Source organism: Fischerella muscicola PCC 7414 (genome assembly GCF_000317205.1).
In the GTDB taxonomy this organism is placed as follows: domain Bacteria; phylum Cyanobacteriota; class Cyanobacteriia; order Cyanobacteriales; family Nostocaceae; genus Fischerella; species Fischerella muscicola.
In genome coordinates this window covers 1-42,251 of record NZ_AJLK01000126.1, presented here as the reverse complement: position 1 = coordinate 42,251, position 42,251 = coordinate 1, and the positions used below count along the sequence as shown (strand labels likewise).

32 protein-coding genes are annotated in these 42,251 nt (G+C 42.0%); 20 read left to right on the top strand and 12 right to left on the bottom strand.

The features are described 5' to 3' along the window. Positions 1–271: 271 nt before the first annotated feature. The 6 genes from UYI_RS0120600 to UYI_RS0120570 all read left to right on the top strand — a co-directional run bounded on the left by UYI_RS0120600 (position 272) and on the right by UYI_RS0120570 (position 10,099). On the top strand, positions 272–844 hold the full coding sequence (locus UYI_RS0120600) for a hypothetical protein (RefSeq protein ID WP_016868562.1): 573 nt from the start codon (positions 272–274) through the stop codon (positions 842–844). A gap of 315 nt (positions 845–1,159) precedes the next feature. Then, positions 1,160–2,422, top strand: coding sequence for an MFS transporter (locus tag UYI_RS0120595; protein WP_016868561.1), 1,263 nt, complete (start codon positions 1,160–1,162; stop codon positions 2,420–2,422). Between the two features lie 338 nt (positions 2,423–2,760). Further along, complete coding sequence (gene ilvB, locus UYI_RS0120590) at positions 2,761–4,680, top strand: biosynthetic-type acetolactate synthase large subunit (RefSeq protein ID WP_016868560.1); 1,920 nt, start codon at positions 2,761–2,763, stop codon at positions 4,678–4,680. A 1,116-nt stretch (positions 4,681–5,796) separates the two neighbouring features. Then, on the top strand, positions 5,797–8,325 hold the full coding sequence (locus tag UYI_RS0120580) for a mannose-1-phosphate guanyltransferase (protein ID WP_016868558.1): 2,529 nt from the start codon (positions 5,797–5,799) through the stop codon (positions 8,323–8,325). A gap of 118 nt (positions 8,326–8,443) precedes the next feature. Continuing rightward, a complete protein-coding gene (locus UYI_RS37720; RefSeq protein ID WP_162140410.1) occupies positions 8,444–8,617 on the top strand; it encodes a hypothetical protein in 174 nt (57 codons plus the stop codon). Between the two features lie 90 nt (positions 8,618–8,707). After that, entirely contained in the window at positions 8,708–10,099 is a 1,392-nt protein-coding gene (locus UYI_RS0120570) for a malic enzyme-like NAD(P)-binding protein (RefSeq protein ID WP_016868555.1), read from the top strand. 306 nt (positions 10,100–10,405) lie between these two features. Here the strand turns inward: UYI_RS0120570 and UYI_RS0120565 are convergent, their stop codons facing one another. From UYI_RS0120565 to UYI_RS0120535, 7 genes are all read right to left on the bottom strand, one after another. After that, the gene (locus tag UYI_RS0120565) at positions 10,406–11,152 is read right to left on the bottom strand and encodes a creatininase family protein (RefSeq protein ID WP_016868554.1); all 747 of its coding nucleotides are present in this window, start codon (positions 11,150–11,152) and stop codon (positions 10,406–10,408) included. A gap of 79 nt (positions 11,153–11,231) precedes the next feature. After that, positions 11,232–11,504 carry a cupin domain-containing protein gene (locus UYI_RS0120560; RefSeq protein ID WP_016868553.1) on the bottom strand — a complete coding sequence of 91 codons (273 nt, stop codon included), beginning with the start codon at positions 11,502–11,504 and terminating at the stop codon, positions 11,232–11,234. A gap of 21 nt (positions 11,505–11,525) precedes the next feature. Next, the gene (locus UYI_RS0120555) at positions 11,526–11,885 is read right to left on the bottom strand and encodes a Mo-dependent nitrogenase C-terminal domain-containing protein (RefSeq protein WP_016868552.1); all 360 of its coding nucleotides are present in this window, start codon (positions 11,883–11,885) and stop codon (positions 11,526–11,528) included. Between the two features lie 765 nt (positions 11,886–12,650). Next, on the bottom strand, positions 12,651–13,781 hold the full coding sequence (locus tag UYI_RS0120550) for a sensor histidine kinase (RefSeq protein ID WP_016868551.1): 1,131 nt from the start codon (positions 13,779–13,781) through the stop codon (positions 12,651–12,653). A 7-nt stretch (positions 13,782–13,788) separates the two neighbouring features. After that, a complete protein-coding gene (locus UYI_RS0120545; RefSeq protein ID WP_016868550.1) occupies positions 13,789–14,499 on the bottom strand; it encodes a response regulator transcription factor in 711 nt (236 codons plus the stop codon). A 115-nt stretch (positions 14,500–14,614) separates the two neighbouring features. Next, complete coding sequence (locus UYI_RS0120540) at positions 14,615–15,304, bottom strand: LabA-like NYN domain-containing protein (protein WP_016868549.1); 690 nt, start codon at positions 15,302–15,304, stop codon at positions 14,615–14,617. Between the two features lie 981 nt (positions 15,305–16,285). Further along, a complete protein-coding gene (locus tag UYI_RS0120535) occupies positions 16,286–16,804 on the bottom strand; it encodes a universal stress protein (RefSeq protein ID WP_016868548.1) in 519 nt (172 codons plus the stop codon). A 1,189-nt stretch (positions 16,805–17,993) separates the two neighbouring features. Between UYI_RS0120535 and UYI_RS0120530 the strand changes: the two genes are divergently transcribed. The 3 genes from UYI_RS0120530 to UYI_RS0120515 all read left to right on the top strand — a co-directional run bounded on the left by UYI_RS0120530 (position 17,994) and on the right by UYI_RS0120515 (position 19,981). Then, entirely contained in the window at positions 17,994–18,506 is a 513-nt protein-coding gene (locus tag UYI_RS0120530) for an inorganic diphosphatase (RefSeq protein WP_009455110.1), read from the top strand. Positions 18,507–18,686: 180 nt separating this feature from the next. After that, positions 18,687–19,070, top strand: a complete 384-nt coding sequence (panD, locus tag UYI_RS0120520; RefSeq protein WP_016868546.1) for an aspartate 1-decarboxylase — start codon at positions 18,687–18,689, stop codon at positions 19,068–19,070. Positions 19,071–19,081: 11 nt separating this feature from the next. Then, the gene (locus UYI_RS0120515; RefSeq protein ID WP_016868545.1) at positions 19,082–19,981 is read left to right on the top strand and encodes an MBL fold metallo-hydrolase; all 900 of its coding nucleotides are present in this window, start codon (positions 19,082–19,084) and stop codon (positions 19,979–19,981) included. Between the two features lie 14 nt (positions 19,982–19,995). On the opposite strand, the gene UYI_RS0120510 is transcribed toward UYI_RS0120515, so the two are convergent. The 4 genes from UYI_RS0120510 to UYI_RS0120500 all read right to left on the bottom strand — a co-directional run bounded on the left by UYI_RS0120510 (position 19,996) and on the right by UYI_RS0120500 (position 23,943). Beyond that, on the bottom strand, positions 19,996–21,090 hold the full coding sequence (locus UYI_RS0120510) for an anthranilate phosphoribosyltransferase family protein (RefSeq protein ID WP_016868544.1): 1,095 nt from the start codon (positions 21,088–21,090) through the stop codon (positions 19,996–19,998). Positions 21,091–21,178: 88 nt separating this feature from the next. Beyond that, complete coding sequence (locus tag UYI_RS0120505; protein ID WP_016868543.1) at positions 21,179–22,120, bottom strand: LysR family transcriptional regulator; 942 nt, start codon at positions 22,118–22,120, stop codon at positions 21,179–21,181. Positions 22,121–22,451: 331 nt separating this feature from the next. Continuing rightward, positions 22,452–22,586 (bottom strand): hypothetical protein, encoded by a 135-nt coding sequence (locus UYI_RS39790; RefSeq protein ID WP_268742278.1) that lies wholly within the window; start codon positions 22,584–22,586, stop codon positions 22,452–22,454. 142 nt (positions 22,587–22,728) lie between these two features. Beyond that, positions 22,729–23,943 carry a HEAT repeat domain-containing protein gene (locus UYI_RS0120500; protein WP_016868537.1) on the bottom strand — a complete coding sequence of 405 codons (1,215 nt, stop codon included), beginning with the start codon at positions 23,941–23,943 and terminating at the stop codon, positions 22,729–22,731. A gap of 495 nt (positions 23,944–24,438) precedes the next feature. On the opposite strand from UYI_RS0120500, the gene UYI_RS0120495 reads away from it, so the two are divergent. The 7 genes from UYI_RS0120495 to UYI_RS0120465 all read left to right on the top strand — a co-directional run bounded on the left by UYI_RS0120495 (position 24,439) and on the right by UYI_RS0120465 (position 35,991). Next, positions 24,439–26,064 carry a ferredoxin--nitrite reductase gene (locus UYI_RS0120495; RefSeq protein WP_016868536.1) on the top strand — a complete coding sequence of 542 codons (1,626 nt, stop codon included), beginning with the start codon at positions 24,439–24,441 and terminating at the stop codon, positions 26,062–26,064. A 96-nt stretch (positions 26,065–26,160) separates the two neighbouring features. Continuing rightward, positions 26,161–27,483 (top strand): CmpA/NrtA family ABC transporter substrate-binding protein, encoded by a 1,323-nt coding sequence (locus tag UYI_RS0120490; RefSeq protein ID WP_016868535.1) that lies wholly within the window; start codon positions 26,161–26,163, stop codon positions 27,481–27,483. A gap of 67 nt (positions 27,484–27,550) precedes the next feature. Beyond that, positions 27,551–28,393 carry a nitrate ABC transporter permease gene (gene ntrB, locus UYI_RS0120485; protein ID WP_016868534.1) on the top strand — a complete coding sequence of 281 codons (843 nt, stop codon included), beginning with the start codon at positions 27,551–27,553 and terminating at the stop codon, positions 28,391–28,393. Between the two features lie 84 nt (positions 28,394–28,477). Then, entirely contained in the window at positions 28,478–30,463 is a 1,986-nt protein-coding gene (locus UYI_RS0120480) for an ABC transporter ATP-binding/substrate-binding protein (RefSeq protein ID WP_016868533.1), read from the top strand. Between the two features lie 107 nt (positions 30,464–30,570). Continuing rightward, positions 30,571–31,419, top strand: a complete 849-nt coding sequence (locus tag UYI_RS0120475) for a nitrate ABC transporter ATP-binding protein (protein ID WP_016868532.1) — start codon at positions 30,571–30,573, stop codon at positions 31,417–31,419. Positions 31,420–31,673: 254 nt separating this feature from the next. Continuing rightward, the gene (locus tag UYI_RS0120470) at positions 31,674–33,176 is read left to right on the top strand and encodes a NarK family nitrate/nitrite MFS transporter (RefSeq protein WP_016868531.1); all 1,503 of its coding nucleotides are present in this window, start codon (positions 31,674–31,676) and stop codon (positions 33,174–33,176) included. Between the two features lie 532 nt (positions 33,177–33,708). Beyond that, positions 33,709–35,991: a molybdopterin oxidoreductase family protein gene (locus UYI_RS0120465; protein WP_016868530.1), complete on the top strand. Its 2,283-nt coding sequence runs from the start codon at positions 33,709–33,711 to the stop codon at positions 35,989–35,991. 152 nt (positions 35,992–36,143) lie between these two features. Here UYI_RS0120465 and UYI_RS0120460 read toward each other — a convergent pair whose 3' ends face one another. Continuing rightward, entirely contained in the window at positions 36,144–37,454 is a 1,311-nt protein-coding gene (locus UYI_RS0120460) for a pentapeptide repeat-containing protein (protein WP_016868529.1), read from the bottom strand. A 1,223-nt stretch (positions 37,455–38,677) separates the two neighbouring features. Between UYI_RS0120460 and ffh the strand changes: the two genes are divergently transcribed. The 4 genes from ffh (at position 38,678) to rpsU (ending at position 41,697) form a co-directional block, all read left to right on the top strand. Beyond that, on the top strand, positions 38,678–40,138 hold the full coding sequence (ffh, locus tag UYI_RS0120455; protein ID WP_016868528.1) for a signal recognition particle protein: 1,461 nt from the start codon (positions 38,678–38,680) through the stop codon (positions 40,136–40,138). 467 nt (positions 40,139–40,605) lie between these two features. Beyond that, the gene (gene rpsP, locus UYI_RS0120450) at positions 40,606–40,866 is read left to right on the top strand and encodes a 30S ribosomal protein S16 (protein WP_009455154.1); all 261 of its coding nucleotides are present in this window, start codon (positions 40,606–40,608) and stop codon (positions 40,864–40,866) included. Beyond that, entirely contained in the window at positions 40,829–41,257 is a 429-nt protein-coding gene (locus UYI_RS0120445; RefSeq protein ID WP_199332298.1) for a KH domain-containing protein, read from the top strand. The genes rpsP and UYI_RS0120445 overlap by 38 nt, the downstream gene beginning before the upstream one ends. 263 nt (positions 41,258–41,520) lie before the next feature. Beyond that, positions 41,521–41,697 (top strand): 30S ribosomal protein S21, encoded by a 177-nt coding sequence (rpsU, locus tag UYI_RS0120440; RefSeq protein WP_009455158.1) that lies wholly within the window; start codon positions 41,521–41,523, stop codon positions 41,695–41,697. The last annotated feature ends 554 nt before the right edge of the window (positions 41,698–42,251 follow it).

The window sequence follows — 42,251 nt, the reverse complement described above, 5'->3', positions numbered from 1 at the left end:
CCTACTTAGTAGGGGTGCTTTCAAGAAATAGGGCAGAAGGGAAGAGGATTTGACTTATTTGTTCTATTTATAGCGACTGACAACTGCCTATGGGATTCCTTTTAAGAAATACAGGGGGTATAGAGGTGGTTTGGGTGTTAGGAGAAAAATGTTGCTAATGATCAGGGCTAAGTGCTTTAACCTTTACTTATTGGTATTTAAGTAATTATGTGATATTTACGACATTAAATTCATAAATAATTATAATTAGGAAAGCTGTAACCAAATACGTATGAGTATAATTATTTGCCCAGGAATACATGAACAAGAATTAACTGACAAATTTGTCATGGCTTGGAAAGAAGCAGTTATTAAGAGTGTGCAATCTAAAAAATCAGTAAATATACTGCTTTATCCAGCAGAAGTTTTTTCTTCATTATCTGGGTTTCATATTTTACAGTTTTTACATCAGCATTTAGGAGATAAGCTAGAATCGCCAGTTATATTCGTTTGTTTTAGTGCCGGTGTAGTTGGAGCGATCGCAGCTGCATCTTCATGGCAACTACTAGGAGGCAAAGTCAAAGCTTTTATTGCTATAGACGGATGGGGAGTACCGTTGTGGGGAAACTTTCCTATCCATAGAATGAGCCATAATTACTTCACTCACTGGAGTTCTAAAATACTGGGCAGTGGTGAAAATAATTTTTATGCAGATCCAGCAGTTGATCACTTAGAAATGTGGCGATCGCCCCAAAAGGTTCAGGGCTGGTGGGTAGACTCATCTATTGGGGAATCACCATCTAAGCAAAGTTTAACTGCGGCGGAATTTTTGCATAGACTATTGGTGCAGTATGAGGAAAATTAATCCGGAAAAGATAAGTATTAATCAGGAGTGAGAATTGAAGACAGTCAATCAGGGGAATAGGGGGTCAGGGATCGGGGATCGGGGAACGGGGGCTAGGATAGATTTTTATCTAATTCTCAATTCCCGATTCCTAACACCAGGTGATGCCACGTGCTACAACGAGAGGAAACCCTAAGGGCGCAGTGGCTCCTTTATCCCGGAGAAAGAGTCCACCGCACTGGTTCCTCCCTGGCGAACATGGAGACCCTGAATTCTCCGATTCCCAATTCCCGATCCCCGATCCCTAATCCCCGATCCCCTATTCCCTAACTACTGATGTTTCCAACTGAACCTGCTGCTGTAAATAAAGGATTTGGCGTCCTGCTGAGAAACCGTGGCTTTATGCTGCTGTGGATTGGGCAGTTATTGTCCCAGCTTGCGGATAAAGTTTTCTTTGTTTTAATGATTGCGCTACTAGAAAACTATCCGCCTCCTGCGGGTTTAGCAGAAAACTCTATGTACTCAGCTTTGATGGTGGCATTTACAGTCCCAGCAATTCTGTTTGGTTCTGCTGGAGGTGTGTTTGTTGACCGCTTTCCCAAAAAGCTGATTATGGTTGGTTCAGATGTAGTACGCGGTCTATTGACACTGTTAATACCGTTTTTGCCACGAGAGTTTTTGATTCTACTAATACTGACTTTTGCAATCTCCACTGTGACGCAATTTTTTGCACCCGCAGAACAGGCAGTCATTCCGCTATTGGTAAAGCGAGAAAATTTAATGGCAGCCAATGCCCTGTTTAGTAGCACGATGATGGGTGCTTTAATTGTGGGATTTGCGATCGGCGAACCGATGTTGAGTTGGGCAAAAAGTTCCCTCGGCCCCGACTATGGTCAAGAACTAATAGTGGTGATATTATACCTGTCTTCTGCTGGAATGATGCAGCCAATTAACTTTAAAGACAACAGAACTATTGGCGATCAAGAAGTAGCAATCCACCCTTGGGCAGACTTCAAACAAGGCTTGCGCTATCTCAAGACAAATCGCTTGGTATTAAATGCCATGTTGCAACTAGTGACTTTGTATTGCGTATTTGCAGCCCTAGTAGTTTTGGCAATTCAATTAGCAGCAGAATTTGGTTTAAAAGAGAAACAATTTGGCTTTTTCTTAGCAGCAGCAGGTGTAGGGATGGTAATAGGAGCAGCGATTTTGGGTCATTGGGGTGATAAATTTCATCACAAGCCCTTACCCTTAATCGGATTTTTAATGATGGCGGTGGTTTTAGGGACGTTCACTTTTGTCCACAAACTGTCATTGGCCTTAATACTTTGTGCAGTTTTGGGAATAGGTGCAGCCTTGATTGGCGTGCCAATGCAAACTTTAATTCAACAACAAACCCCACCTTCAATGCTTGGTAAAGTCTTTGGGTTTCAAAATCATGCCATTAATATTGCTCTTTCTGCACCCCTAGCAATTACTGGCCCCATCACTGATGCTTTAAGCTTGCGAACCGTGCTAGTAGGGATGAGTGTGATAGTCGCTATTATTGGTGTTTGGGCGTGGCAAAATACCCGTAAAGTTTTGCAAGACGTGATATAGAAGGGGAAAGGGGAAGGGGGACGACTTGGGGGACGACTTGGGAGACAAGGGGGACACGGGGGACACGGGGAACGACTTGGAGGACAAGGAGGACAAGGGAGAAATTACCTATTTCCTATCCCCTATCCCCTATTCCCTGTTAAGAGTTAAGAGTTCCCTCTTAACCAATGACAATTGACCATTGACCATTGACTTTTGACAAATGACAAATGACAAATGACAAATTCAATGTCAGGGATAAATGATAATCTCAATAAACTATGAGAGTTTTAAATTAAAATGAAAATTTAACTACAGAAATTCAGGATTATCTTAGTTATATTAGGTGAGGTTCGACTGTGCGTTCACGAAGTGTCTCCGTAGGAGAATCGCGTCCCCAAATTATTGCTCCACAAGCCGAGAATCAAGCCCAGTCTAGTGTATCTCCATTGCCAGTCGTAACGCCCAGACGTGCATCTGGTGGTTTTGCACTGCTTGACAGTCTAAAACGCCACGGCGTCGAATATATTTTTGGTTATCCTGGTGGTGCGATTCTACCAATTTATGATGATCTATACAAAGCAGAAGCTAGTGGTGACGGTATCAAGCACATCCTAGTTAGACATGAACAAGGTGCAGCCCATGCAGCTGATGGTTACGCCCGCGCTACAGGTAAGGTAGGGGTGTGCTTTGGTACATCAGGCCCAGGGGCGACTAACTTGGTGACTGGGATTGCTACTGCTTATATGGACTCGATCCCGATGGTCATTGTCACGGGACAAGTACCCCGCCATGCGATCGGTACAGATGCGTTTCAAGAAACTGATATTTACGGTATTACACTGCCAATTGTAAAGCACTCTTACGTAGTGCGCGACCCCAAAGATATGGCGCGGATTGTGGCTGAAGCGTTCCACATTGCCGCAACCGGGCGACCGGGGCCAGTTTTGATTGATGTTCCCAAGGATGTAGCATTTGAAGAGTTTGACTATATACCTGTACAACCGGGTTCAGTCAAGTTACCCGGATATCGCCCCACAGTCAAGGGAAATCCACGTCAGATCCATGCGGCAATTCAACTGATTCGTGAAAGTCGGCGTCCTTTGTTGTATGTTGGTGGAGGCGCGATCGCTTCTGATGCCTACGCCGAAATTCAAGAATTGGCTGAGTTATTCCAAATCCCTGTCACCACAACTTTAATGGGTTTGGGTGCTTTTGATGAACATCATCCCTTATCTTTGGCGATGTTGGGAATGCACGGTACTGCTTATGCTAACTTTGCAGTTACCGATTGTGATTTACTCATCTGTGTAGGCGCCAGATTTGATGACCGCGTTACTGGCAAACTAGATGAATTTGCTTCCCGCGCTAAGGTAATTCATATCGACATCGATCCGGCAGAAGTCGGAAAAAATCGTGTTCCCGATGTACCCATCGTTGGCGATGTTAAGAACGTATTACAAGACATTTTACGCCGATGTGAAGAACTGGGTATCCAAAGTACACCCAACCAAACCCAAGAATGGTTGAGATTAATCAATCGCTGGAAAGAAGAGTATCCTTTGGTTGTACCGCACCATGCTGATAGCATATCACCACAAGAAGTGATTGTAGAGATCGCTCGTCAAGCACCCCATGCGATTTACACCACAGATGTGGGTCAACATCAAATGTGGGCAGCTCAATTTCTCAAAACAGGGCCCCGGCGTTGGATTTCTAGCGGCGGTTTGGGAACAATGGGTTTTGGCTTGCCAGCAGCTATGGGTGCTAAAGTCGCTTTCCCGGATCAAGAAGTCATCTGTATTAGTGGTGATGCTAGCTTCCAGATGTGTTTACAGGAACTTGGTACTCTTGCACAGTATGGCATAAATGTCAAGACTGTAATTATCAATAACGGTTGGCAGGGGATGGTGCGCCAGTGGCAACAAGCTTTCCACGGTGAGCGTTACTCCTGTTCCAACATGGAAGTGGGGATGCCAGATATTGAATTACTAGCAAAAGCTTATGGCATCAAAGGCATGGTAGTTAACAACCAGGAAGAATTGACAGATGCTATCGCCCAAATGTTAGCCCATGACGGTGCGGTGATTCTTGATGTTCACGTTACCAAAGACGAAAACTGTTACCCAATGGTAGCCCCTGGCAAGAGCAACGCTCAAATGATCGGTTTGCCTAAGCAAGCACCAAAAGCTGATGTCAAACCTGTTTATTGCAGTAATTGTGGTGCGAAAAACCTTCCCAGTAACAATTTCTGTCCAGAGTGCGGAACAAAGTTGTAATCAGGGGTTTGTAGTGAGCGAAACCAGATCACTACAAACATCCCAAATAATCTTACACCTCAATACGGTTCAGTTAGAGTTAAAAACCTTATATCGCGTAGGTTGGGTTGAGGTTTTGCGAAACCCAACCTACAATTATCCTTAACTGAACCGTAATTGTCTTATACCTGGCGACTAGAAGTCGCGGCTACACATACAAAACCCACCTCCGTGGGTTTAAATCCTTGATTTTGGGTTAGTCGGCGTCGGCGGACGCGTGTTTGTATAGACGCGATTTCTAATCACTAAGGCAGTTGCTAATTGTGTGATGATCAAAATCATGCAAAAAATCTTGTCTATCTGCCCTTGAGTGCCTTTCTAAAGTTTTGCCGATAGGACTTATTTGTGATCAACAAAACTGGCCACAATAAAGAAAATATCAGACGATTAGTTGTACTGCGAGTGAAATTTGTACTCCTATATCCGCTCCAGAATTTCCAAGCAAAACCTGCATAAGTTACTATCAATACAACAGTAATTAATCCACCCATTGCAATTTGCTCCAAAATCAAAATAGAGAATTTGAGTTCAGCATTTCCATGCGATCGCGGAATTTGATCATTTATATCAATCAAATATAACTAAACACTGTTGTTAAACACTCGAGTCGATAGATAAATTCTCATTACTCCAGTTTAAATTAGCTTCCCCCTTAGTATCCAGTTACAGTTCAGTAAGCTATTTGTATCTTGGTTTAAATCAGGTGTATGGGATGGGTATCAGGGTGTGAGGTATAGGCTAAGGAAATTATTTGTGTGTTTTGCTGAACGCAGTTCCTGGCATAGTACTCAAAAATCATTGTCAAAACGAAAAATTCCCCAATTTTCTCTTCCTCCTTCATAATTTATAATTCATCCTTCACCCTTCATCCTTCATCCTTCATACTTCCCCTTCCCCCTCCTTGATTTTGTATCAACAAACAAGCTAGTGTGACGAGTAGATGTGCTTATGTCTCGCTAGATGCATCTATTGGAAGTTCCTCAAACTTCGATATCCGTAGGACACTTAAGAAAGCAGACAAAACGAATCTGATTTGTCTTGACGCAGCAAGTGGTGCATACAGTTTAAGGAGGATTTATGAGAGCAGTACTGATGGCAGGGGGTTCGGGAACGCGGCTTCGTCCACTCACTTGTGACCTGCCTAAACCGATGGTGCCGATCTTAAATCGACCAATTGCCGAACATATTATTAATCTTCTCAAACGGCATGACATTACAGAAATAGTTGCCACACTGCATTATTTACCTGATGCTTTGCGAGATTATTTTCAAGATGGTAGTGATTTTGGTGTACAAATTACTTACTCTGTGGAAGAAGACCAGCCTTTGGGTACTGCTGGGTGTGTGAAAAATATTGCTGAACTTCTTGATGAAACTTTTTTAGTAATTAGCGGTGATAGCATCACAGATTTTGACTTAACAGCAGCAATTGAATTTCACAAACAAAAGAAATCAAAAGCAACTTTGATTTTGACTCGTGTTCCGAATCCAATTGAATTTGGAGTAGTAATTACCGATGAAAATGATCGCATTTGCCGATTTTTAGAAAAACCCTCTACAAGTGAAATTTTTTCCGATACTGTTAATACCGGCGCTTACATTTTAGAACCAGAAGTTTTGGAATACCTACCCGCCAATACTGAATCAGACTTTTCCAAAGATTTGTTTCCTCTGTTGTTGGCAAAAGGTGAGCCAATGTATGGTTACATCGCCAAAGGTTATTGGTGTGATGTTGGTCACTTAGACGCCTATCGTGAAGCTCAGTATGATGCATTAGAGCGAAAAGTAAAGCTTGATTTTCCCTATAAAGAAGAATCTCCGGGTGTATGGGTCGGTCAAAATACTTACATAGATCCAACAGCTAAAATAGAAGCCCCTGTAGTGATTGGCGATAATTGTCGTATCGGAGCCAGGGTACACATAGAACCAGGAACTGTAATTGGAGACAAGGTTACTATTGGGGCAGATGCTAATCTCAAGCGCCCAATTGTTTGGAATGGCGCCATCATCGGTGAGGAAGCACAGCTATCGGCTTGTGTAATTTCTCGTGGTACTCGTGTAGATCGTCGCGCTCACGTTTTGGAAGCTGCTGTAGTTGGTTCTTTGTCGACGGTAGGAGAAGAAGCTCAAATTAGTCCTGGTGTGAGAGTTTGGCCGAGTAAGAAAATTGATTCAGGAGCAATTTTAAATATCAACCTGATTTGGGGAAATACTGCTCAGCGTAACTTGTTTGGGCAACGGGGTGTACAAGGATTAGCAAATATCGATATTACCCCGGAATTCGCCGTCAAATTAGGTGCTGCTTACGGTTCCACCTTAAAACCTGGTGCGCGAGTCACAGTTTCCCGTGATCAACGTAATATCTCCCGCATGGTAACACGGTCACTCATTGCGGGTTTGATGTCTGTAGGTATTAATATTCAAAACCTAGACGCAACTGCTATCCCCATCGCCCGTACAGTCATACCCACAATGGGAGTGGCTGGTGGTATCCACGTCCGTGTACATCCGGATCGCCCAGACTACATCCTGATTGAATTTATGGATGCCAAGGGTATTAATATTTCCAAAGCTCAAGAAAAGAAAATAGAAGGGGCTTATTTTAAAGAAGATATGCGGCGATCGCTAATTCATGAGATTGGTGATGTTGCTTATCCCAGTCAAGTAGCTGACGAATACTGCACAGCCTTCGAGAAGCTATTACACATAGATACACTCCGTAACAGTCGAGCAAAAGTAGTCATAGACTACGTTTATGCTGTATCTGGGGCGGTGTTACCCCAAATGTTAGATAAGTTTGGGGCAGATGCAGTAGTATTGAATGCTAGTTTGAATAAGACTGCGATGTCTGCTACTAACCGCGAAGCACTCTTAACACAACTCGGTCACGTAGTGGAAGCGTTAAAGGCAAACTTTGGCGTCCAGGTTTCAGCCAATGGTGAACAGTTAATTCTAGTTGATGAATCGGGTATACCTATTCGTGGGGAAATGTTAACAGCACTGATGGTAGACATGATGTTAACTTCTAGCCCCAGAGGCACAGTAGTTGTACCAGTACATGCATCTAGTGCGGTAGAACAAATAGCCCGTCGTCACGATGGTAGGGTGATTCGTACGAAAGCTAATCCCACGGCCTTGATGGAAGCAAGCTACAAAAATGCAAATGTCGTTTTGGGAGGTAGTGCAGACACCGGCTTTATCTTCCCTCAACTGCATCCGGGTTTTGATGCTATGTTCTGCATTGCCAAATTAATTGAGATGCTAACAATTCAAGAGCGATCGCTAGCTTCAGTGCGATCAGAATTACCACGAGTCATACACAAATCCCATGTTATCCGCTGTCCTTGGACAGCTAAAGGGGCATTAATGCGTCACTTGGTCGAAACCCATCCAGCCCAAAACCTGGAATTAATTGATGGAGTGAAAATTTGTCAGCAATATGATGACAGTTGGGTATTAGTATTACCAGATGCGAGTGAACCACTAGTACATTTGTATGCCAATAGTAATGATCGCGATTGGGTGGATGAAACCTTAAGGAGTTACCGCGCCCGCGTCCAGGCGTTTGTGGAAAGAGAACAAGAGCAAGTTGTCGCTGAGGTGTGAAGAAAATTAGGAACTAGAAGAAAGGTAGAGGGCAGAGGGCAGCTATGCTGAGGGCAGCTATGCTGAGGGCAGAGGGCAGAAGGCAGAAGGCAGCTCCGATGAAAAAATTTCAACAGCCATGGATGAAAGTGTTCTTCTCCCCTACACCCCACACCCTTACACCCCCACACCCACTCTCAAGGCAGAGGGCAGAAGGGAAGAATCAGTTTCTTCCTCTGCCATTCATGGTTTTGTACCCTCTGCTTTCTTAACACCAAGACACCAAGTCACATCGTTAGAGTACAATTGCTAGATTGTGATTTTGAACGTACTAAATTTTCTGATTTGAGATTTTTAGAGCTAAATTCAATTTAAAATCTAAACTCTCTCACCCAAACCGATAATGACAGACCTTACCCCTAATTCTAGTTTTAGTTTGACACTGCGTCTGGAGATTCCCAACCGGATTGGCATGTTAGCTAGCGTGACTCAGGCGATCGCCACTACTGGTGGTAATCTTGGTCAAATTGATTTAATCGAACAAACTAGAGCTGTTTCGATTCGTGATCTCACCGTTGATGCTGCTAGTACTGAACATGCCGAAGCAATTGTACAAGCAGTTAAGGCTTTACCAGATATTAAATTACTGAATGTTTATGACCGCACCTTTAATCTGCATCGGGGCGGCAAAATTAGTATTACCAGTAGAATTAGCCTCAAAAGTGTGTCTGATTTAGCGATGGCTTATACGCCGGGGGTCGGACGTATTTGTACAGCGATCGCTCAGAATCCAGAAGAAGTTTACAAATTAACTATTAAACAAAATACTGTAGCAATTGTGACTGATGGCAGCGCAGTTTTGGGTTTAGGAAATCTTGGCCCAGGGGCTGCTTTACCTGTTATGGAAGGGAAAGCAATGCTTTTCAAAGAATTTGCAGGCATCGATGCTTTCCCCATCTGTTTGGCTACCCAGGATACAGATGAAATTGTCAGTACTGTGAAAAATATTGCCCCTGTATTTGGTGGGGTAAATTTAGAAGATATTGCTGCGCCTCGTTGCTTTGAAATAGAAGAAAGACTACGGCGAGAGTTGGATATTCCCGTTTTTCACGATGATCAACATGGTACAGCGATCGTCACCTTGGCAGCGTTGTTTAATTCTCTCAAGTTGGTGCATAAGTCAATGGAGCAAATTCGCATCGTGATTAACGGTGCTGGGGCTGCGGGAATTGCGATCGCTCGTTTATTGCAAAAAGCCGGAGCAGAGAAAATTTGGATGTGCGATTCTAAAGGTATTCTTTCCACCAGCCGCACCGACTTAACAGAAGAAAAACAGGAATTTGCAGTCAAAGCACAGGGTACTCTCGCAGGTGCAATGCAAGCAGCAGATGTGTTTATTGGTGTTAGCGGCCCGGGAGTCTTGACACCAGAAATGGTGCGTTCGATGGCGAAAGATCCGATTGTGTTTGCAATGGCCAATCCCATTCCGGAAATTCAACCAGAATTAGTCAGTAATGAAGTTGCGGTTATGGCAACTGGACGTAGTGACTACCCTAATCAAATTAATAATGTTTTGGCTTTTCCGGGGGTATTTCGCGGTGCATTAGATTGTCGGGCCGAGACAATTACCACTTCCATGTATTTAGAAGCAGCAAGTGCGATCGCTTCTTTAGTCAAACCATCAGATTTGGACAGAGAACATATCATTCCTTCTGTGTTTGATGAGCGCGTCGCTACTACTGTTGCGGCTGCGGTGCAACGTGCTGCACGCCAGGATGGTATTGCTCGTAGTTAGAGGTTAGAGACTGGGGACAGGGAGAGAGTTTTTGATCATGGCGATCGCTAAAAAAATCAGCACAGCTGTAAAATCAGTTTGCGATCACATAAAGTAGTACTCGACCACATAAGTTTTGAGGAGTTGCGAGGGGTTAGATCCCCGACTTTTTAAAAAAGTCGGGGATCTGGCCAACCTATCAAAATCAGTGTGGTGAAATAGTAGACCACGAGTGACGAGATCGAAAGTGAACTGAGATAACCTCTGTGGCTCAATCATTTTGATCCCCTTGACTCAAACATAGCTATTTTTGGAGTTCTCTAATCATTATTCTGCGCTTAAAAACTCCAAATACCCATGACTCAGTTCTTTCACCGCCAATTCATAAAACTGCTGGCCGTGTTCGGGTGTTGCTAAAGCAGGGTTTGATCCCATCCTGCCATCTGGGTAATGCTGACGAAAATCTTTGGCACCGTAAATTCTGTGTCCTTTCCCAACTTCTGGAGAAAGGGGTGCTTGCTTAATTGCTTCTGGATAAACAAATTGAGTTACAGCCACTTCACTTGGCGTTGCATGGGAACCTTCTTGATCCCCGTATAATTCTTTTGCTAGCTTGAACACTGAACTGCACATAAACCAGTTAGCAACTTGGCATTGCACATTTTGAGCATTAGGAATCTGCAAATCTTCCAAATGTGCGTAAGTTTCTGAAAAAGCTGCTTTCAGGGTAGCGATGTTACCACCGTGTCCGTTGATAAAGTAGAACTTGGTAAAACCTGCTTTCGCTAAACAGGTGATGTAATCTCGCACTACCTGGATCATCGTGCTGGGACGCAGACTGATTGTGCCAGGAAAAGCAGTATGATGCAGTGCCATGCCAACATTGATTGTAGGCGCAACGATGGCTTGGGTTGCTTCACCGACACCGCGAGCGATCGCTTCTGCACAAATCGCATCTGTACCCATTAATCCTGTCGGCCCGTGTTGTTCTGTAGAACCAATCGGGAGAATTATCCCCTGAGATTTTTGCAGATATGCTTCGACTTCTTGCCAAGTACTTAGATGCAATAACATTTTGGTTGTTAGTTGTTAGTTGGTTGTTGGTTATTCTAACCACTGTACGGGTGCAAGTCCTTGCGCCCCTACTAAACCACTAACCAAAACAATAGTGCTTCTTGACATCACTTCTAATTTCCCATGTACAGGACATACCAGCGGGAAAGGTAGCTAAATCACCTTTGCCCATTTGCACTGGTTGTCCACCGTTGGGAGTGACAACAACATCGCCTTCTAAAAAGTAGCAGATTTCTTGAGTATCATAAGTCCAAGGGAATTTAGAGACTTCTTTTTGCCAAATATCCCAATTGGATACACCCAATTCCTCGAGGCGTTTTTGACTGGGTTGACGCTCAATCTGAATTTCCATGCTCTGTATGCTTAAATGTTTTCAACAGTAGGATTGAATATCTTCTCCACACTGATCTACTAAATAACACAAAGCCCGAAAACGCAAGCCAACAAATTGGTCGTAAAGCGGGTTTAACTTACACATGGGTGGAATGTGGGCAACCTTGCGACCAAATAAAATAATATCCCGCTCAAAGGGACATTGGGCAGGGATCAATTTAGCAATAAATTTTGCCAATTTTTGATTTTGAATATCTAAGGAATCAAGCCATTGACGTAATGGTTGCAAGAAATCAGATTGAGTTCTGCTCAAAGAATTATTTATTTCTGATTGATGATTTTCTTCAGTGGGCTTAACAAAAGCTGAGAAAATAATATTTTGATTGCTAGTTTCAAGCATAATAATTACCCCTCCAATTCATGGATTATTTACTAGTATTCTCTATTTATATTGACGCTTATTAAGTCATCAATAACTGTTCAACTAAATACAAAATAGCAAAAAAAATCTTAACTGTGTGCTTTTGCAATTATTGATTTCTAATTTTCGATATATATAATACCTATCTTGAATCTAAATTAATTACCTAATAACACACAGTACCCACAGATGTAAATTTCCAGGAAAAATCGTGGCTTTACTCTTTCTATGGCTAGATTTCAGGAGAAAGATTTTTCATATGGACTGAATTTTAGAGTATCTAGTCTCCGAGAAAATGTTACCGAAGTTACAAAAGTTTATGATGAGAATATCTGAAAGTAATAATTAAGCATATTAATAATATTAAGCGATTATTAAAAATAAACTATTTAATATGAAATTTTGAATAAATCTTCGTTACTTATGAACTGGAGACACCAAGTTGTATATGCCAAAGGGAATGGGGAATCAAAATAGCTTGATCGTCTACTTCCTGGGTTTTCACCCTTTGCAGTTTCGTGATTGCTCATCCATATGTAATAGTTGCGATCGCTCACAACAAAAAAGCATAAGTTATGTTAGTTATACTTTTCTAAAATCTTTAATGTCGGGCTTGTATCTATTAAGATATAGTCTTGCTGGAAAAAGTAGCGTATGGAGCCATTGACAGCTAGAGCGATCGCATCAGTACTATAATTTAGGCGGCAAACTTGCTGATTGGGGCGTAGAACATTTGTCGCTAATTTAATCCATCTTCCTTAAGGACAAAGGCAGACAAAAACGAAAAGTGCTACCTACTCCGAGTTCACTTGCTACTTCTATATAGCCGCCTTGTAGCTCTACCAAGCGACGGGAGATAGTTAAACCGATACCAGTACCACCAGAGTGGCGATCGCGAGATTTGTCAGCTCGCCAGAAGCGTTCAAATATATGAGGCAAATCTTCTGGTGCTATTCCCATACCTGTATCAATGACTGCTATCCAAAGTTTTGAGTCATCAACCCAAGCTCGAATAGTAATTTTGCCTTGACTTGTGTAGCGTACTGCATTACCAACTAAATTTACCAACACCTGTTCTGTCCGATCAATATCTGCTAAAACAAGAGGCAGCTGGGGTGGAGACTCTAGTTGTAGAACCGGGCCATCTTCGAGCAATTGATCGGTGAACCTAGCCACTATTGACTCTAATAAAGGACGTATATTTACAGGCTGGATGTTAATTGGTAAATAACCAGCTTCTGCCTTGGAAAGTTCTTGCAAATCATTTACTAAACGTTCTAAGCGCTTAGTTTCTCTAACTAACCGCATATAAATTTCTGGGGAAGGTTCTATGCTGCCATCAGCTAGTTCCTCTAAATAACCGCGTACTACTGTCAGGGGTGTGCGCAATTCATGAGTCATATCTCCAATTAATTCCCGCCGCCGCGTTTCTACCCCTTCTAAGCTGGCTGCCATACGGTTAAAACTTGTCCCCAGTCTGTTGAGTTCTGGAATGTCAGACATAGGTAGCCGAGCATTTAGTCTTCCTTTGGCAAACTCCTGGGTAACTTTTTCCATCTCGGTTAAACCTTGCATAATCCGCCTAGAAACCCAGAAACTTAATCCTCCTGCTGCTGTACCACCGACAATAACTGACCAGATAGTACTGCGTCTCCAAGCACCTTCAAATCCGTCAACTAATTCTGTACGGACATTAAATAATCTGTAACCTCGTTTTTCTAATTGCTGTAAGTGCAGGACAAAAAAACGTGGAGAAGAAAGTTTGCTGATGATTACCAGGGTAAGTACCCCCACAATCATCACTACCAAGTGGGAGAAAAATAAGCGAGTTGCCAAAGGTAAGGACTTTGTTGATCGCCGACCCTTGTTAATCATTTAAACTTTACACTACATGAGAGTCTTCAAATTTGTAGCCTATGCCTACAACAGTTTTAACAAAAGTGGGGTTAGCAGGATCTGGCTCTATTTTTTTCCGCAACCGCGCTACATGAGTATCTACCACCCGTTCATCACCATAAAAGTTATCACCCCAAAGTTTGTCAATTAACTGGCTGCGGTTCCAAACTCGACCAGGACTGCTGATAAAAGTACTCAACAAATTAAATTCTAGAGCTGTTAACTCTAGAATTTCTGGTGGCTGAGAATCTATCTGACGACTGATAGTACGCTGTTCTACATCTACTGTAAAATGTTGCGTACGATAAATTTGATGTTGACCCCCACCCCGCAGACTACGCCGCAAAAGAGCGCGTACTCTGGCTACTAGCTCTCTTGGGCTAAAGGGTTTCACCATATAATCATCAGCACCAGTAGATAAGCCAATAACGCGGTCTATTTCCTCACCTTTGGCTGTGAGCATCAATATATAAGGATCTTTTGCCCCTGATTTTTGGCGAATTCTGGCACAAACTTCTAGTCCATCCAAGCCAGGAATCATTAAATCCAGAATAATTAAGTCCGGTGTTTGCTCTTGAAACATCCGCAAAGCGGTGTTGCCATCGCGACAGATGCGACAAATAAATCCTTCTTTTTCTAGAGAATGTTGGATCAACTGAGCAATTTCCGGTTCATCCTCAACGATTAAAATATCCATTTGAGTGAGAGGCGAGTAAAATGCACAGAGTAAATTAAGAGCAGTTTACTCCAGAAAATATCTACTGCTCTGGCAAGATACCAGTATAGATGAGGATGAATTGCTCAGGAAATTTTTATTGTACGCTGGTGTTTGATAGAGGACGGTAGTTGTAACCAGAATTAGAGTCTTTTTGAATGTGTTGTTTGATTGTATCTAGGTCAATAAAGCAGTCAGCAACATCGATTAAGCTATCACTGGTCATTGATCGGACGCTAACAATTTCTACTCGTACTCCTTTGTAAGCGATCGCATTCACAGCATAGGCTAAATCTCCATCCCCACTCACTAAAACCGCAGTATCGTAGTAAGGGACTAAATTAATCATATCTACAGCCATTTCTACATCTAGACTGGCTTTTTTAGAACCATCGGGAAACTGGACTAATTCTTTGGTAACTACCCGATAACCATTACGACGCATCCACAACAGAAAACCCTGCTGTTTGTCATTATTGCGATCCACACCAGTGTAGAAGAATGCACGCAATAGTTTTGCACCCTCAGTTAAGCAACAAAGTAATTTGGAATAGTCAATTTCAATTCCAAGTTGTAAAGCTGTATAAAATAGACTTGAACCATCAATAAAAATAGCCACACGACCGCGATTTGAGTGACTGGAAATGACTGTATCTGCTGAAGAATCTGGCATAATTATATCTTCAGTTTCAATACTGGTGTCCATCAGATTCTCTCCCTGCCATTGCGGTCTTTGTTTAAGTAATTTATATGAATTTGTCTGTTTGCTAAAAGTAGTAAAATTCATTGATACCTCTGGATTTTAAATCTGGAAAGTTTTTCCTTGAAATCTGTCAACACAAACACTTTACTGATTTGTGTCTGTGACAGCAAAGTATATCTATTCATAATGTGGACTCCTTAAAGGCAGCATACTTTTTGGGGAGAGAATTAAGTGAGTCATCAGCACATAATCCTATTTTAACTAGGCTATTAGTCTTCGCTTCATAGCATTATCTGGCTTATCAAAATAAATGACTGATATTAAAAGAAATTAATATCAATTGTTTTAGTTAAAAATGCAACCAACTACTACTAATATGTTGTTATATCCACACATTGCCTAGACAATATCAATTTAAAAATTTACTTATAACTCAAAGTTATCTGAGAAAATATTGAACAAATAGGATATGTATTTGCAAAAATTCCTGTTCTAACTTCTCATCTTGCACCAGGCTCAATCACTTGTAGGAATAGCCGTGGAAGAAATTTCGGCTATCAATCTAAAATCTTGTATCTAGTTGTTCCATTTCAGTAGAAACCTGGCAGAGATACGAATTTAAGAATAAATTCAATTATAAGTTTTAGTTACAACAAGAATTTCTAGCTGATATTGACTAGTTTCTTTATACAGTCTATTGAATTTTTTATCTCCTTATTAAAAAATTACACCGATTTTTGAATTGGTCTTTAGCACCTAAATGCTAAAAATAAGCAGTAAAAAGCTTACTAAAAACCAACTTATTGCAGCAGTTTAGTAAGTTATGACTCACAAAATCGCTGAAACTTCAGTATCAAAACGATTATTTTTGAAACTTATACAATAATCTATTTATTACTGCTATGTTGTGATTTAATCAACATTGTTATAAAAATAAAAATAAATTATTCTAATGCTAAATATGTTGAAATGTTATAAATATCTCTCAAAAGGAATGGCACACAGGTAATGGATTATGAGGAAAAATTGCAACCACCCATTACCCATTACCCATTACCGATCTACTTAAGTTTTTGCAGTTAGCTTATTTGGTTCAATTGCATGAATTAATCCTTGTACCGTCAAAACAGAGCAGGGAGCGTGATGCAGAACATAATTGCTTACACTACCAAGGAAAAACTCACTGATACCCCGACGACCTCGACGACCAATTATGATTAAGTCAGCTTTCCAACTTTGAGCTACTTCACAAATGACTCTACCTGGTTCACCAAAATTCTGGGTATATTCAGTTGTTACACCTTTGGCGATCGCTTGATCATAAAAAATCTTTAAAAATTCCATACCTTTTTGTTTGAGTGCTTCCCAGCGGCTCATGTAGTAATTGACAGCTTCCGGGCGAAAACTGGGATACAGACTGTCTGTGTGTAAAGCTATGGAACTTGGATAACGTTCATCAAAAGGATCGAGAACGTGAAGCAACATCAGACTAGCATTTAGTTTTTGTGCTAAAGCGAGAGCTTCATCAAAAACGCATTGTCCAATTTCAGATTTGTCTATGGCAACCAAAATTTTATAAAACATACTATATTCTTCCTTAGTCAAAAGGCACGTATCAATCTGAGAAATAAATTTGAACCCGCTACCAACAGGTTTTAGCTTTAAGCTAGTGAAAATTCTTTCGCGACTGATTACAACTGGTGCAAATATTCAGTTAGAACTTAATTCCGTATTAGATTGGCCAGTGACTAGAAACCTTATTTACACTTCTTGAGATATAAACTGCTATTTTTATTCTTATATTTGTAATTATAGAAAATTAATATGAGTACTTCATGAAGAATGATGTAAATCGAGGTTCCGATTAGAGAGTAGAATAGGAAGTTTTATTTATATTTACATTTAAACAATAAACACTCGCTATAAACTTGAGAAAAATTACATAATTTAGAAAAACTTTAAAAAATTATCATCAAATCCTTACATTGGATGATGATTATAGGTAGATAAACAATTTTCTGTTTGGAAACAAACAAGTAAATTGGTAGTAAAAAGTTACTTTTCGTAACAAATGTGAATAATTCCTTTGATTAATAACCGACAAATAAACTCAAGCTAACAGGAGAGCAATTTGTCCACAATCTAACTTTAGGATTATTCCCAACTTTTGCTGAATCTCTGTTCTGCAAGAGATTTCACTATCAACAGTCAAATCGCCAAGACGTATTTATTCACGCCAATTTACTTCATCAAGAAATTGTTTTGATTTGCAATAAACACATTTAAGTTAAAAAGTTTCAAAAAAATTATGAATTACTGTCCTTGCTGTTCCGGTCCCCTTTTATTACATATACGCGGCTCTGAAATATATTGGTTTTGCCGTCACTGCTGGCAAGAAATGCCTGTGTTGAACTGGGAAAAGCACAATTCATCATCTAAGTTATTAGTGAAAAATTTAACCCCTTCTACCGTTTCTCCATAAAAACCCTTTTAGGTAGGGAACAATTTCATTGGGAATAGAGAACAGAATAAAACTTGTTCCCTGTTCCCAATTAAGAGCAGGCGCACTGGCGGCACACCACCCGCTACTCAGGAAATAAAAACTTTTTCCTCCCCTATACCCCCACACCCGTGTATATTCAGAGTTCCACGTTCCCTTTGAAAGTTCGCTCCTTTTTCCCTATTGGGATATGTCCCTCTTGGCCCTAAAATTCTACACGGGGAGCCAACCAAGGCTCCGCCCATGTTTTACTATTAACTCAGGAGTTTTGTTGTGGACTTATCCCTTATTCCCCCTCAGCCTAAGCCAGGTCTAATTAACGTTCTGATTGAAATTACGGGTGGAAGTAAAAATAAATACGAGTATGACAAAGAGCTACAAGCTTTTGCTTTAGATAGGGTACTTTACTCATCAGTGCAGTATCCATATGACTACGGCTTTGTTCCCAACACTTTAGCTGATGATGGGGATCCACTTGATGGCATGGTGATTATGGATGAACCTACCTTCCCAGGGTGTATAATTGCTGCACGTCCTATTGGGATGTTAGAAATGATCGATGGTGGCGATCGCGACGAAAAAATCCTTTGTGTACCTGACAAAGATCCTCGCTATGCCAACGTCAAATCTATTAAAGACATAGCCCCCCATCGGTTAGAGGAAATAGCAGAATTTTTCCGCACTTATAAAAATCTTGAAAAAAAGGTGACAGAAATTCTTGGTTGGCATGATGTTGATCAAGTTATGCCTCTAGTTGAAAAATGCATTCAAGCTGGTAAAAAGTAAAGCTGATCGGGGATTGGGGATCGGGCATTGGTGTTTATTCTCTTCCTTGTCCCCCTTGTCTGTCTTGTTCTCCTTGTCTGTCTTCGCCCCCTAATCCCCACCAGGGACCGGTGAGTTCCCCCTTGTCTGGTTTGTCTCCCTTCCCTTCCCTTGTCCTACTTCCCCCAATCCCCACAGGCAATGCATCGCACCCTTCTTCTCGCAAAAATTCACAACTGTACTCTTACAGCAGCTAATCTCAACTATGTAGGTAGTATCAGTATTGATCGCATCTTGATGGAAAAAGCTGGTATCTTACCTTATGAGCAGGTTCAAGTAGTGAACATTACCAATGGTGAGCGCTTTACTACTTATGCGATCCCAGCTTCAGCAAATTCTGGAGCGATTGAACTCAATGGTGCAGCAGCACGTCTAGGCATTATAGGCGATCGCTTGATTATAATGTCTTACGGGCAGTTTACTACAGAAGAGTTAAAAACTTACTCTCCGACTGTTGTCATTGTGGACGAAAAAAATTGTATTTTGGAAATTCGCTACTATGATGACCTGCTCAGTAAGACCTAATTGCAAAAAAGATGTCAAATTTTGAGCTGTCGTCTCCCCAGAGCTACGTAAACCAGAAACTAGCTAATCAATCCTCTAATCATGAGGGAAAATTCGTAGTGCAATTTTGGGGTGTACGGGGTTTAATTCCCACCCCAGGCAGCAATACCAGTCGTTATGGTGGCAATACCGCCTGTGTAGAAATGCAATTAGCCAACAAACGCCTCGTTTTTGATGGAGGTACTGGTTTACGTGTACTTGGTAAAAGTTGGCTAAAACAACAGCAGCCTATAGAAGCTCATTTATTTTTTACTAACTCCCAATCAAATCGTATCCAAGGATTTCCATTCTTTGCCCCAGCATTTATTCCTGAAAATAGTTTTCACATCTATGGAACAGCAGCCTCAAATGGAGCTTCAATAAAACAATGTCTATATGATCAGATGCTGTTACCCCACTTTCCTTATCCTTTACAGGTGATGCAATCAGAATTGCAGTTTCACAACTTGAACCCGGGTAAGGTAGTCAAGCTAGATGACGTGACGATTACAACAGCACTAATTAATAAAACCCAAAAGTCTATTGGCTATAAAATCAGTTGGCAGAGTTATAGTGTTGCCTATGTCACTGATTTACAAAAGGAAATTGATACAGCTGAGCAAGAAAGCATCACACAGCTAGTGAAAGATGCTGATTTACTGATTACTAATATCAGCACTCCTTTCACATTCCACAAAACTGACTCTGATAATTCACACTGGCAAACTGCTGTAGATTTGGCTATTACATCCAACATCAAGCAAATAGTGTTTTCTCACCACCACCCAGACGATAGCGACGATTGGCTTGATCAGGTGCAAATAGAAATTGCATCTGCTTTTCCAGAAGCCTTAATTGCGCGTGAAGGGTTAATTTTGGATATTGGTCAATAGTCATTTGTCGTTTGTCATTTGTCAATAGTTAATAGCTTGGAATTATGGACTGTGAACTTTAGATTTTGGATAGTCTGAGTAACTTCTTGAAGTTTGGCTGCTACTGCACCAGTTGTGAGTAATTCTTTGGCCTTTGCAATACCCGCTGGCATATCTGAACAAATACCAGAACGCCACAAGTAAAACCCACCGTTCCATAAAGCTGTGTCCATCAGTTCAGAAGGAATTCCTTTGAGTACAGCTTGCATATCTTCTACTAGTTCGACCGTAGTACCCAGAGGTACATTTTTGCTAGTAAAGCCGTACTCACGGGGAACCAAATGCAATCTTTCTATTTCATTGCTGGTTGCAGGTGTTAGCAAGCCAATAATAGCAGTGCGATCGCGTGGTAAATCACAACTACCTTCTAATCCTTTTACAGTTGTAAAATTAGTTACTCCCCGTCTGGCTAAAGCGTCTTGAAACATAGCTTCTGTGGGAGGATGGACAAACCCCGCCACAATATGGGCATTGCCAGCATAAGGACACCAAATTAATTCCATTGTGGCAAAAGGTGGACGCTTACCTAACTGGTCACGGTACTCCCAAATACTTTGACTTAAGGGAAAATGCTGTGGTGTGTAGACAAAGCCAATTCCCGTTTGCTCAAGCACCTGCTGAGTTTTTTCCAACGTTAACCCAGTCCAATCTACCCCCAAACCCTGCCAAATTTCTACCAAAGGTAAACCATATTTGGTTGGTAAGCGATCGCCCCCATGCATCACCACTGGTTGTCCAGCAGTAGCTAACAATAAGGCTGTGATTGGGCTAATGGGTGCTGTGCGGGTTCTGCCATCATAGGGTATGCCTAAAACCATCACTGGCCGCACAGAAGATACAGATGCTAGTTTTGGCCCAAGTTGATCATAGGCATCTAGCATCCCTGCTAGTTCTTCTCCCGTAGGACGTTTAATGCGGTGGGCAATTAAAAAAGCCCCGATTTGGGCTGGTGTCGCTTCACCCAGCAGCATCATCCTAGTTGCTGTAGCAGCTTCCTCACGAGTTAAGTTTTCTCCCGTATGATTACCACTGCCTACCTTTTTCAGTAATTCCCGAAATGTATTGCTCATAGGTCAAGAGTTAGTGGTTAGTGGTTAGTGGTTAGTGGTTAGTGGTTATAAAGTCAACAACTAACTACTAACAACTAACTACTATCAATTAACAAGCTGATCGCTCTAAAGCAACTTGTGGTGGTATATTTTCCCTCACTAACTGCCAAAAATGGTGAATAGGAGGAATTTGCAAACGGTCTTGAGTTGTCACCATCACAACTCGGCGAGTCAAATTAGAGTTGTCAGCAGAACTATTATTATTAGCTAAGGGACGAACCGCTAGGGTTGCGTCTTTACGTGCTTCTACCAATGCTGAATTGGGTAGTAAAGCTACTAATTCTCCCTGACGCACTACTCCCCGAAAGGCGTCCAAAGTGTTAACTTCTAAAACTGCCTGGAGTGTAGCTTGCAGGCGTTCAAACCGATCTTGGACTAGGCGTTGCATTCCATAACCATCTTTAAAAACTACTTGCGGGTAACGAACTAACTCTGACCAAGGAATGCGTTCATACTGGGCTAAAGGGTGATTGGCCCCGACCAGAACTTTTATCGGTTCATCATATAAAACTTCTACCACCATTTCTTTGCCAGCAGTTAAAAAGCGATTATTCATGACAATCGCCATATCTACTAGCCCATCTTTAAGGACTTTTAAAGCCCGATCGCTACCCAAGGATGTTACCCGCAGTTGCACGTTGGGATAATCGTGACAAAATTGTTGTAATACTGGTGGCAAGTAGTAAGCACACAGCGAGTGAATCACAGCTACACACAATTCAGGTTGCTTTCCTGCTACTAAATCTGTTATCTCTTGGGTGGCTGTTTGCCACTCTTGGCAAATTTTGCGGGCGCGGGGTAACAAGCGTTCACCAGCTAGTGTCAGCTTTGCTTGACCAGTTCTGTGAAACAATTCCAACCCCAAATCTGCTTCCAGTGCCTGGATCTGGCGACTGATAGTCGATTGGGTAACACTACATTTTCTTGCTGCCCCTTGAAAGCTACCGGTGTCCGCGATCGCTAGGAAGGCTTGCAACTGCTCTAGTCGCATGTTGGTGTAGCCTGCATTACATTTATGGCTTTGACTAACTTAACGTATTTGTAGCAACATTTTAGTAGAGTTTGTTACATCTAATGGTGTTTTAGCAATCAAAACAACAATTTTTGTGTTTACTTATTTACGCGAATAGTTGGTAGTTGGTGGTTGGTTGTTAGTGGTCATTTGTTAGTGGTTAGTAGTTGTTTGTTGGTTGTTGTTTGTTGGTGAGACCAGCCCCCCAAAAAGGCGGTCTCCGTCACGTAGACGCGTAGACGCGAAGCGGTGAGGGGGTCGCAGTCTTGGCGGTTTCCGTCACGATTGCGAACCCCCGAACCCGGAGGGCTTAAGGTAAGGGTAGGGGGACTGGCGAACCCGTAGACACGTAGACGCGTAGACGCGAAGCGGCTTCCGCAGGTAGCGGCTTAAGGCAGGGTAGTGGCTTCCCGTCAGGGTAGGGTGGTTGGTGGTCATTTGTCATTGGTCATTGGTTAAGAAGGAACTCTTAACTCTGAACAGGGAACTCTTAACAGGAAATAGGTAATTTCTTCCTTGTCTCCCGTGTCCCCCGTGTCTCCCGTGTCTCCCTTGTCTCCCGTGTCCCCCATGTCTCCCCACACTCCTCACTCTCTTTTCAGTTCAAGATTCCTCAAGGCTGCGATCGCATGTAGTCTCACTAGTTCATCAGCATCTTTTGTTAGGGCAATTAAAGCTTCTTTAGCTTCGTTTCTGCCTAATTGTCCTAATGATAAAGCGAGGACTCCTTTAAATGCGGCATTTTCGGGCGCTGGGTGCTGTTTTTGCAGTATTGCCAATAATATCTCCGTTGCTATTGGCGTTAACTGTGGTTGTTTGATGCGTCCCAGAACAGTTACAATTTCCTGACATAGTGCTACTGATTCTAGTTGGTTAAGCGCTGTGCAGAGGTATTCCAAACTAGAAGGCGTTTCCATCCAGCTTAAAGCGCGAATAGATTCCATTTGTAGTTTTACTGGTGTATGGGGTGACATTAGTACCTGAAATAAATACTTAGCAACATCGTCACCACCTATACGGGATAAAGCAACTGCGGCCGTACAACAAACCTCCAGATTAAAGTCGTAGAGTTTGGGTTGCAGTTTTGTGACTAAATCTAATGTGTCGCGTAATTCTGGGCGGAAGCTCAAACCCTGTACAGCTTCTCGCCGCACCGGGGCAGCAATATCATCCAACGCCCGTATCAGTACTGGTGGTACACGTTCATCGTGAAAGCTACCAAGAGCTTCAATTGCAGTAGCGCGAACAGCCGCTGAGGTATCTTCTACTACACTCAATAAAGGTGTAATAACTTCTTGATGACGGATCAGGGATAGCGATCGTACTGCTAACAACCGTGTTTCGCTATCTCTCAAAAGTTCTGTTAAGGCAGCAATCGCAAGTGTACCCATTTGTCCCAGCGCGGATACTGCCATTGCCCTGAGGTCTTCGTCATCTTCTGTTTTCAGTAATTCTACTAGGGCAGAAATTGCATTAGGGTGTTGAAATTCTCCTAAAAGGCGTGCTGCATACCAGCGCAGTTCTTCTTCTGCCTCTTCATCCGTCAATATCTCTATCAATGGGGGAATAGCGATCGCTCCCAGATACTTAATCACCTTGGCTATTTCCCAGCGTTGCTGAAAATCCCCCACTACCAGAACTGAAAGTGCTAATTTTAGCACTTCTGCTTGGTTTTCTAGCATTTCTAAGTTTTTTGGTTTCTTTTCTAGAATTAACTTATGCAGATATTGAATTAACAACTGCCAGTCAGCAGTATCTTGTGCTGCTTGTGCTTGCAATAAAAGCTGGTTGATATTATTCACTGTTAGTAGTTAGTGGTTAGTAGTTAGTAGGGGCGTGCAGTAGTTAGTAATACTTGATTTAGTTATCTTGAGACGACTTTGTCTATGAGCCAAGGATTTTAATCCTTGGCGATTGTTGCTTTCCGCAGCGTACAACAATCAACAAACAACAATCAACACATAACAAATACTCGCGATCGCAATTATTCAAGCGCTTTACGGCGATTTCTCGCTTATATTCAATGCACTAAATGCATACTTTTAATACAATATGTGCATTTTTGCAGATATTTCGTAACAAGCTATACGATTTTTATGTATTTACAACTTTAACCTAAATGCATGTGAATCAAGATTAAGATTCAGTATTCCAAAAGAATTAACCTACTGACCAAATATCTGAGTCCTTTGTCATTTGTTCTTTGTCATTAGTGTCAGGCTAATGACCGACGACTAATGGCCAATATCTAATGACTGATGACTAATGACCATTGACTAAATGATTAATGACTAATCATGACAGAAGCAGTAACTACCGTCACGGCCAGCCTCAATAAATTCGAGAAATTTAAGGCAGAAAAAGATGGACTTGCCGTCAAGGCAGAGATAGAGAAATTTGCCTCTATTGGGTGGGAGGCAATGGACGAAACTGATCGTGATCATCGCCTCAAATGGATGGGGGTATTTTTTCGCCCAGTCACTCCAGGCAAATTCATGATGCGGATGCGGATGCCAAATGGTATCGTCACAGCTGCTCAAATGCGAGTACTAGCTGAAGTAGTGCAGCGTTATGGTGATGACGGCAGTGCTGACATTACTACTAGACAGAATATCCAATTACGAGGCATTCGGATTGAGGATTTACCAGAAATTTTTCATAAATTTCATACAGTGGGCTTAACCAGTGTGCAGTCAGGAATGGACAACGTCCGCAACATTACTGGTGATCCCGTGGCAGGATTAGATGCCGATGAGTTGTTCGATACGCGCGAGTTGGTGCAACAAATTCAAGACATGCTTACCAACAAAGGCGAAGGCAACCCAGAGTTTACAAATCTACCACGGAAGTTTAATATTGCCATCACCGGCGGACGGGATAATTCTGTTCATGCGGAGATCAATGATTTAGCTTTTGTACCTGCATTTCATGAAGATGGGGAGGTGGGGAGATTGGGAGATGGGGAGAAAGATTTCACCCCAACTCCCTATCACTCCACCAGTAAAGTCTTTGGGTTTAATATCTTAGTGGGTGGATTCTTTTCGGCTAAACGCTGTGAAGCTGCTATTCCCCTAGATGCTTGGGTTCCACCATCAGATGTAGTTGCCGTATGTAGAGTTGTCTTAGAAGTTTTCCGCGATCACGGCTTACGTGCCAACCGTCAAAAATCACGGCTGATGTGGTTAATCGACGAATGGGGTTTAGAGAAATTTCGCTCAGAAGTCGAACAGCGTTTGGGTAAGCCGTTGTTACCAGCAGCACCTAAAGACGAAATTGATTGGGAAAAACGCGACCATATCGGCTTATACAAACAAAAACAACCAGAATTAAACTATGTAGGATTACACATTCCTGTTGGTCGGTTGACAGCCGAAGACATGTTTGAAATCGCACGTTTAGCGGATGTGTACGGTAATGGTGAAATCAGGTTGACCGTTGAGCAGAACGTCATTATCCCCAATATTCCTGATTCACGCTTAGTGTTATTTTTAGCAGAACCATTACTAGAAAAATTCAGTATTGATCCCCAACCACTGACGCGATCGCTCGTTTCCTGCACAGGCGCTCAATTTTGCAACTTTGCCCTGATTGAAACCAAAAACCGCGCCTTGGGCGTAATCAAAGCCTTAGAAGAAGATTTAGAACTAACTCGTCCGGTGCGAATTCATTGGACTGGTTGCCCCAACTCCTGCGGACAACCCCAAGTAGCAGACATCGGCTTGATGGGAACCAAAGCCCGGAAAAACGGCAAAGCTGTAGAAGGCGTTGACATCTACATGGGCGGGAAAGTCGGCAAAGAAGCACATCTGGGAACCTGCGTCCAAAAAGGGATTCCCTGCGAAGACTTGCAGCCAGTATTGCGAGACTTATTGATTCAGCATTTCGGAGCCAAACCCAGGCAAGAAGCCTTAGTCACTCATTAATAGTGGCTAATTGGTAATTGGTAATGGAAAAAATACCGATTACCAATTAACAACTAACCACTAACAACTAACAACTAACTAATTACAACAAAACAAATGAGCAATCTTTCCAGAAGAAAATTTATTCTCACTGCAAGTACTGCGGCAGCTGCTTCTATCCTGGCTCACGGTTGCTCCTCCGGTGGTTCTCAGTCAGCAACAACTGGTGGCGACAAACCAAGCGCAACCACAGCAGCTAATGTTTCTACAGTAGCTAACGCTCCCAAAGTCGAAACAACAAAAGCAAAGTTAGGCTTCATACCACTAACTGACTCTGCACCCCTAATTATTGCCAAGGAAAAAGGTTTCTTTGCCAAGTACGGAATGACGGATGTCGAGGTAGTTAAGCAAAAATCCTGGCCTGTCACCCGTGACAACTTAAAAATCGGTTCAGCTGGTGACGGTATTGATGGCGCGCACATCCTCAGTCCCATGCCTTACCTGATGACCATCAACGATAAAGTGCCGATGTATATCTTGGCACGACTAAACACTAATGGTCAGGGTATCTCTGTTGCCAATAAATTGAAAGATTTGAAAGTCGGCTTACAAAGCAAAGCACTGAAAGAAGCTGCCGCCCAAGCCAAAGCAAACAAACAAGCCATGAAAGTTGCTATGACCTTTCCTGGTGGTACTCATGATTTGTGGATGCGCTACTGGCTAGCAGCAGGCGGGATCAATCCTGATCAAGATGTGGTTTTGGAACCCGTACCACCACCACAAATGGTGGCAAATATGAAAGTTGGTACTGTCGATGCTTTTTGCGTGGGAGAACCTTGGAATGCCCAATTAGTAAGTCAAAAATTGGGTTACACAGCCTTAGTTACAGGCGAATTGTGGAAAGATCATCCAGAAAAAGCCTTTGCGATGCGCAAAGATTGGGTTGATAAAAATCCCAATGCCACACAAGCATTATTAATGGCAATTATGGAAGCCCAGCAGTGGTGCGATCGCGCCGAAAACAAAGAAGAAATGTGCAAAATCTGCTCCGACCGCAAATATTTTAACGTTGCAGTTGCAGATATTCTCGAACGGTCTAAAGGCAACATTGATTACGGTGATGGACGCACCCAACAAAACTTCTCACAACGGATGAAGTTCTGGGCAGATAATGCTTCCTATCCTTACAAGAGCCATGATATTTGGTTTTTAACAGAAGAAATTCGCTGGGGCTATTTGCCAAAAGATACCAAAGTTAAAGAAATTGTAGACCAAGTTAACAAAGAAGATTTGTGGAAAAAAGCTGCCAAAGCAATTGGTGTAGCTGATTCCGAAATTCCTACCAGCGTTTCTCGTGGAGTTGAGACATTCTTTGATGGTGTCAAATTCGATCCAGATAAACCAGAAGCATACTTGAGCAGTTTAAAAATCAAGAAATGACAACTGACAACTGACAACTGATAACTGATAACTGGTCAACTTGGAGCGCAATCGGAGAAATTAGAAAATGACAGCTACCCTTGGAAGCCGCACAATTAGAAAAAATCCCCGCAAAAATATTTCTAAAATAATTTTGAAAAAAGTTGTACCGCCAGCGGTAGCACTAATTGTCTTTCTAGTAATTTGGCAAATACTTTGTTTAAATCCTAATTTTAAATTACCTGGTCCAATAGAAACTTTCTCGGAAACTTGGGATCCTTTTATCATTCATCCATTTTTTGATAATGGTGAAAGTGATAAAGGCTTAGGCTGGCAAATACTAAATAGCTTGGGAAGAGTTGGTTTGGGCTTTTCTCTAGCAGCAATTGTGGGAATTTTCTTAGGAATTTTAATTGGTGCTAATAAATTACTCTATTCAGCCGTAGACCCCATTTTTCAAGTGTTACGGACTGTACCACCCTTGGCATGGCTACCAATTTCTTTGGCAGCATTTCAACAAGCTAATCCTTCAGCAATTTTCGTAATTTTCATTACGTCGATTTGGCCAATTTTGATTAATACCACAGTCGGTGTACAACAAATTCCCCAAGACTACATTAATGTAGCCAGAGTTTTACGGCTTAAAGGGCCAAAGTATTTCATAAAAATAGTCTTTCCTGCCACTGTTCCTTATATATTCACAGGCTTAAGAATTGGCATTGGTTTATCTTGGCTAGCAATTGTGGCGGCAGAAATGTTAGTAGGTGGTGTCGGAATTGGTTCATTTATTTGGGATGCTTACAACACTACAACCGAAACCAATTTAAGCGAAATTATCCTAGCGCTGATTTATGTTGGTTTAGTTGGCTTAATGCTAGATAGATTGGTTGGTTTTGTCGCCAGCAAAGTTGTACCCGAAGAACAAAAGTAGTCAAGAGTCAAGGGTCAATGGTCAATAGTTAAAAACTTAATGACTACTAACTACTAACTACTAACTACTAACTACTAACAAAAAATGACTACTTTTGTTGAAATCGACCACGTTGATCGCATATTTCACCTCCCCAATGGCGGTAAGTATATCGCCCTGAAAAATATTGATCTGAAAATCCGACAAGGGGAATTTATTTCTCTGATTGGACACTCTGGTTGTGGTAAATCTACCTTGCTCAATATCATTGCAGGTCTAGATCAAGCCAGTGTAGGCGGTGTGACTTTGGAAGGACGGGAGGTGAGAGATCCTGGCCCAGACCGGATGGTAGTATTCCAAAATTATTCACTGCTACCTTGGTTGACAGTGCGGGAAAACATCGCTTTAGCAGTGGATGAAGTCTATCAAAATAAGTCCAAAGCCGATCGCCACGCCATCGTCGAACAACACATCGATATGGTAGGGTTGCGTCCGGCGGCGAAAAAACGTCCAAGTGAATTATCCGGTGGGATGAAACAGCGAGTCGCGATCGCTCGTGCTTTGGCTATCCGTCCGAAGTTGTTACTGCTAGATGAACCCTTTGGGGCGTTGGATGCGCTTACACGGGGTAGTTTGCAAGAGCAACTGATGAAAATTTGTAATGAACACAACGTTACCTGTGTGATGGTGACGCACGATGTCGATGAAGCGTTATTGTTGAGCGATCGCGTCGTCATGCTTACCAACGGCCCAGAAGCACACATCGGGCAAATTCTGGAAGTGCCTATCCCCCGTCCCCGTCAACGCTTGGAAGTAGTCAATCATCCCAGCTACTACAATCTGCGGAATGAGATGATTTACTTCCTCAACCAACAAAAACAAGCTAAGAAACGCAAGGCTAAGGTTGAAGCACCTGCGATCGTCTCTCGTAATGGTTTAGAAAAAATCAATTTAGATATTGGATTTCTGCCTCTAACTGATGCTGCACCTTTAATTGTGGCAAAAGAGAAAGGCTTTTTTGCTAATTACGGTTTAGAACAAATAACCCTCAGCCGTGAACCCGATTGGCAAGAAATCGCCCAAGGTATTGCTACTGGCAGATTAGATGCCGCCCAGATGGTGGCTGGAATGCCCCTCGCCCTGACTTTGGGCGCTGCTGGCAAAACACCAATTCCCGTAGTCAATGCTCTCAATCTCTCCCGCAATGCTAACGCCATCACCTTAAGCAAAAGATTGTACAACGAAGGCGTCAGAAGTCTCGCAGACTTAAAAGCCGCAATTAACGCCTCTCCCGACAAAATTCTCACGTTGGGAATTGTGCATCCGACATCAATGCTGAACTTCATTCTGCGTTACTGGCTAGCATCTGGCGGTATAGATCCTGACAGAGATGTCAGCCTCACGGTAGTACCACCAACACAAATGGTTTCCCAACTCAAAGCCGGAAAGATTGACGGTTATTGTGCTGGAGAACCTTGGAACTACCTAGCTGTGCATGAAGACGTGGGCTTTGTGGCTGCTACTGCCCTAGAAATTTGGTCAGGACAGCCGAAAAAAGTGCTAGGAGTACGGGAAGATTGGGCGCAGAAGTACCCAGAAACTTACCTTGCCTTAGTCAAAGCACTGTTAGAAGCTTGCAAATACTGTGATGATCTTCGCAACCGTGAAGAGATTTTGGAATTAATTTGTCGTCCTCAGTACCTTGATATTGATCCAGTCTACGTCCGTCCTGGTTTCATCGATCCCTACGATCGCGGCGATGGAACACAACCCCAGGAACTAGCAGGATACAACCAGTTTTATCTCAATCAAACCAACTATCCCAACCGTACTGAATTGTTGTGGATGGTTACTCAAATGGCACGTTGGGGCTTAGTACCTTTTCCCAAAAACTGGGTAGAAGTGATTGAAAGAGTTTGCCGTACAGACATATTTGGCACGGCTGCCCGCGACTTAGGTTTACTCGATATCGGCGAAGATGACCCCATCCACTTATTTGATGGTAAAGTTTTTAACCCTTCAAAACCGCTTGAGTATCTCCAAAGCTTGGAAATCAAACGTCAGATCCGTGTTGAAGAAGTATTTATTTAGTGATTGGGAATCGGGGATCAGGGATCGGGGATCGGGAAGGCTAAAAACCAACAACCACTAACCACTAACCAACAACCAACAAGCAACCACCAACAAACAACAATATCATGCAAACAGTAAACGGAACTAACAGCGAAATTCAAATCAGTCAACTGCAAACTCAGAAGGCAGAAGACTTTCTTGTCATTGAAGGTGTAAACAAAATCTATCCCACTGCTGATGGGCCTTACACCGTATTAGATGGAGTGAACCTCAAAGTTCGTGAAGGTGAATTTGTTTGTATCATCGGTCACTCTGGCTGCGGGAAATCAACACTGCTGAATATGGTTTCTGGTTTCAATACACCCACTGATGGTGTAGTTATGCTACAAAACAACCCCGTTACCGAACCAGGACCAGACCGGATGATGGTATTTCAAAATTACTGCTTGCTGCCTTGGTTGAGTGTCTTTGATAACGTTTACCTGGCTGTAGACACCGTATTTCCCCGCAAAACGCAGGCAGAAAAACGAGCGATTGTCAAAGAACATTTGGCAATGGTGGGATTGACAGAAGCCGCTGACAAGAAACCCAGTCAAATTTCTGGTGGGATGAAACAGCGAGTCGCGATCGCCCGCGCCCTTTCTATCCGTCCCCAAGTTTTGATTCTAGACGAACCCTTTGGGGCATTAGATGCCATCACCAGAGAAGAATTGCAAGAAGAATTGCTGCAAATTTGGCGTAAACATCGCGTCACAATCCTAATGATTACTCATGACATTGACGAGGCATTGTTTTTAGCAGACAGGCTAGTAATGATGACTAACGGTCCAGCTGCCAGAATTGGTGAAGTCCTCAATATTCCTTTTGCCCGTCCTCGCAATCGTCGCCGCATTATGGAAGACCCCCAATACTATAACTTGCGGAACTACGCCCTAGATTTCCTGTATCGTCGCTGCGCTCATCTTGAGGAGTAGGGATCGGGGATTGGGAGGTGGGGAGATGGGGGGAGTGTGAGGGGTATGAGGAGTGTGAGGATTGGAAAATAACTACTAACCAATGTAGAGACGTGCCATGGCACGTCTGGTACAACCACCAACCACTAACTACTAACCACTAACCACCAACCACCAACCACCAACCACCAACCACTAACCACTAACCACTAACCACCAACCACCAACCACCAACCACTAACCAACAACCAGCAACAACCAACCACCAACACCTTATGCTAAAAGGATTATTTTCATTCAACGGTCGCTACCGCATCTTACATTTGACTTGGTTTGCTTTCTTTCTCACTTTTGTATGCTGGTTTAACTTTGCTCCCTTTGCAACAACCATTGGCAAACAGCTAAACCTCACACCAGAGCAAGTCAAAACTTTGGGTATCTGTAACCTCGCTTTAACTATTCCAGCACGCATCATCATTGGTATGCTGCTGGATCGTTTTGGCCCGAGAATAACCTATTCTTTACTGCTCATCTTTGCCTCTGTTCCTTGTTTAGCAACAGCACTATCACAGAATTTTGACCATTTAGTCATTAGTCGTTTGTTGATGGGTATTGTTGGCGCTGGGTTTGTGGTGGGTATCCGTATGGTGTCAGAATGGTTCCCGCCCAAAGAAATTGGTATTGCCCAAGGCATTTACGGTGGTTGGGGTAATTTTGGCGCTTTTGGGGCAGAGTTTACTTTACCAACAATTGCAGTTGCTGCCAGTTTTATGAATGGTGGTGCTTCTAATTGGCGATTTGCGATCGCTCTTACAGGTATCATTGCTGCAATTTACGGTCTAATTTATTACAACAGTGTTCAAGATACGCCTGTTGGTAAAGTCTACAAGCGTCCTAAGAAAAATGGTGCTTTGGAAGTAACAAGTGTGAAAAGCTTTTGGGCACTGATTATCTCCAATTTTGGTTTAATTTTTGCTCTCGGTTTATTAGCTTGGCGTTTGGCACAAAAGAATATTCACTTTTTCACTCAAAGCCAAATGTATTTGGTTTGGTTGCTGTTAGCAGGATTGTTTGCTTACCAAACTTACAAAGCTTATCAAGTCAATAAAGAACTTTTAATTGGCAAGAAAACTTATGCTCCTTCAGAACGTTATCAATTTAGACAAGTAGCATTACTAGAGTTCACTTACGTTACCAATTTTGGCTCTGAACTTGCTGTAGTTTCCATGCTACCTGCTTTCTTTGAAAAAACCTTTGGTTTGGAGCATGTGGTCGCTGGGATGATTGCCGCTACCTATCCATTTTTGAATTTAATTTCTCGTCCTAGTGGTGGCTTAATTTCTGATAAGTTTGGCTCTCGAAAATGGACGATGACAATCATTAGCGGCGGAATTGCTGTCGGTTATTTGATGGCTCATTTTATTAACAGTAGCTGGCCGATTCCTTTAGCGATCGTTGTGACTATGTTTGCTGCTTATTTTGCTCAAGCTGGCTGTGGTGCAACCTATAGTATTGCACCTCTAATTAAAAAAGAAGCCACAGGACAGATCGCAGGTAATGTAGGTGCTTACGGTAATTTTGGTGGGGTTGTTTATCTGACGATTTTTAGCTTAACTGACGCCTCAACACTGTTTTCTACAATGGGTATAGCTGCAATGATGTGTGCTTTTATGTGTGGCTTTTTCCTCAAAGAACCCAAAGATTCTTTTGCTGGTGCTTATGAGGGTGAATTGCAAGAAACAACAACTAAAAGGTCTGCCATCTTCACAGAAGAATAGAATTATTTTTCAATCTGTGTGAAGATCCCCGACTTCTCTAATAAGTCGGGGATATGTGCCTCTAAATTTTCACAATTTAAATAGAATTACCAAATATAATTAAATTAATATTTATCAGTACTTACGCCGAAATCGCCAAATAAATTAGCTTTTTGAACCGCCAAGAGACCAAGAACGCCAAGAATTTATAGAGTGGCGTCAGTCATATTTATAAATAAAAACTATCTAGTAAATAGAAAAAATATTCAGACAAATTTTAAAAGTGTATCAGGATAAACATTTTGTTTGTTTGAATTGATATCTAATAGTTATAAAGACTTATTTTAGTAGTTTATCTATATTTAGATAAACTGAATTATGAGTTTATAATAACTCAAATTAGCAATTTTTATCCATGCTAAATTCAAATATTTTTTGACGGGCATTTAGTTGATATTTCTATGGTTTAAAAACACCGAATTTAATTGAGTTCCTATTCTATTAACCTGGAATTTCAATATTTAAAAAATCAGTGAAAACTGTGTAATTATATATGACTGAAGTTACTAAAACACTCTGTCCTTACTGTGGTGTTGGCTGTGGTCTAGAAGTTTCACCTCCAGCACAACCTGGCAAAGCAACTCATCGAGATAGTCAAGGGAACCCAATTTGGCGGGTGCGGGGTGATAAAGCCCATCCATCTAGTCAAGGCATGGTTTGCGTTAAAGGTGCAACGATCGCTGAGTCTCTAGATAAAAACAGACTGCATTATCCAATGGTGCGTGACTCCCTAGATCAGAAGTTTCGACGCGTGAGTTGGGATGAAGCTTTTGATTTGATCACCAAACGCATTCAAACTGTGCGTTTCACTCAGGGGCCAGAAGCGATATGCATGTATGGTTCTGGTCAGTTTCAAACTGAGGACTACTACATAGCCCAGAAACTGCTCAAAGGATGCTTGGGTAGCAATAATTTTGATGCTAACTCCCGCTTGTGCATGTCTAGTGCTGTAGCTGGTTACATCCAAAGCTTTGGTGCGGATGGGCCTCCCTGCTGCTACGAAGACTTGGAGTTAACTGACTGTGCATTCTTGATTGGTACTAACACAGCGGAATGTCACCCCATTGTTTTTAACCGACTGGAAAAATACCACAAAAAGAACCGTAAGGTAAAAATGATTGTGGTTGATCCCCGTCGTACACCCACCGCAGAAGCTGCTGATTTACATTTAGCAATTCGTCCTGGTACAGATATCGACTTGTTGAATGGCATTGCTCACTTGTTGATGCGTTGGAACTACATTGATGTCGGGTTTATTGATGACTGTACCAGCAACTTCCCCGCCTATGCTGAGGTAATCCGTCATTATTCTCCAGAAATAGTAGCTGACCGTTGCGGGATTGATGTCAAAGATTTGGAAACAGCAGCTAGGTACTGGGGTGAATCACAACGTGTCCTATCTTTGTGGTCAATGGGTGTAAATCAATCTTCCGAAGGTACAGCCAAGGTTAGAACAATTATTAATCTGCACTTGATGACTGGACAGATTGGCAAGCCAGGGGCGGGGCCATTCTCCCTCACAGGTCAACCCAACGCGATGGGAGGTAGAGAAGCCGGAGGATTAGCCCATTTGTTACCTGGTTATCGCTTGGTGAAGAATCCCCAGCACCGCGCGGAAGTGGAAGAAGTGTGGGGACTGAAGCGGGGGCAAATTTCACCTAATCCCGGTTTGACGGCTTGGGATATGATTACTGGCTTGGAAGATGGCACTGTCGGCTTACTGTGGATCGCTGCTACCAATCCGGCGGTGAGTATGCCAGATTTGGAACGAACCAAAGCAGCTTTGATGCGATCGCCTTTTACTATTTACCAAGACGCCTATTACCCCACAGAAACTGCTACTTACGCTCATGTCCTCCTACCTGCTGCCCAATGGAGTGAGAAAACTGGCGTCATGACCAATTCTGAACGTACAGTTACCCTGTGTCCAGCATTTCGCCGTCCACCAGGAGAAGCGAAAGCAGATTGGGAAATCTTTGCTGAAATTGGGCGGAGATTGGGTTTTGTTGGGGAATTCGCCTTTGCTAACTCCGCCGAAGTTTATGCAGAGTTTGTCAAATTAACTCGCGATCGCCCCTGCGATATGACAGGGTTAAGTCATGAGCAATTGCGATCCCAAGGCCCGACTCAATGGCCCCATCCTGCTGAGGAGATGGGGAGAACTGGAGATGGGGAGAAAGAAGATGGGGAGATGGGGAGAACTGGAGATGGGGAGATAAATTTCACCCCACCACTCCACCACAAAAGTCCCAGCACTCAATCATCTAAAAGGCTATACACCAATCTCCGCTTTCACACCCCCGACGGACGCGCCAGGTTTGGGGCATATCACTCGCGGGGACTAGCAGAACCACCAGATCCTGATTATCCTTTTGTGCTGACCACTGGTAGACTTTACGGACATTGGCACACCCTGACACGTACCGGTCGGATTGAAAAAACTCGGCAAATGCACCCCGAACCATTTATCGAAATTCATCCCCGTGATGCCGCTAGATTAGAAATTACTGATAACCAATTAGTGGAAGTGCGATCGCGCCGTTCTAAAACTTTCTTCCCTGCCAAAATCACCAAAGCGATCGCCCCTGGTACAGTGTTTGTCCCGATGCATTGGGGGGCACTGTGGGCAGACAACGCCGAAGCTAATGCCCTCACCCATCCTGAATCTTGCCCCGATTCTCTACAACCAGAATTAAAAGCCTGCGCAGTGCAGTTAATACCAGTTACAGCTGGGTTAACAGTTAACGCCAAAGTGTCAATCGCTGCAAAAATCTAATTAACGGTTCCTTAACATAAATATCTCTGGGTGGAAGGAATTAATTCAAATTTTCTCTACTTTTATGAAACCACCCAGAGATATTGCTAGTCATAGCAGGCAGTAAAAACACGCTGGTTTATAAAAACTCTCACAAAAGAAGCGATCGCCTTTTACTCATCTTCAAACACAGCCCCTCGTAGTTTTAACTCTAGCTTCATCTCCAAAGAAAGTCCCTGATTATAGCCAAACAGAGCATTATCTACTTTCGCCCGTGTAAATTTGACATTACTCAAATCAGTATTTCTCAAGTCAGCACCTTGGAGATTTGCATCCTCAAAATCGGCATTTCTTAAATCTGTGTGCTTATTTTTATGATTTAAAATTTCCCAAACTAAACGCCATTTATAATCTAACTTTGTTGCCTGGTTAATTTTCACAGACTTTAAGTTTGCACCACTCAAATTAGCTCCACGCAAGTCAGCACCTTCTAAATTTGCACCTTCTAAATTCGCATCTTCTAAGTTGGCATGATCTAATCTAGCACCTAATAACTGGGTACCATAGAGGTTGGCATTCTTCAGGTTGGCATTTCTCAGTTTGGCTCCACTCAACTGAGCATTTTTGAGAACAGCATAGCTAAGATTGGCATGATTTAACTTAGCACTGCTCATGTAAGCATTACTTAAGTCTGTATTTACCAATTTAGCGTTGTTCAAATTACCATTCCACAAATACACACCACTTAGATTACCTTTAGTAAGATTTGCACTCATAAACCGAGCATCACTAAGGTTAGCACTGCTGAGGTTTACACCCACTAATTCAGCATTGCTCAAGTCGGCACTACTAAGATTGGTATGTTCAAGATTCGCATTGCTGAGATCAGCACCTATTAGTTGAACGCTACTAAGATTAGCACTTACTAATTGAACACTCGAAAGTTTTGTACTGCTAAGATTAGCATCACTGAGGTTAGCGTAGTTAAGATTAGCCTCACTGAGGTTAGCACCACTGAGATTCGCTCCATTCAGGTAGGCATTGCTAAGATTAACGCCCACCAACTCAGCATGGCTTAAGTTAGCAAGAATTAAGCTTGCAGTATTTAAATCTTGTCCTATTATTTCCTGATTTAATTTTTTTTGAAGTATATTTTGGTTCACATCAATTTCTTGATTTTGGTTGATTTTCAAATTATTACTATTGCTATTTTTAAATAAAAAATTAATCTCAAAATTATATTTATCAAAATTATTTAATAGTTTTTTTATTAATTTATTTAACAATATTTGTTTATTAAAAACAACAAAAAAACTGGCTAATATAAAACTCAAAACTATTACAAATATCGATAGTTCACCATTTGTCATCAGCAGCATCACTATAAAACCTAAGCTAACTAAAGTCATTTGCAAAACCGATAAAATTAACTTTGCTTTAGCTTTTCTACTAAAATTAATCTTTTTTCGATTGGCTATAGTCATGCTAATATCCTCCATTCTTTACTGAAAAGAAACTAAAATTAATCTCAAAGATAACTATGAGTGAAAATATAAATGTTTATTTCGTATGAAGATTCACAACCTTTTATACTAAAACTAGTATAATTTTAGAAAATAAAGGCTATGTTTACCAATTAAAAGTTAAGAGTAAAAAACATTGATAAAATCTATTACTTAATTCAAAAATTAATTAGAATATGCCTTCTAGATCGGCAATCCAGAATGAATTAAGAATAAATTGATAGAATTTAACCCATGATAAGCAGTAATAATTTTTACACTTTTATCTGAAACTTTCCAGATGTCAATAGGCAAAAATTATTTTTTGTCGATACAATTTTGTATTTTATTTAGCCTGTATAGGCTAATTTGTACTAAAAATCAAGATACTATAAAATTCTTAACCTAAGCCATTTGCCTTAAGCATAGGGATCGGGAAGAGATTTTTATGCGATCGCTGTGTGATTTATCGCATGACTGTCCAGCTTGAGATTGATTCAAAGTTATATAATTGATTATATAGAAGTATAGTAATATTGCTATACTGCCAATAATGCTAATATAGCTCTTGCTGTCTCAGTATTTGTCTTTTAAAAAACTACAATATAGTAAGTGTTATTTTGCCTTCAAATTTCGATATCTAAAAACTTATCTGACAAATAGCTCTAAATAGCTATTTGTTGAAAACGCTCATTTACATAATAAATTTAAATTGAGACCCATCAATGAGAGCAAAATAAAAAACGTCAGAATTAGCTCCATCTAACAAAGGAAGAGATATAATTTAGGTTTACACAATAATTTTAATAATTTGATGACAACACAAGAGCTTACTTATAATGTTTTGTACTTAATCAGTTTTTATTATTCTCAAGAATTTTGAAGTAAAAAATATTCTAAGTATAATTTCATTATCTCTACATCCAAGTACATGGGTATTTTATGGCAACACTTGGAGAGCAAAACTACTAAGCTGGTAAATAGCACCTTCAAAATCTACCATAATTTCTGGTCTTGTGATTTAGAATTGGCTAACGTCTGTTTGAGGCAAAAGCCCCTAGACCAGTGAACAGTGAACAGTTATCAGTGAACAGACTGATGGTGGGGGATTTAAACCTAAAAACGAAGATGCGCTCTTGACTGATAACTGATAACTGATAACTTTTATATCACTAGTTAACTACCTGTAAACAAATTTAATTGCTATGTTTGATGCACTTGCTGACCGTTTAGAAGCTGCTTGGAAAAAACTGCGGGGACAGGACAAAATTTCCCAATCTAATATTCAGGATGCTTTACGGGAAGTCCGCCGCGCTCTGTTGGAGGCAGATGTCAATCTCCAGGTAGTTAAAGAATTTATTAGTGAAGTTGAAGCTAAGGCACAGGGAGCCGAGGTTATTGCTGGCGTGCGTCCTGACCAACAGTTCATCAAAATTGTTTACGATGAATTGGTGCAGGTCATGGGGGAAACAAATGTACCCCTAGCACAAGCACAAAATCCACCCACGATAGTTTTAATGGCTGGGTTGCAGGGAACAGGTAAAACCACTGCGACTGCTAAGTTGGCTTTACACCTACGTAAAATTGATCGCACCTGCTTGATGGTAGCAACAGACGTGTATCGTCCAGCAGCGATCGAGCAACTGGTAACACTGGGTAAACAAATTGACGTACCAGTGTTTGAGATGGGAAGTGATGCTGATCCTGTAGAAATAGCTCGTTTGGGTGTAGAGCGCGGCAGAGCCGAAAATGTTGATACTGTAATTATTGATACTGCTGGACGTCTGCAAATAGACGCAGATATGATGGCAGAATTAGCCCGGATCAAAGAAGTCGTCCAACCCCACGAAACCCTCTTGGTTGTGGACGCGATGACCGGTCAAGAAGCGGCTAATTTGACTCGTACCTTTCACGAACAAATTGGTATTACTGGTGCAATTCTCACCAAGCTGGATGGTGATAGCCGTGGAGGGGCAGCGTTATCAGTACGCAGAATCTCAGGAGCGCCAATTAAGTTTGTTGGTGTTGGTGAGAAAGTTGAGGCTCTGCAACCATTTTATCCCGATCGCATGGCTTCGCGAATTCTGGGCATGGGCGATGTTCTCACTTTGGTGGAAAAAGCCCAAGAAGAGTTTGACTTGGCTGATGCCGAGAAAATGCAAGAAAAAATTCTTGCGGCCAAGTTCGACTTTACCGACTTTCTTAAGCAACTACGCTTGCTGAAAAACATGGGTTCCTTGGGCGGCATCCTGAAGTTAATTCCAGGGATGAACAAACTTAGCGCTGATCAGTTGCAGCAAGGAGAAACTCAGCTCAAGCGCTGTGAAGCAATGATCAATTCCATGACCCAAGAAGAACGTAAAAATCCAGATTTATTGGCTAGTTCGCCTAGCCGACGACGGCGGATTGCGGGTGGGAGTGGTTATAAAGAAGCGGATGTCAGTAAGCTAGTAAGTGACTTCCAAAAGATGCGTTCTCTTATGCAGCAAATGGGTCAGGGTAGCTTTCCTGGTATGCCGGGAATGTTTGGCGGCGGTATGGGCAATCCTCTAGCTGCCGGTGGCAATCGTCCTACTCCTCCCGGATGGCGGGGTTATAGTGGCGGTGCTAGTGCCAAAAAGAAGCCCAAGAAGGACAAAAAGAAGAAAGGCTTTGGTACTTTATAGTCAATGGTCAATTTTCAAGGGTCAATTGTCAATGGTAAGAGATTCTTACTTTTGACTATGGACTATGGACAATTGACAACTGACTAATAGCAGTTCAGCCTGTGCAAGTGCTAAAATTAGCATTCCAGTATGCAAGTTATGATCTTCTTTAAATGAGGAACTAACACAAACTGATGAACAAATTAAATTTCTTGTAAAAGTCACTTTTGCAAGAGTCGGGTAAAGGTTAAAGGGCAAAGGAAAAAACTTGATGGTGGAGAGATTGGAAGATGAAGAGGTGGGTGAGTGGGAGAAGTGTGAGGGGTAGGAGGAGTGGAAGAAGACCAAAAAGTATTTTCTTCCCTACTCCCCCTACTCTCCCTACTCCCCCTACTCCCCCTACTCCCCACACCCCCTTACCCCTGACCCAAATCCTTATTAACTATCTGCCAACTCATTGCTAACAATAGGAGAATAGTCCCTCAATCATGATTAAATTGCGCTTGAAGCGATACGGTAAAAAGCGGGAAGCGAGCTATCGCATAATTGCTATTAACAGCCTTGCTCGCCGCGATGGTCGTCCCCTGGAAGAACTGGGATACTATAACCCCAGAACCGATGAAGTACGACTGGATGTTCCCGGGATCGTCAAGCGACTACAACAAGGTGCCCAACCAACTGACACCGTGCGTCGCATCCTACAGAAAGCCAATGTCTTTGAACAGGTCAGTGCAAAAGCCGCTTCCTAAGTTTGTTACAAAATCCCCAACAGTAAGTCCTGACTACGTTGGGTTAGTACGTTTTTTAATGCAGCCGTTTTTAGAATCTCCTGAGTCTTTGAGCGTCGATTGTGAAATGTATCACACCCGCAAGCGGGCTTGGATTCGCATCGCTTTTGAAAGCACAGACAAAGGTAAAGTGTTTGGTAGGGGAGGACGCAATATCCAGGCGATTCGTACAGTCATTGCTGCTGCTGCTGAAGCTGCTGGTCACTCAGTATACTTAGATATATATGGCAGCAATGGTGTTGGTCGAGAGAGCGCAGCTTTTGAAGAAGAGGGAGAAGAGCGATTGCCCTCGAAATCAAGAGAAAGACGCACTAACGGAAGCCGTCCTGTGATTAAATCTCGTTCCCGCTAGTCTAAACTACGGAAAAAATGGGGTTAAAAATCAACAAAGCACAAAGGCAGACTAAGACCATGACCCCGGAATCAAATCCGGTTACTCAATCATGAGTGTACCCAACATGGCATCTGCCAATGAGACAGGAGAACCCAACTATAACCGCAAGGTTTGTTTGTGGGTACTTTACAAATAAAACTCTGCCACTAGTAGATATTACTTGTGGTGTACAAATGGAGTAAGTGACTCAGATAATCTCTGTAAGGAGGTGAAACCAGAGAGTGGCTGAAGTCCGTTTAGGTGAAAATGAGTCGATTGACTCGGCACTAAGACGCTTTAAAAAGAAAATTCAAAAAGCTGGAATTTTATCTGAAGTCAAGCGTCGCGAAAGATACGAAAAACCTAGTCTGCGTCGTAAGCGCAAAGAGGAGGCTGCACGTAAAGGTAGTCGCTACTAAAACTAAAAGCTTTCAGCAGTCTGTAGTTAGCAATTAACTACAAAGTTGACAGCTTGATTGAAGGTTTGCAAACAGTTGTTGTAGCCAAACCTATAAAATTAGAGATGCTTGACTTTCCCACCCCTAAAAACCCCTAAACAGGGGTGGGGTTTTGTAGATTTTATTAACCCTTTAGAACCAGAAGATTGGAAATTCTAAGTTACGTCTAATGTGAATTAACAAAGGCGCTAATAGATCATGGGAAATACTCAACAAACCAATGACCACCCAACCACCCATGAAAGATCCATCTGTGTTATCTGTGTTTATCGGTGTGTATCGGTGGTCGATTTCTAAAAAAACGTTTTTTACCAGGCGCAAGGAATATTGCGTCTCCATATTCAATTCACATCAGGCGTAAGTTAGAAAGAACTAAGAAATTGATAATTATAAAAGTAGAACTTAAACAAAGTAAATTATTTTTTATCTACCCTTCGGAAAGGCAGAGGGCAGTTGCGATGAAAAAATTTCACGAGCTTTGCCATGAAAACCTCACCCCCTACCCCTCTCCTTGC

Bases quoted from the DNA above. Each gene is read 5' to 3' on its own strand.
- UYI_RS0120600 (WP_016868562.1), top strand. From the start codon at position 272: ATGAGTATAATTATTTGCCCAGGAATACATGAACAAGAATTAACTGAC.
- UYI_RS0120595 (WP_016868561.1), top strand. From the start codon at position 1,160: ATGTTTCCAACTGAACCTGCTGCTGTAAATAAAGGATTTGGCGTCCTG.
- UYI_RS0120580 (WP_016868558.1), top strand. From the start codon at position 5,797: ATGAGAGCAGTACTGATGGCAGGGGGTTCGGGAACGCGGCTTCGTCCA.
- UYI_RS37720 (WP_162140410.1), top strand. From the start codon at position 8,444: ATGGATGAAAGTGTTCTTCTCCCCTACACCCCACACCCTTACACCCCC.
- UYI_RS0120570 (WP_016868555.1), top strand. From the start codon at position 8,708: ATGACAGACCTTACCCCTAATTCTAGTTTTAGTTTGACACTGCGTCTG.
- UYI_RS0120565 (WP_016868554.1), bottom strand. From the start codon at position 11,152: ATGTTATTGCATCTAAGTACTTGGCAAGAAGTCGAAGCATATCTGCAA.
- UYI_RS0120560 (WP_016868553.1), bottom strand. From the start codon at position 11,504: ATGGAAATTCAGATTGAGCGTCAACCCAGTCAAAAACGCCTCGAGGAA.
- UYI_RS0120555 (WP_016868552.1), bottom strand. From the start codon at position 11,885: ATGCTTGAAACTAGCAATCAAAATATTATTTTCTCAGCTTTTGTTAAG.
- UYI_RS0120550 (WP_016868551.1), bottom strand. From the start codon at position 13,781: ATGATTAACAAGGGTCGGCGATCAACAAAGTCCTTACCTTTGGCAACT.
- UYI_RS0120545 (WP_016868550.1), bottom strand. From the start codon at position 14,499: ATGGATATTTTAATCGTTGAGGATGAACCGGAAATTGCTCAGTTGATC.
- UYI_RS0120540 (WP_016868549.1), bottom strand. From the start codon at position 15,304: ATGAATTTTACTACTTTTAGCAAACAGACAAATTCATATAAATTACTT.
- UYI_RS0120535 (WP_016868548.1), bottom strand. From the start codon at position 16,804: ATGTTTTATAAAATTTTGGTTGCCATAGACAAATCTGAAATTGGACAA.
- panD (WP_016868546.1), top strand. From the start codon at position 18,687: ATGCATCGCACCCTTCTTCTCGCAAAAATTCACAACTGTACTCTTACA.
- UYI_RS0120515 (WP_016868545.1), top strand. From the start codon at position 19,082: ATGTCAAATTTTGAGCTGTCGTCTCCCCAGAGCTACGTAAACCAGAAA.
- UYI_RS0120510 (WP_016868544.1), bottom strand. From the start codon at position 21,090: ATGAGCAATACATTTCGGGAATTACTGAAAAAGGTAGGCAGTGGTAAT.
- UYI_RS0120505 (WP_016868543.1), bottom strand. From the start codon at position 22,120: ATGCGACTAGAGCAGTTGCAAGCCTTCCTAGCGATCGCGGACACCGGT.
- UYI_RS39790 (WP_268742278.1), bottom strand. From the start codon at position 22,586: ATGACAAATGACCACCAACCACCCTACCCTGACGGGAAGCCACTACCC.
- UYI_RS0120495 (WP_016868536.1), top strand. From the start codon at position 24,439: ATGACAGAAGCAGTAACTACCGTCACGGCCAGCCTCAATAAATTCGAG.
- UYI_RS0120490 (WP_016868535.1), top strand. From the start codon at position 26,161: ATGAGCAATCTTTCCAGAAGAAAATTTATTCTCACTGCAAGTACTGCG.
- ntrB (WP_016868534.1), top strand. From the start codon at position 27,551: ATGACAGCTACCCTTGGAAGCCGCACAATTAGAAAAAATCCCCGCAAA.
- UYI_RS0120480 (WP_016868533.1), top strand. From the start codon at position 28,478: ATGACTACTTTTGTTGAAATCGACCACGTTGATCGCATATTTCACCTC.
- UYI_RS0120475 (WP_016868532.1), top strand. From the start codon at position 30,571: ATGCAAACAGTAAACGGAACTAACAGCGAAATTCAAATCAGTCAACTG.
- UYI_RS0120470 (WP_016868531.1), top strand. From the start codon at position 31,674: ATGCTAAAAGGATTATTTTCATTCAACGGTCGCTACCGCATCTTACAT.
- UYI_RS0120465 (WP_016868530.1), top strand. From the start codon at position 33,709: ATGACTGAAGTTACTAAAACACTCTGTCCTTACTGTGGTGTTGGCTGT.
- UYI_RS0120460 (WP_016868529.1), bottom strand. From the start codon at position 37,454: ATGACTATAGCCAATCGAAAAAAGATTAATTTTAGTAGAAAAGCTAAA.
- ffh (WP_016868528.1), top strand. From the start codon at position 38,678: ATGTTTGATGCACTTGCTGACCGTTTAGAAGCTGCTTGGAAAAAACTG.
- rpsP (WP_009455154.1), top strand. From the start codon at position 40,606: ATGATTAAATTGCGCTTGAAGCGATACGGTAAAAAGCGGGAAGCGAGC.
- UYI_RS0120445 (WP_199332298.1), top strand. From the start codon at position 40,829: ATGTCTTTGAACAGGTCAGTGCAAAAGCCGCTTCCTAAGTTTGTTACA.